This is a genomic window from Parahoeflea alexandrii, from assembly GCF_027214025.1.
Taxonomy (GTDB): Bacteria; Pseudomonadota; Alphaproteobacteria; order Rhizobiales; family Rhizobiaceae; genus Hoeflea; species Hoeflea alexandrii_A.
Map to the genome: position 1 here is coordinate 1,130,353 of NZ_JAPWHB010000001.1, position 56,335 is coordinate 1,186,687.

Here is a 56,335-nt window from a genome sequence, read left to right on the forward strand (position 1 = left end):
GCCTAGTTCCGATCCGGGTGGTTGCCAAGGCAAACTGCACGGCTCAGCGACAAGAGGGAGGCGCGTTACTCGGCCGCCTCGCGGAAATTCGCACCGCCGGCGTCGGTGAGCAGGAAGGCCTCGCCGCACTGGCGCGACAGGTTGCGCACCCTGAGGATGTAGCCCTGGCGCTCGGTCACCGAGATCACGCCGCGGGCATCGAGCAGGTTGAAGACGTGGGACGCCTTGATGCACTGGTCGTAGGCGGGCAGCACGCAGCGGTGCAGCGAACCGGGTTCGGCCGGGGCGCCGGCCTTGAGGATCGCTTCGCATTCCTTTTCGGCATCCTCGAAATGCTTGAGCAGCATCGCGGTGTCGGCGATCTCGAAATTGTAGCGCGAATATTCCTGCTCGGACTGCAGGAAGACATCGCCATAGGTCACCTTCTCGGCGCCTTCGCGGCCGTTGAAGTTGAGATCATAAATGCTGTCGACGCCCTGGACATACATCGCCAGACGTTCGACGCCGTAGGTCAGTTCGCCAGCCACCGGCGCGCATTCGATGCCGCAGACCTGCTGGAAATAGGTGAACTGGCTGACTTCCATGCCGTCGCACCAGCATTCCCAGCCAAGCCCCCAGGCGCCCAGCGTCGGGCTTTCCCAATCGTCCTCGACAAAGCGGATGTCATGCAGAAGCGGATCGACGCCGATGGCGGCGAGCGAGCCGAGATAGAGCTCCTGCAGGTTGGACGGGTTGGGCTTCAGGATCACCTGGTACTGGTAGTAATGCTGCAGCCGATTGGGGTTTTCGCCGTAGCGGCCATCCTTGGGGCGGCGCGACGGCTGCACATAGGCGGCGTTCCAGGGCTTGGGGCCGAGCGCGCGAAGCGTGGTGGCCGGGTGGAAGGTGCCGGCGCCGACTTCCATGTCGTAGGGCTGCAGCACGACGCAACCGTAATCGGCCCAGTAGCGATGCAGGGCGAGAATGAGCCCCTGGAACGATCGGGTGGGCTGCATGTGGTCTGGAAGTGCTTCGGTCATGGCTTGGGATCCGGATGGCGCATCATGGGTTCGCGGGCCGTTTCCACAACGGCCCTGAATGTGCGGCGACAGGTGCCATGAAGGGATTGACCGGTCAAGTGTTCAGCCCAGGGGTTGACTGCCTAGGTCATTCGTCCTAATAAATTAGGACGAATGACCTAGGCGGGAAGCTGAACGTGAAAGCCGATGAAACGCGCCGCAAGATCGTGATCGCCGCCGACCACCTGTTTTACGAACAGGGATTCGAAAATGCGTCGTTTGCCGATATCGCCCAGGCGGTCGAGATTTCACGGGGCAATTTCTATTATCACTTCAAGACCAAGGACGCCGTGCTTGCCGCGGTGATCGAGTACCGGCTTGACGAGCGCAAAACGATGCTGCGCCTGTGGGAGCTAGAGGAAGACAATCCCGCGAACAGGATCAAGAACTTCATCAACATCCTCATTGCCAACCAGACCAAGATCATGGCGTTCGGATGTCCGGTCGGGACGCTCTGTTCGGAACTTGCCAAGCTCGATCATGCTCTTAAACCGGAAGCCTCCGGGTTATTCACCTTGTTCGCAGAGTGGCTGGAACAACAGTTCGCGGAACTCGGATGTGGCGATCAGGCCTCCGATCTTGCCATGCACCTGCTCATGCGCAGCCAGGGCGTCGCCTCCCTTGCCAACACCTTTCAGGATGCGGAGTTCGTCCGCCGCGAGGTTGAAGCGATGTATAAATGGCTGGACCAACAGTGCCCACCAAAACGCCCGATGTGAACCGGGACCAAGAACAGGAGAATCCAGTGTTTCTGATCGTGCTTCGCTTTTCCGACAACAAGGCAGCGGCCGCCGAACATATGCAGGCGCACAACGCCTGGATTGCCAAAGGCTTTGCGGACGGTGTGTTCGTGCTCACAGGCAGTGTCGAGCCAAAGCAGGGCGGCGCGGTGCTGGCTTGCAATACAGAGCGCGCCGAGATTGAAAAGCGCGTGGCCGAAGATCCCTTCGTCGCCGGCAATGTGGTGACGGCGGAGATTATCGAGATTTCACCAGGGCGGACGGACCCCCGGCTCGACTTCCTCGCGGCCTAGCTCATTCGTCAGGCTTGCGCAGACGGTATTCACCGGTTTCGGGATCTTCGATCAGCGTTCCCTGCGCGCCGGTGCGCGATTCCTTTTCGGCGTCCCGGACCTTGGCGCTGACGCGTTCGGCCTCCGCCACAAAGCGCTTGTAGCCGAGCCAGGCAACGGCGCCGACTGCGACGAGCAGAAGAAGTTGCGGCATTCCAGCTATCCTTTCCTCACCCCTGAACCGGGCGTCCCATCTCAAGGCGGGAGCATTTGACGCCCCTCACCTGCTCTCGTTCATTTCCGGGCCGCCCGGTAATCGCGCATCCCTTCCGGAACCTTCCGATCGGGATCAGAGGCCGTAGCGCGCCCAGAGCGCCCGTTCATCAATCGCATTCAAGCCTGCTTCGCCGATCCCGGCAAGCGCGTCCATCGCCAGCGATGTGCTCACACCCGGCACGCGGCGACCGAACAGGCCACGCTGCGCGGTGATCAGGCGCATCTTCACCTTGTCGCCATAGCGGGCGCGCAGGGCCGAACGGAGGTCGCCGAGTTCATCGACAAGACCCAGTTCCTTGCCGCGAATGCCGGTCCAGAAGCGGCCTGTGAACAGGTCCGGATCGTCTTTCAGCCGCGCGCCGCGACTGTCCTTGACCAGATCGATGAAGACCTTGTGAATGTCGAGTTGCAGATCCTTGAGCCGGGCAATGTCTTCGGGGTTCTCGGGCTGGAACGGATCGAGCACCGACTTGTTTTCGCCCGCCGTGTAGACGCGGCGCTCGACTCCGATCTTGCCGATCAGGCCGGTGAAGCCGAAGCCCGCGGAAATGACGCCGATGGAGCCCACCACTGAAGACGGATCGGCAATGATCTCGTCGCCGGCGCAGGCAATCATGTAGCCGCCGGACGCCGCCACATCCTCGACGAAGATCAGCACCTTCTTGTTCTTCTCGGCGGCGAGATCCCGGATGCGCTTGTAGATCAGCCGTGACTGCACCGGCGATCCGCCGGGCGAATTGACCATGATCGCCACCGCCGGCGCCTTCTTGTCGGCGAATGCCCGGGCAAGAAGCGGCGCAACGGTTGCGATGTTGAGGTTCTGACGAAACTGGTTGCCGCCAGCCTGGATCGTGCCATGCAGCCTGACCACGGGAATGACGGTCATATCCTTGCGGAACCGGGCGGGGTAGAAAGAACTCAGAGAAACCATGGCGGATCATTCCTGTTGCAGGCGGTCTGTTGCAAGCGGCATGTGAACGCGGCATTCACACGCATCACGCCATGTATGTCTTTTCCATCCCAGTGCAATGGCGCTGCAATCGGGAGCGTTATTTTGGCCTGCGGTTTCTGGTTCGCCGCGGCCAGGCGGCGCGTCCATTGCCGAGGTCATGCATCTGGCCGGAAAAGGCGTTCCCGCTGCCCTCGTGAATCAGAATCCGGTCGCGCAGGCTCATGCGGGCCCGGCTGCCCTTGATCGCGGTGACCAGGATGCGGATCGCATCGTCTGCCGGGCGCGGAACGACCGGGATGACCTCTATGCCGCCGAACCGGTTGCCAAGTGCTGCGAGGATCCCGGCCATCGATTCCGGGCGGGCAATGATCGACACCTGGCCACCCGGCTTGAGAATGGCCGCGGCGGTGCGGAGCCAGCGCTCGAACAGATCCTGGCTGTCCATGGCATGGGCCTCCGCCTTGAGCGGATCGGGCGTTTTCCGGTCCGCACCGGCATTGAAGGGCGGATTGAGGATGGCGTAGTCAAAGGCCTGGTCGGCAAGGCCGGCGGCAAGGCGCTGCCGGCCCTGCAAGGTGACATCGGCTTCGATGACCCGGGCGCGGGGCGCAAGATGCGCATTCCCGGCCAGGGCCAGCGAGCGGCGCGCGCATTCGGCCATGACCGGCGCCCGCTCGATCAGGACCGCGCTCAATCCGGGCAGACGGCTGATGGCGGCGAGGCCAGCGGCGCCGGCGCCGGCGCCAAGATCTGCAAGCACGCCCGACGCGCCATCAGGGACGGTCGCGGCCAGCAGCATCGCGTCCATGCCGGCCCGGTGGCCTGTATCCGCAGGTTGGACCAGAAAGAACTTGCCATTGTGGAAGGCATCGACGGTGTAACCGGACACGGCAGCGGCCCCGGCGTGCGCGTCTGCCGGGCAGCCGTTCGCCGGTTGCCCCGGTGCGGGCTCCGGCGGGGTCTTGTCAGGCGCCTGGGTCACGGTCGTTCCAGGGCCTGAGTTCCTCTTCCAGCCCGGCATCAATGACGATGCGGCGGGCCTGGGCGGCCATCCCTGGGTCAACCAGGATCCGGCGCGGGATGATACCCACCGACCCCTCGAGAATGCTCATGCCGCTGTCGGCCACCAGGCAGCCGATGCCAGCGTCGCGCATCAGGCTTTCGACGAAGGATATGAGGACCGGATCGTTGGTGCGGATGAGATCGTGCATGCGGACTCCCTGTCTCTCCTTTGTTTCATCCTAATGTATCGGTTATCAAGCCTTACCCGCGTCAAATCGTGGCTTGCCGTGGCTGGACGCGCTGAATAATGTGCCTCGCAAAGATCAAACAGGAGTCCGTACCCGTGGGCGTAGTGATATCACTGGACGATGGAAAACACAGAGACGCTTCGGTCAAGCCGCTGGTGGAGAACACCAGGGCCGACATGGAGCGCGTCAACCAGTTGATCCTGTCCAAGGCGGGTTCGGATGTCGCCATGATTCCGGAAGTGGCGAACCATCTCATTTCCTCCGGCGGCAAGCGGCTGAGGCCGATGCTGACGCTGGCTTCAGCGACGATGTTTGGCTACAGCGGCGAGTTCCATGTCAAGCTCGCCACGGCAGTGGAGTTCATGCACACGGCGACGCTGTTGCACGACGACGTGGTCGACGAGAGCGACCTGAGGCGCGGACGCTCGACGGCACGGATGATCTGGGGCAACCAGGCCAGCGTGCTGGTCGGCGATTTCCTGCTCGGGCAGGCCTTCAAGATGATGGTCGAGGTCGGCTCGCTGGAAGCGCTGGACGTGCTGTCGACAGCTGCTTCGGTGATTGCCGAAGGCGAAGTGCTGCAGCTCTCCGTCGCCAAGAACATGGAAACGACGGAAGATGACTACCTGGCCGTGATCCGCTCGAAGACGGCGGCGCTGTTTTCGGCTGCCTGCGAGGTCGGTCCGATCGTCGCCGGCGCCAGCAAGGCCGAACGCAATGCGCTGAGGTCCTACGGCATGAATCTCGGCCTGGCGTTCCAGCTGATCGACGACGTGCTCGACTACGGCGGATCGGCGCGCGACCTGGGCAAGAATGTCGGGGACGATTTCCGTGAAGGCAAGATCACCCTGCCGGTGGTGCTGGCCTACCGCCGCGGTTCCGAATCGGAGCGGGCTTTCTGGCGCGAGGCCATCGAGGGCGGCAAGAGCGACGACCAGGCGCTGGAGAAAGCCATGGGGCTGATCACCAAGTATGGCAGCCTGAAGGACACCACCGCGCGGGCCGAGCATTACGCCTCGATCGCGCGCGACGCGCTCGCTCCCCTGCCCGATTCGGCGGAGAAATCGGCGCTTCTGGAAGTCATCGCCTTCTGCGTGAACCGGGCCAGCTAGGCTCCAGCCGCGATCAGCCTTCATCTGCGGCATGCTGAAGCCTTGCCGCCCTGCGCCAAAAAAGCCATTGTGTTGGTTAGATATGCTTCGGCAGCTGGCCGGCGCATGGCCAGAACGAACATGAGGCAGGACTTGATGCGGCGAAATTTAACAGCCCGGTTTGCGGCCAGCCTAGCGCTGGGCGCCCTTCTTTCCATCGGCGGGGCGATGGGTCCGGCGACAATCCAGGCCGTGGCGGCAGCAGCCCAGGAACAGGATCAGCAACCCAATTTTCTCGGCTTCGCCGGAGCCTATCTCGCCGCGCGCACCGCCGATGTCGACAACGATACGAGCCGCGCGATCGAATTCTACAGCAAGGCACTGGAGTTTGATCCGGAAAACACCGAGGTGAAGCAACGGCTGATGGTGGCGCTGTTCAGTGGCGGGCGTTTTTCAGAAGGCGTCGTGTTGGCGCGGGAATTGAAGGAAGATCCTGCGGTGGCGCAGGTCTCGCGGCTGGCGCTGATGGTCGAGGCAACCAGCAAGCGCGAGTACCGCAAGGCCGCTTCGCTGCTCAAACCGGAAGACAGCAACCCGATCGACCGGCTGCTCAACACGCTGATGATTGCCTGGGCGGAATTTGGCGACGGCAAGGGCGAGGCAGCGCTCAAGTCGATCCTGGCGCTCGACGGACCACCCTGGTACCCGGTCTTCACCCGCTACCATGCCGGCGCCATGGCGCAGGCCATGGGCAACAAGGCAGAGGCCCGGAAGCATTTCACCGATCTGATCGCCGACCCCCAGTCAGGTGCGGCCGCACCGGATACCTATATCAGAGCAGTCATGGCTCTGGCCGGGCTGGAAGCACGCGAGGGCAACAATCGCGCGGCGCTGGATGCGCTGGCAACGGGTGAGGATTTCTCTCCCGGCTATGCCCCCCTGGCAGCACTCCGTCAGCTCATCGAACAGGACGGCAAACCCGAACCGGGCGTGATGACCGCGCAGCAGGGATCGGCGGCGGTGCTGTTTACGCTGGGCAGCGCGCTCAACCGCGAGGGCGCGGAAGAAACCGTGGCGGTCTATCTTCAGTTAGCCCGGACGCTTGATCCCAACGATGCTGCGACACTGGTGATTCTGGGCGGCTTGACCGAACGGCTCGGCAAGGCGGAAGAAGCGATCAAGATCTACCAGGCCGTGCCGCAGACCTCGCCGATGCGCCGGGTTTCGGAACTGCAACTGGGGCTGGCGCTGGCGGATCTGGGCCGCAACGGTGAAGCCAAGGATCATCTCAAGGCGCTGATCGCCTCCGACCCGAAGGATATCCGCAGCTATCTGGCCTATGGCAGCGTGCTGTCGCAGGACAAGGATTATGTCGAAATGGCGCTCACCTACGAGACCGCGATTTCGGTGGTCGGACCGACGCCGACCCGCAACGACTGGAACCTGTTCTTCCAGGCCGGCATTGCCCATGAAAGGCTGAAACAGTGGCCGAAGGCGGAGGCGAATTTCAAACGCGCGCTCGAGCTGTTTCCGGACCAGCCGCAGGTGATGAACTATCTCGGCTATTCCTGGATCGACATGAACATCAATCTCGAGGAAGGCATGGACCTGATCCGGGCGGCGGTCGATCTGAGACCCAATGACGGCTACATCGTCGATTCGCTGGGATGGGCGCATTACCGGCTCGGCGAGTATGATGACGCCGTGCGCGAACTTGAGCGCGCCGTCGAACTCAAGCCCGCGGATCCCACGATCAACGACCACCTCGGCGATGCCTATTGGCGCGTCGGCCGGGAACTCGAGGCGACCTTCCAGTGGAAACGGGCGCTGAGCAATGATCCGCCCGATGATCTGAAGCCGGAAATCGAGCGCAAGCTGAGCGAAGGCCTGCCGGCTTCCGAAAAGCCGGTTCCGGCAACAGCCAACGGAGCGGACAAGGGCAGCGAACCGGCAGCACCCGAGGACGGTGCGAGCGCTGGTACGGACAAGAAGAGTGATCTTGCTCCTTCCGTGAGCCATAGACTGCAGGCACGGCTTGGCGCAGGGGCAGATGATCCCAAAAACGCAAGTTCCCTGCCGCAGAGGGTCAATGCCCGGGATTGATGCGCCGGCCAAGATCAACCTGGCGCTTCATGTCACGGGACGGCGGGCCGACGGCTATCACCTGATCGAAAGCTTCGTCGTCTTCGCCGAACTGGGTGATCATGTGACGGTGCACCCGGCGGATCGCGATGCGTTCAAACTCGAGGGCCCGGAAGCAGCCGCGCTGTCAGCCGAAGCGGCGAGCAGCAACCTGGTGGTCCGGGCGCGCGATGCGCTGCGTGACGCGGCGCGGCAATCCGGCCTCGAATTGCCGCCGGTCGATATCCGGCTCGACAAGCGGCTTCCGGTGGCATCAGGCATTGGCGGCGGCTCCGCCGATGCGGCCGCCACGCTGAAGGCCCTGTGCGCGCTGTGGGGCTACGATCCCGGCCAACAAACCCTGTCGCGGATCGCGCTCGCTCTCGGCGCGGACGTGCCGATGTGCCTTCAAGGCCGGCCGCTGATTGCCCGCGGCATCGGGGAGGCGCTTGCGCCCGTCGACCTCGGTTTCACGCTCGACCTGGTGATCGTCAATCCGCGCATCGGCGTCTCGACGCCGAAGGTGTTCGCCGCACTCGAGAGCCGCGACAACCCACCCCTGCCCGATCCTGAAGGCGTTGGCGACAGGAACCGGTTCCTCGAATGGCTGGCAGGAACGCGAAACGATCTTCAGCCGCCGGCGCGGAGCATGGTTGCCGAAATTGACCAGTGCCTCTCGGCGCTGCAGCTCGCTGGCGCGCAATTCGCCCGGATGTCGGGATCCGGCGCAAGCTGCTTCGGGGTGTTTGCGAATGCGGAAGCGGCGCAGATGGCCGCCGAAAACTTGCGGATCGACAGGCCGGGATGGTTCATCGCCGCCACGCGAACGCTTTCAGCCGGCTAGACCGGTCCGGGGAAGGCCGGGCTACTGGAACGCCAGCACCGCAGCCGGGACGATCTCGCAGTTGAGCCGGGTCATCGCCAGGCCACGGCCGAGGCTTTCAAGCGACTGGCCGGACTTCGCATTCGCAATCGCCTGGCGTTTGGGAATCAGCACGCCGTGTTCCAGCGCCGATGCCCGGCGTCCCAGCCGCTTGAAGAACGGCAGCCTGTACTCCCGCGACGGCCGCATCCGGGCCGACATGCGGCCGGCGGCCATGTGCTGGCCGATATGGTCGACCCATCCCAGAAGCGGCCTCGCGCCCGGCTCTATCAGCAGCAGCCAATCGCCGCGCGCCGAGCGTACGACCTCACGCAGATCGGGGTTTTCCAGAAACCGGCAACCGGCTGCGTCGGCCAGCAAAGCCGTGCCATCGCGCGACCCCCGATCGAGGATGATCACTTCGGCCACGAGGCCCTCGACAGCGCCGTGAACAAGCGCCGCGAGAGTCACTGCGAGGGCTTTTTCATCGTCTTTGCATTCAATCAATACACTGATCATGGCTCCTTTTAATGCATGCTCAGCGGATATGCCAGACGCCCGGATCTGGCCGGCACTCACCCCGGATGGTGGAAAATCTGATTTTGTTCTTGCTTCGTTCCTTTTGTTGAGCTAGGAATATAATCACGAACACCGGCCGAACCCAACTCTTTACCGGTGCTGATGGAGGTTTCATGCCGAGCCTTGCAACATTGAAACAGACCGCGCTGGCACCGGGCCTGAAGCCCGCCGAAGCCGATGCGCTGATGGCGGCGAGCGGCATGCGGGTCGCTGACGACCGCGTGCGCGGCCGCGGCGCCGGGCTGAACATGTCGGGCCGCTTCGAGATCAATACGCGTGAGGTCTTCGACGACGGCTGGAGCAGCCTCGAGGATCTGGCGCCGTTCAAGACCGAGGTGCAGATCGAAAAGCCGCGGACGATCATCACCCGCAACCAGTCTCCCGACCTGTCCTTCGATCGCTCGATCAATCCCTATCGTGGCTGCGAACACGGCTGCGTCTACTGCTTCGCGAGGCCGACGCACGCCTATATGGGGCTGTCGGCAGGCGTGGACTTCGAGGCCCGGCTGTTTGCCAAGCCCGATGCACCTCGGCTCCTGGAACGCGAACTGTCGCGCCCCGGCTACAAGGTTCAGCCGATCGCCATCGGCACCAACACCGACCCCTATCAACCGGTCGAGAAACAATGGCGCATCATGCGGCAACTGCTCGAGGTGCTGGAGGCGGCGGGCCATCCGGTCGGCATCGTCACCAAGTCGGCTCTGGTGATGCGGGACATCGACATCCTGTCGCGCATGGCTTCGAAGGGGCTGGCGCGGGTGGCGCTGTCGGTGACCACGCTCGACCGCAAGCTGGCGCGCACCATGGAGCCGCGCGCTGCCACGCCGGAACGCCGGCTTGAAGCGATCAGGGCGCTTTCGAACGCCGGCATTCCTGTTTCGGTGATGGTGGCGCCGGTCATTCCCGGTCTCAACGACCACGAGATCGAGCGCATTCTCGATTCGGTCAAGGCCGCGGGTGCGGATGCCGCTGGCTACGTCATGCTGCGTCTGCCGATCGAGGTGAGCCCGCTGTTTAGGGACTGGCTGCTCAGGCATTACCCGGACCGCTACCGGCATGTGATGTCGCTGATCCGCTCGATGCGCGGCGGCAAGGATTATGACGCCGAGTTCGGCAAGCGGATGCGCGGCACCGGTCCCTATGCCTGGCAGATCGCCCGCCGCTTCGACCTGACGGCGAAACGGCTTGGACTGAATGCAAGGAAGGCGCCGTTGCGGACCGACCACTTCGTGCCGCCGCATGGCGAGGGTGTTCAGCTGAGCCTGCTGTAGGGCATGGCGCCGCTCGGCGGGTGGTGTTCAGACACTGTCGTTGATGCGTCATCTTCAAGAATCGCCGCGCCACACGCCTCGCCTGGCCTGTGATGCGGCGGGTAAACCGGACCGTCGCCCGCCCCATAAGGCGGTCCGGCGCCCGCGCGGCAACCCGTCCCCAGCCGCCGGGCCTTGCAGAGGATCGGGCGGGTGTGCGAGCTTCGCCGCAACATGGCTCGCACCCCGCCCGATTCGCTGTTTCCCGATTATCCCGCGATGCCGGACTATCGCTTCGAGCAGCATGCCGTCCAAAGCGGCTTTCGCCTCGTCGCCGGCCTCGATGAAGCCGGGCGCGGGCCGCTGGCGGGTCCGGTAGTGGCGGCAGCGGTCATTCTCGACCCGAGCTGCATCCCCGAGGGCCTCGACGATTCCAAAGCCTTGAAGGCAGCCAGACGGGAGATGCTGTTCGAAGCGATCCTGTCGACGTCGGTGGTCGCATTCGCTTGCGCATCGGCCCGTGAGATCGAGGCCACGGACATCCGGGCGGCCAGTCTTGCGGCGATGCGGCGGGCATTGAGCGCCTTGCCGGTGAAAGCCGACTTCGCGCTGGTTGACGGACGCGACGTTCCCGCAGGACTCGATTGCATGGCGCGGGCGCTGGTCAAGGGCGATGCCCGCTCGCTGTCGATCGCTGCGGCCTCAATCGTCGCCAAGGTCACTCGCGACCGGATGATGACGCGGGCCGCGTCTGTCTATCCCCACTACGGTTTTGAAAGCCACATGGGCTACGGCGCGCGGCGGCATCTCGAGGCGATATCCGAGCATGGCCCCTGCCCGCTGCACCGGATGACCTTCCGGCCGCTGCGCAAGGACTGATGCAGAGGCACATCGCCTGGAAAGGGCCCAATAAAAAAGGCCGGGATGCGATCCCGGCCTCATTATCAGTCCCAGAAAGCTAGGCTTAGTTGAGACGTGTCTTCAGTTCTCCGAGCGAAGCCTTGAACAGCTCACCCGAAGCCTTGCTGTCCACCTTCGAGCCGATCAGCTTCTCGGCTGCGACAATCGCCAGATCGACCGCCGAGGCGCGAACCTCGTTGATCGCATCGGCTTCGGCCTGACGGATCTTCTGTTCGGCCATCGCGGTGCGGCGGCTGACATAATCCTCGGTCTTGGCCTTGGCGTCCTCGCGCAGCACGGCGGCTTCCCGCTCCGCGGCACTGAGAATGCTCTCGGCCTCGGATTCGGCTTCCTTGCGCTTGCGCTGATACTCGGCGAGCAGCTGCTGCGCTTCTTCACGCAGCCGCTTGGCTTCCTCGAGCTCATTGCGGATCTGGTCGGCGCGCTTGTCGAGCGCGCCGGCAATCATCCCCGGCACCTTTGCATAGACAACGATACCCAGAAAAATGATGAGACCGACAAATGCCCAGAATGTAGCGTCCATGATCGTCTTTCCCTGCTTACTTGCCGGACGCGGCCCGGATCGCGGCAGCGACCTCGGCCTTGGTCACGGCGCCGCCGAGAAGATGCTTGACCACGTCGGTTGCGGCATCCTCGGCAATGGTATCAACGTCCGCCAGAGCCTTGACCTTGATCGCGGCAATGCTTTTCTCGGCATCCGCCATCCTGGCAGCCAATTCGGCTTCTGTCGAAGTCCGCTCGGCTTCCGCCGCTGCCTTGGCTTTCTCACGCGCAGTCTCGGCGATTGCCGAAGCCTTCTTGCGGGCATCCGCCAGTTCCTGCTCGTAGGCAGCAATGGCGTTGTCCGCTTCTTCCTTCAGGCGATTGGCTTCATCGAGATCCTGGGCAATCCGGTCGCGCCGGTGTTCCAGAATGCCACCGATGCGGGGCACGATGACCTTTGACATGAGCAGATAGAATAGGCCGAAGGTGATCGCCAGCCACAACAGCTGCGATGCGAAGGTCGATGAATCGAAGGGCGGAAAGACACCGCCAGCGGCTTCGCCACCGTGTGCGCCGGTTTCCGAATGGGTCCCTTCGGTGGGGTTGGACTCGGCATAGGCCGGGGTCACAACAAACATGGTCACCTCCAGATGAAATGCCACGCCGGGGTATCCGGCGTGGCAAGCCTAACTCTCGTTCGTCGATTAGACGGCGAAGAGGAGAAGGAGGGCAACGAGCAGCGAGAAGATGCCCAGAGCTTCGGTCACGGCAAAGCCGAAGATCAGACGGCCGAACTGGCCGTCAGCTGCCGACGGATTGCGCAGGGCGCCCGACAGGTAGCTACCGAAGATGTTGCCCAGGCCAATGCCTGCGCCGCCCATGCCGAGGCAAGCGATGCCGGCGCCGATGTACTTTGCTGCTTCTGCTTCCATGATAAAACTCCTTTGGAATGGGATGGATGCGATTTCGTTGGCGGCGGACCGCCGGTGAGTGGATCCTAGTGGCCGGGATGCAGGGCGTCGTTGAGGTACATGCAAGTCAGCACCGCAAAGACATAGGCCTGCAGGAAGGCAACGAGGAATTCGAGACCGGTGAGTGCCACGGTCATGATCAGCGGCAGGATCGCCGTGCCGATGCCGAGCGCGCCGAGGCTGCCGAGCGAGGCGACAAAGCCCGCGAACACCTTCAGCGTGATGTGACCGGCCAGCATGTTGGCGAACAGACGCACGGACAGGCTGATCGGACGCGACAGGAACGAGATGACCTCGATCATCACCACCAGCGGCATCAGCACACCGGGAACGCCTGATGGAACGAAGAGGTGGAGGAAATGCAGTCCATGCTTCCAGAAACCGTAGACCACCACGGTGCCGATGACGAGCATGGCGAGCGCGAAGGTGACGATGAGGTGACTGGTCACGGTGAAGAAGTAAGGGAACATGCCCAGAAGGTTTGCCACCAGAACAAACATGAACAGCGAGAAGACCATCGGGAAGAAGCGCATGCCCTGCGAGCCGGCGCCGTCGCGCAGCATCGAGGCCACGAATTCATAGGACATTTCCGAGATCGACTGCAGTCGCGAGGGCACCAGGCCGCGATTGGCGGTGGTCAGGAACAGGAAGCCTGCGGCGGCGGCAACGGTGCCGACCATGAACAGAGACGAATTGGTGAACGACAGGTCCAGCCCGCCGATCTCGATGGGGACGAGCTTGCTGATCTGGAACTGGTGAATCGGATCGTTTGACACCTAAAACCTCTTTCTCGCCATCCGGTCGAACCGGACATTAATTCCCGTCGTCTTTACCGCTCGCGCCGGCCCCGCCCGAACCCGGCTGGGCGACCGCGCCGGTCGAGCGCAAAACATTCAGCACCCCGGCACAAAACCCGAGCAGCAGAAACACGATCAATCCCCAGGGCGATGTACCCAGGTACAGATCGAACAGATAGCCCAGTATCACCCCCACGACCACGCCGGCGATGAACTCGCTCGACAGCTTGACCGCAAGCGCATAGCCCTTCGAAGCTTCCCTGTTGGAGCCCCCTTCAGGCTCCACCTTGCGGCGGGCGAGAAGTTCGGCATCCAGGCGCTTGCGACGGGCGTCCAGGCTTTCCGACCGTCCGATATCCATCTCGTCGCCATTGCCCGGACTATCCGGACCGCCAGAACCGCGCTTTTCATCCATGGATGCGCTCCCCTGACTCGCCAGCGACGACCGGAAAAAGTCCGTATCGAAGTCGGGCGCAACATAGTTTTAGGGCAGATCATAGTCAAGGCGCGGAAAGGCCATCGAGTGACACGCATTTCCTTATATATTTCAACGTCTTGCGCGAACTCGTCCGGCACCCGCTACAGAAGTATCAGAAAAACTTGGCAGGCTGCGTCAGACTCACGCAGACAAGGGCGCATCGGGCCGCCCTGACCACGCGTCTTTGCGGGTCGACGAATCCGGGTGCCAATCGGCGATGCGATGCCACTGAAACATCAGAGCAACGCCGGAGCCGGAGACGGCCGCAGCCTCGACCGTATCGTCAGATCCGTCAGGACCAGCCGCCGCCATAGGTGACATAGAAGATATGAAGACCGATCTGGCCGACTTTCCGCATCCTTTTGGCCCAGGGCGGGCGGACATAGGTGGCGTGGTAATGAGTCGATGAGCCGACTTCCTTGAGCCAGATCTTGCCGGCGGTGGTCGCCAGGGCGATTTCCTCGGCCATGTTCCAGTGCTCGGGCGAGCGGACCCGGTCCTTGATGCCGTCGCACGCGAAGGAAAACTGGCACCGGTTGCGCCAGTTGTCATTCTGGTACACCACGCCGCAGACCGTGTTCGGATAGGTCGGATTGCGCACCCGGTTGAGAATCACCTGGGCGACCGCGGCCTGTCCCTTGACGCTCTCCCCGCGGGCCTCGAAATAGATGCCGGCGGCGAGGCAACGCTGCTCGGCTTCGGAGAAGGTCTTGGCCGGCAAGGCGGTCGCTGCCCAGTCATGGTCGTCCTTGCCGACCGGCGGGATGAAGCGGCCGCGGCGGGTTTCCTCGCGAAGCACCGAGCTGAAGGGGGACTGCTTGGCATAGTCGGGCGCCGGCTGGGCATAGGCGGTGGCGAGAATGTCGGGATTGTCGTTGGTCACCAGGCTCGCCAGAATGGCAGGCACCTGCGGTTCGGCCTTGCGCTTGCCGGCGGCATAGAACGCGGTGGCGATCTCGATTTCCTTGCCCTTAATGCTGGGCTTGAGGAATGCCATGCTGTTCTTCAGCTCAAGCGAGGGCCTCAGCAGGCTCGACTGCCGTTCCAGCACCGAGCCGGCGGAAAAATCCTTGGGCGGCTGAACCGGGGCCACGGCAATGACACGGCCCTGCTTGAGGTGACGGGTGACGCGGTCGGCATCGGGACGCGGATCGGCGACACCGATCTTGCCCTGGAAGGCGATCTTGTCTCCGTTGGGAAGCGTCACCCCTGCCCCCGAAGCAATGGACGAGGTCAGGATGGGATCGGCGAACTCCAGTTCCGCCGCCTGGATCGAACCTGCGGGGGATGCGGTGAGAAAGGTTTTCCAGCGCGCATCCGAGCCTTCGCTGCCGGCCAGCATGGTGGCCATATCGGCATGCGAGGTGACAGTCGGGCTGGACAGGAATGCCGCAAGGCCAAAAACCATGGGCGCAGACAGGCGGGCAAGCCATGAATGGCCGCTGCCGGACGAACGACGCTTCTGACGCAAAACAAGAACTCCGGTACTCAAGACACATACACGATACTGTGCCTGAGAATGGAGCATTAACCTTGATGGAGCGTTAATGAGCCTCCCCTGAAATGCCATGTCAGTCGAGACCAGCCATAAATCGGCGAACGATCGCCGGTTTCAGTCGCCGGAACGACGCCGCGGCGCTAACCGCTGCGCTTCTTCGGGGCCAATTTTCCCGACACTGTGCGCCGGGTGGATTTCTTCGGCATCACCGAAGCCCGTTTGGTCTTGCCGTCCTTGGGCGCGTAGGGATTGTCGCCACTGCGATAGACCACCCGCAAGGGAATTCCCGGCATGTCGAAATCGGCGCGCAGCGAGTTGACCAGATAGCGGGTGTAGGATTCCGGCACGGCCTCGGGCCTCGTGCAGGAAATCATGAAGCCCGGCGGGCGGGACTTGATCTGGGTCATGTATTTGAGCTTGAGCCGCCGCCCCGACACGGCAGGCGGCGGATGATGACCCTGGGTGTGATCGAGCCAGCGGTTGAGCTTGGCCGTCGAGATGCGCTTGTTCCAGACCTTGTGGACGAAGGCGATGTTTTCCATCAGCCGGTCGAGACCGTCGCCGGTCTGTCCGGCCACAGTGACGGCGCGGATGCCACGGATCTGCGGCAGCAGGCGGTCGGTCATCTCGCGCAGCTCGGCGAGCTTTTCCTGACGGTTGTCGATCAGGTCCCATTTGTTGAAGGCAATGACGGGCGCCCTGCCCTCGCGGACCACGAGATCGGCGATCTGCAGATCCTGCTTCTCGAAGGGAATGGTGGAATCGAACACGATCACCACCACTTCGGCAAAGCGGATGGCGCGCAGCGCGTCGGCGACCGAGAGTTTCTCGAGCTTTTCCTGAACACGGGCCTTGCGGCGCAGACCGGCGGTGTCGAACAGCTTGATCTTGCGGCCATGCCACTCAAAATCGACGGCGATGGAATCGCGGGTGATGCCGGCCTCGGGTCCGGTCAGCAGCCGCTCCTCGCCCAGGAACCGGTTGATCAATGTCGACTTGCCGGCATTCGGGCGGCCGACGATGGCAACCCTGAGCGGCTTGGTTTCATCGTATTCCGGACCTTCATCCTCGTCATCGGCGCCTTCGGGAATGGCGATATCGACATCGGTGACGGCTTCGGCGAGTGGATCGTTCTTGGGCGGGAAGCAACGCTCCTCGCCGAAGGCTTCGACGATCGCATCGCGCAGATCGAGCATGCCGCCGCCGTGCTCGGCCGAGATCGGACAGGGTTCGCCCAGACCGAGCCTGAAGGCATCGTACATGCCCGATTCCGAGCCCTTGGATTCGGCCTTGTTGGCGACCAGCACCACCGGCTTGCCGCGCTTTCTCAAGATATCGGCCAGCAATTCGTCGGCAGGGGTCAGCCCGGCCTTGGCGTCGATCAGGAACAGGGCGCCATCGGCCTCGTCCATCGCCGCCTCGCTCTGGGCGCGCATGCGGCCTTCCAGTGTGTCGGGGCCGGCAACTTCCAGGCCGGCGGTATCGATCATGCGGAACCTGAGGTCGACCAGGCGCGCATCACCGGGACGGCGGTCACGGGTCACGCCGGGCGTGTCGTCGACGAGCGCCAGCTTGCGGCCGGCGAGCCGGTTGAACAGCGTCGACTTGCCGACATTGGGGCGCCCGACAATGGCAAGGGTGATGGTCATGTTTGATCCTTGCCCGAGGGCGTCGTCATTGTCCGGTTTGGCCGCGCGGTCAGGATGCGCCGCCCTTGGCCGCAATCATGTCCAGCATCAGCCCGGCGCGGGTCTTGATGCCATTGGGTGCTTCGTTGTCGGCGGCGATGTCGCCGAACCATTGCGAGGCCTGCTTGAGGTCGCCAGCGTTGTAGGCGGCAATTCCGAGCGCTTCGCGCGCCGAATGACGGGCCGGATTGCCAGGCACGGCCAGCACCTCGACCTCCGCGGAAACGTCAGAGTAGCTGCCGTTGTCGATCAGCAGGTAGGCCGCGCGCAAACGCGCCGCATCGCGGATCGCCACGGGCTGGGACACATCCTTGCCGATCGCGGAAAAAGCCGAGATGGCAGCGGCGGCATCGCCCTTGTCGGCCAGAACCGTCGCCGCGCGCATTTTCGCCAGCACCGGATAGGAGCCATAGCCGCTCTTCTCGAGCTCCTGGAATTCCGCCAGCGCTGCATCGGTGTTGCCGCTGCGGGCCTTTTCCAAGGCAGCGAGGAACACGTCGCCGGACCTGGCCGCAGTGGTTTCCTTCCAGTACTGCCAGCCGCGCAGACCGGCGGTGATCGCCACGATGCCGATCGCAACGGCGAGTATGACAAAGCGGAACCGCTTCCACAGCGCCTTCATGTAATCCGAACGCAGGTCCTCGTTGACCTCGCGGATGAATGTCGAGTTGTCGTCGGTCATCGCGTCACCGGCCAAGGCCGGTCCTCTCAATTTCGTGCCGCAAGCGGCGTTGTGTGGGGCCTTCTAGCCGATTTTATGGCTTCTGTAAGGGGGTGCTGCGTCGAAAGCGTCCCAGGGCCCGGGCAAACCGGTCACATTCCGATGATCGGCGGCACCCCGATCAACATTTTGTGGAGCACCACCACGAAGAGCACATAGAGGACGAGGCCGCCGACGACGGCAATGATATCCCACTTCAACGGGCCGGTCACCGGGTTGCGGGTGAGGCCGGCCAACAGTCGCTTCTTTTCCGAAATCCGGTCGAAAACCGCCCAGACCAGGAAACTGCCGAACAGCAGCAGCGACGCCAGATCGCCGTTGACCAGAAGATGGGCCAGCGCCCAGATCTTGACGCCAAGCAGCATCGGGTGCTTGACGGCGGCCTTGATGCGTCCGGCAGGCACTTGCGAGGCGACCAGCAGGATCATGACCGGCAGCATCAACAGCGCCACGACATGGCTCATCCAGGCGGGAGCCACGAAGAACACCACCGGATCCTGCCGCGCGATGCCATAGCCCCAGACAAGGATGACGAAACCAACGATGGAGATCAGCGCATAGATGCCCTTCCAGGCATTGAGGCCACGCTTGTCAATCTGCGCCTGACGCCAGGCGGGCGCCACGATCCGGACCGAATGTATCCCCAAAAAAAGCGCCAGTCCGACAATGAGCCAGATCATTCTTGTTCTCCAAATCCTGCTGCAGGCCTTTGCTGCCCGCTCTCGCGGCCGACCATAGACCGGACGCGGTTGCATGAGAAGCTTGCGAGCCCGGTATTTGTGTCGCGGCCCGGTCTGGTTCAAGATGGGCCAATGGAACCCGATCTGGTTGCCGCTCGCAGGCGGCTTGATGCAAGGAAGCTCGATCTCGAGCGCATGTCGGCCCTGAGCCAGGAGGCCCGCGCGCCGGTCACGCTTGACCAGCAGTCGGTCGGCCGTTTGTCGCGGATGGACGCAATGCAGCAGCAGGCTATGGCCGCGGCCCAGGAACGTGCGCGCATGCGCGATCTGGTGCGCATCGAGATGGCGGAGCGGCGGCTGGCGGAAGGAGACTATGGCTGGTGCGCGGATTGCGGCGAAGCCATTCCGGACAAGCGGCTGGAGATCGATCCGATGGCGGAGAAGTGCGTTCGCTGCGCTTCCGGCTGATGCATGTCGCGCCAATTGAATTCAATTGGACGCGGCGCTGTAGGGTCTTCACACCAACGCCTTATTTGGACGGCACAAAACCGCGACGTTTTCAGTTACGCGTAACACCGGGCCGCTCGTACCATGATTTCAGCCAAATTCCTTCCTGCCTTTTCAAGACCAGCAAGGCGCGCCGCTCTGGCGGTCTCAATGGCGGCGGGGCTCGGCATGCTGGCCGGCAGTGCTTCGCTGGCCGGCGAGGTCCGGGAGCAACTGGTGCTGATCTCCTTCGATGGCGCCCACGACAACCGGCTTTGGGACCGCAGTCTCGACATGGCAAACCGCAGCGGCGCCCGGTTCACCTATTTCCTGTCCTGTACCTTCCTGATGAGCAAGGCGGACCGCAGTTCCTACTCCGCGCCGGGCCATTCCGCGGGTCGGTCGAATGTCGGCTTTGCCCCAAACAAGGCCGACGTTCTGACCCGGCTCGGCCATATCTGGTCGGCCTACCAGTCCGGCCACGAGATCGGCAGCCATGGCTGCGGGCACTTCGATGGAAAGAACTGGGGCAAATCCGACTGGCTGAGCGAGTTCGATCAGTTCGACGCCGCCCTGGCCAATGCCTGGACGAACAACAGTGCAGAGGCGCCCTCCGGCTGGGCCCGTTTTTCCAGATCGGGCATCAGGGGATTTCGCGCGCCGTATCTTTCGACGGGCGACGGGCTTTACACGGCGCTTGCGGCGCGCGGTTTCGAATATGACGCCAGCACCGTGTCGAAAGGGCCCGCATCGCCTGATTTCAGCAAGCCGACCGCCCGCTTTGCGCTGCCGCTGATCCCGGAGGGGCCACGGCAGCGTCCGATCATCGGGATGGACTACAACCTTTTCGTCCGCCACTCCGCCGGCCTTGAGACTCCATCGAAATCGAAAGAATTCGAAGAGCGGGCGCTCAGCGCGTTCCGCGCTGCTTTCGAGGCCGAGTATTCCGGCGCACGGCGGCCGCTGCAGCTGGGCTTTCACTTCGTCGAAATGAACGGCGGCGCCTACTGGAATGCGCTGGAGCGCTTCGTCGACGAGACCTGCAGAAAGCCGGATGTCGCCTGCGTGACCTATGAGGAGGCGGTGCGGAGGCTGAGGCCGGAAGACGGATCGGCGAGCTGATCTTCAAAACAGCCCGCCGAAATTCTCACCGCTTGGGTTCTTCCAGCGTCTGAACCTCGTCCGGGCCGCCCTGGCCCGGGGTCGGATCCGGGATCGGCTGAACGAAGCCACCGCCCTGTCTGGCGAGATAATCGCGCTCGATGTCATCGAGTTCCTGCCCGCGGAAGACGGCTTCGAAAGCATGCAGGCGCTTGTAGATGGAGATCAGTTCGACGATCGTGGTCCAGGAGTTGATCAGGAACTGAAACGAGTTCGAGACCTGGCCGAACGCGGTCAGGATTTGCTGCCAGATGCCGAGCGTGATCTTGCCCGCGACGATGGTCGGCACGAGAAGCACGTGGACGTAGATGTTGTCGGCCTGAAGGTAGAAGCCGCGGGCGATGTTGAAATACATGTAGTGGAAATAGAGCCGGAAATAATTCTGCCGGACATCATCGAAGAGCTGACGCGCGGTCGGCGGCTGGGCGCGGCTCGCATCATCCTCGCCATAGACCAGTTCCTTGCGGTAGGCGGCCTCGACGCGCTGGTTGCGAAATTCCAATCCGGGCAGCTTGATGCCCACCAGGGCAAGCAGGCCGGTGCCGAAGGCCGCCCAGAACAGCAGCGCTATGAACAGGGCGTGGGGAATGGTGCCGACAATCGGCAGTTCGGTTACGTACTGGGACAGCGACCAGAGGATCGGCAGAAACGCCACCAGCGTCATGACCGCGTCGACAAAGGCCACGCCAAGACCTTCCATGATCGAGGCGAAGCGCATGGTGTCTTCCTGCACACGCTGCGAAGCGCCTTCGATGTTGCGGACGCGGGGCCAGCGCTCCATGTAGAAATTGTTCATCGCCGTGCGCCAGCGGAACACATAGTGGCTGACGAAAAAGCGGGTGACGACGTAAACGGCGGTCGAGATGAAGGCGATCTGCACGAAGATCAGGATCAGGCCATAGAGATCCGCCTGGGAGACCGACCCATCGCCGGTCAGCGCCTGCTGGAACTGGTCGAAGAACGGCCGGCGCCAGTTGTTGAGCGCAACCGAGACCTGCACGCCGAAATAGGTGGTGAACAGGATGAAGACCGAACCGAGGATCGACCAGAGCTGCCATTTGTGCGGAGAATAGAAGAACCAGAAGGCGGCGAAAGCCAGCGACCAGGTGGTGTAGAACACATAAAACCAGAGGAAGGACTGGGTGTAGAAATAACTCAGTCCGACAATCGGCTCGCCTTCAGGTTCGGGCAAGGCGAAGCCCAGGGCCGCACCGACCGTATCTCCCGCTCCGTACCAGATTAGGATCCCCAGCCCTGCCCAAAGCAGAACAGACGGGAAGAAGATTTTGGGTTTCGGGAAGAATGATTCAAACACGGGCGGGATCCTGAACTGTGCCCTGCCTGGCAGGACGTGATTCGTCGTGAGTTGGTCAGATACCTAGGACACCGGGAGAAATACGGCAATCCGGGTCCATCAGGCATCACTGCATTGTGCTAAAACAATGGCCCGCCCATTCATTTCATTGCCGATCACATCAATGTGACGGATGGCGGAGGCCCCAGGGACAGGGCGGGTTCAGGCTGGACGCGGCCTGGAGAACGCAAGCACGATGGCACCCGAAGCGAGCAATCCGGCAGCGGCTGCAAGGCTTGCCCAAGTGTAGGTTCCGGACCAGTCGGCGAGGTAGCCGGCGACCACAGGCCCGAGGATCTGGCCGGTTCCGAACGCCGCCGTCATCAAGGCAAGCGCCCGCCGCGGGCTTTCCGCCGCCAGTTGGCGGCCGACCTGAAGGCCAAAGGCGGTGACCATGATGAAGGTGCCGCCCAGCAGCACGCCGCCGACAATCGGTCCGGCGGGCAGTGGCACGAGAACGCTTGCCGCCACCCCGAGCGCCTCGACCAGGCAGCCAAGTGCGAAGACATTGACCAGCCCGACGCGCCTGACCGCCGGCATCCAGTAGGCGACCGAGGGTGCTGCGGCGATGCCGGTTGCGAGCCAGACGCCCGCCTCGAACAGCGAGGAGCCGCCGCCATCGCGGACAATGGCCACGAGGAACGTCGCCGTGACGATGTAGCCGAAGCCGAAGATCCCGTAGGCAATGGTCAGGGCCAGCAGCGCCGGTGTCCAAGCCAGCGGAGGCTCCTTTTTCGCCGGGCCGGGACGCACGACGTCCCGCGGCAGGTAGCGCATCGCAACCGCCAGACCGATGAAGGCCAGCAGCGCCGCCATGATCCAGGCCATGCGCCAGCCGCTGTCAGCCAGGATGATCAGGCCGAACATGATGGCGGATATTGCAATGCCGAAACCGACACCGCCGAAATGCGACGACTGAACCCAGGGTTTGCCCGCGGCAAGACCGTGCGAGAGCACAATCGCCGAGGTGAAGATCATGACGAAGGCGCTGGCGAGGCCGGCGAGAAAACGGATGGCGGCGAGAACGATGAAATTGCTCGACAGGCCCATCGCCAGCAGAAGCAGCGCGGTGGCAACCAATCCCGTCAGCGCGACCTTGCGCTCGATGCCTTCGGCCCAGCCATAGGCCGCCAGAACGGCACCGAGAAGGTAGCCGGCGTAATTGGCCGAGGCGATCCAGCCGGCCTCGGCAGGGCCGAGACCGAGGCCCGCCATCATCGCCGGCAGCACCGGGGTGTAGAAAAACCGCCCCAGGCCCATCGCCACTGCCATCGCAACTGCCCCGGCCAGAGCGGTGCGAAGCACGGTCGTGTCCGCTGGAAGGGCGATTGAAGCAGGCTTTGGAGAGCTGGTCATGGCACGTGAAGGTGGGGATTGGGAAACGGGCGGATTCTTGAAAAACCTTCAATGAACCCGAAACCGCGGCGAGGCAAGCGCGACGGACCCGGACCCGCCGATTTCTCGACTGCTCTCCAAGAGTTGATTGGAACCTTACTTATCGATACCTATTTGTGCATTGCAGCATTCAAGAAAGGATATTGCCATGAAAACCGTAATCATCACCGGATCGACCAGCGGAATAGGCTTGGGGATTGCCGAGAATTTCGCGCTCTCCGGATACAATGTCGTACTCAACGGGCTCGGGCAGCAGGACGAAATCGAGGCAACCCGGGCGCGGTTGGCGTCGCTTGGCGCGGGCGAAGTGATCTTTCATGGCGCCAACATGCTCAAGCCGGACGAAATCACTGATCTGGTGAAAACCGCGGAGATGAAATTCGGCCGCGTCGACGTCATCGTTCCCAATGCCGGCATCCAGCATGTCGAGAAGATCGAGGATTTTCCGCCGGAGAAATGGGACGCGATCATCGGCATCAACCTGAGTTCGGCGTTCCACCTGATCCGTGCCGCCATGCCGGGAATGAAGAAAAACGGCTTCGGCCGGATCATCGCGATTGCGTCGGCGCACGGGCTGGTCGCCTCCCCCTACAAGAGCGCCTATGTGGCGGCCAAGCACGGCATTCTGGGGCTGATCAAGACCGTGGCGCTGGAAGGCGCGGAATTCGGCGTCACCGCCAACGCCATCTGCCCCGGCTATGTCGAGACACCGCTGGTTACCGGCCAGATCGCCGATACCGCCAAGGCGCGCAACATGACCGAAGACGAGGTGATCAACGAGGTCATTCTGAAGGCACAGCCGACGAAGAAGTTCGTGCAGGTCGGCCAGATTGCGGCGCTGGCCAGTTACCTGGCGTCAGACCAGGCGGCACAGATCACCGGCGCCGCCTTGCCGATGGATGGCGGCTGGACCGCGCAATGACTACGATAAAAGTTGCCAAGGCTAGGCCAGGGCGCACAGCCAAGGCTGGCAAGTCAGATATCCGCAAGATCAATCTTGCCCTGCAGGGTGGAGGCGCGCACGGTGCCTTCACCTGGGGCGTGATCGACCGGTTGCTGGATGAACCCGGTATCGAGTTCGAAGGACTGTCAGGAACAAGCGCCGGAGCGGTGAACGCGGTGGTGCTGGCGCATGGGCTGATGGAGGCCGGACGCATCGGCGGACAGGCGGCGCTCGAGGATTTCTGGCGCCGCTCCAGCCGAGGCGGCTCTGTCTGGTCACCGGTCAGTTCGCTGCCGCAAGGGGTTATCCCGGGTATGGAGTTCCTGTCAGCCGCCACCTATGCGGCCTTCGACACCATGACGCGGACCTTCTCGCCCTACGAGTTCAACCCGTTCGACGTCAATCCGCTGCGTGACCTTCTGTCGGAAAGCGTCGATTTCGATGCATTGCGCCACCACGGCGATACCAAGCTGTTCCTCAGCGCCACCAATGTGCGCAGCGGCCGGGTGCGGGTGTTCGAGACCCGCGAAGTCAGCGCCGACGTGGTGATGGCCTCGGCCTGCCTGCCGTTCCTGTTCAAGGCGGTCGAGATCGACGGCGAGCATTTCTGGGATGGCGGCTATGTCGGCAATCCGGCGCTGTTTCCGTTCTTCTACAATTGCCGAAGCCGGGACGTGATGATCGTGCACATCAATCCGATGGTGCGCGAAGAGGTGCCGAAGACCGCGCCGGATATCCTCAACCGGATCAACGAGATATCCTTCAACTCGTCGCTGCTCGACGAGATGCGCGCCATCAACTTCGTCACCCGCCTGATCGAGCAGGACTGGCTCAAGGACGAGTACAAGAACCGGCTGCGGCATATCCTGGTGCATTCGGTCAGCGCCGACCAGGCCCTGCTCGATCTACCCGTCTCCTCCAAGTTCGATGTGCGATGGTCGTTCCTCACCGATCTGCGCGACCGCGGCCGGCTCGAGGCGGATCGCTGGCTCGAGGCCAATCGCGACAAGCTGGGCAAGCAGTCGACGGTCGATCTGGAAAGCCAGTATCTGGGGCTTCCCGGTCCGCGCGGAAAGGACGGCAGCCAAATGAGACATGCATCGGCCTTGGTTGAAAGTGGAAGCGATTGACCGGCTTTGCCTGAAACTGTTGCATGCGCTTATCGCTCTTTCGCGCAGCCGCGGAGTGGGTTAGCTTTTGTCCAATTGGTTTAAAATCACAGAGGTGACATGGCTCACACCCACCGCACATCGATCCGTTTCCGGCTCAATGACCAGACGGTCGAACTTGCCGGGTTTGCACCCGACCTGACACTGCTCGACTGGCTACGGCTCGACCGGCGGCTGACCGGCACCAAGGAAGGCTGCGCCGAGGGCGATTGCGGCGCCTGCACCGTGCTCGTCGGGCGCATCGACAACGGTCTGTTGAGCTACGAGACGGTGAATGCCTGCATCCGGCTGGTCGGTTCGCTCGACGCCACGCATGTGGTCACGGTCGAGCATCTCAACCGCCCCGATGGCGGGTTGAGCGCCGTGCAGCAGGCGATGGTGGACAATCACGGTTCGCAATGCGGCTTCTGCACGCCGGGCATCGTCGCCTCGCTGCATGCCCTGTGGCTTGCAGAGCCCAACCCGTCGGAAGCCGATATCGAGCGGCAATTGCAGGGAAACCTGTGCCGCTGCACCGGCTACGAGCCGATCGTCAAGGCAGCGATCGCCGCTGCCGCGACCATTCCCGATGCCGACAATGACCGGCTGGTGGCGGCCTACGACGCAACCACCGAGGCCCTGACGGAAATGGCCGACGGCGCACGAGTGACGATCGAACACGAACGCGGCACCACCTTCGTGCCCGGCGACCTTGACGACCTGGCGGCGCTTTGCGAAGCGCACCCGAAGGCAACAATCGTTGCCGGTTCGACCGATGTCGGACTTTGGGTGACCAAGCACATGCGCGACATCGCTCCGGTGATCCATATCGGCCACCTGGAAGAACTGAAGCAGATCTCGATCGACGACGCCGGCATCACGCTCGGCGCCGGCGTGTCCTACACCTCGGCGCGCGGCGCGCTGGTCGCGGTTTTCCCGCAGATGGCGGAATTGTGGGACCGGATCGGAGGCGAACAGGTGCGCAACATGGGTACGGTCGGCGGCAACATCGCCAACGGTTCACCCATTGGCGACACGCCTCCGCCGTTGATTGCGCTCGGCGCCTCAGTGACGCTACGCAAGGGCGGCAGCCACCGCACGCTTCCGCTTGCCGATTTCTTCATCGAGTATGGCAAGCAGGACCGCCAGCCCGGCGAATTCGTCGAGAGCATCTTCGTGCCGGCGCTCGCGGAAGACGCCTTCTTCGCGGTCTACAAGATTTCCAAGCGCCGCGACGAGGACATCTCGGCCCTGTGCGGCGCCTTCCACGTCATCACCGATGCCGAGGGCATGGTGACCTCGGCGCGGATCGCCTTTGGCGGCATGGCGGGCACGCCCAAGCGCGCGGCCTCGGCAGAGGCGGCGCTGACTGGCCAACCATGGAGCTGGGACACGATCCAGGCGGCGCGGCTGGCGCTTGCCGATGACTACCAGCCGCTATCGGACTGGCGGGCAAGTGCCCAGTACCGGATGCTGACGGCGCAGAACCTGATGATCCGGTTCTTCCTTGAGACCTGCGGCGCGCCGGTGCGCATCGAACGCCATCCGGCACTGGCGGAGGCATGAAAATGGACACTTCCACTCCCCGCAGCCGGACCGAAATTTCAGGCGGCGCGCATGTTTCGCGCAAACATGATTCCGCCCACAAGCACGTCACCGGCAGCGCCGACTACATCGACGACATGCCGGAGCCCGCGGGCACTCTGCACGGCTATCTCGGCCTGACCGACCGCGCGCATGCCAGAATCACCGCGCTCGATCTCGATGCGGTGCGTGCCTGCGAGGGCGTGGTGGCGGTGCTGACCGGCGCGGACGTGCCCGGCAGCAACGACATTTCACCAAGCGGCCGCAACGACGAGCCGGTGCTTGCGACCGGAAAAGTGCTGTTTCACGGCCAGCCGGTGTTCGCCGTCATCGCCGAAACCCGCGAACTGGCGCGCCGCGCCGCCAAGCGGGCGGTGATCACATATGAAGACTTGCCGCATGTCACCGACGTGCGCGCGGCGATGGATGCGAACTACCCGCTGGTCACCGACCCGCTGAAGCTCGAGCGCGGCGATATCGAGGCCGGTCTTGCCGCAGCACCGCTCAGGCTCAAGGGCGAGATGCGGATCGGCGGGCAGGACCATTTCTATCTCGAAGGCCATATCGCCTTCGCCATTCCCGGCGAGGACGACGAGGTCACCGTCTGGTCGTCGACGCAGCATCCGAGCGAGGTGCAGCACATGGTAGCGCATGCGCTCGGCACGGTGTCGAACGCGGTGACGGTGCAGGTGCGGCGCATGGGAGGCGGTTTCGGCGGCAAGGAGACGCAGTCGAACCAGTTTGCCGCCATCGCGGCGATCGCGGCGAAGAAGCTGAACCGTCCGGTCAAGATCCGGCCGGACCGCGACGACGACATGATCATCACCGGCAAGCGGCACGATTTCGTCGTCGACTACGATGTCGGCTATGACGAGAGCGGCGTCATCCATGCCGTCGACGCGAGTTTCGCGGCGCGCTGCGGATTTTCCTCCGACCTTTCGGGCCCTGTCACCGACCGGGCGCTGTTTCACGCCGACAACTGCTATTTCTACCAGGATGTGCGGCTGGTCTCCAAACCGATGATGACCAACACGGTCTCCAACACCGCCTTCCGCGGCTTCGGCGGACCGCAGGGCATGCTTGGCGGCGAGCGGATGATCGAAGAGGTCGCCTATGCGCTGGGACGCGATCCGCTCGAAATCCGCAAGGCCAATTTCTACGGCGGCGAAACCCGCAACATGACGCCCTACCACCAGACGGTGGAAGACAACATCATCGGCCGGATCGTCGAGGAGCTGGAAACCTCCTCTGACTACCAGGCACGGCGGGCGGAGATCATCGATTTCAACGAAAACAGCCCGGTGATCCGGCGCGGCATCGCGCTGACGCCGGTGAAGTTCGGCATCTCGTTCACCGCCACCTGGTACAACCAGGCCGGCGCGCTGGTGCATGTCTACCAGGACGGATCGATCCATTTGAACCATGGCGGCACCGAGATGGGCCAGGGGCTCAACACCAAGGTGGCGCAGGTGCTGGCGGAGGAATTCCAGGTCGATCTCGACACGATCCGGATCACCGCCACCACCACCGGCAAGGTGCCGAACACCTCGGCGACCGCCGCCTCGTCCGGCACCGACCTCAACGGTATGGCGGCTGCCAACGCGGCGCAACAGATCAAGACCCGGCTGGTGGCGTTTGCGTCCGAGAAGTTCAGCGTTCCGGCCGAGCAGGTTGAGTTCATCCCCAACCATGTGCGCATCGGCAACGAGCTGATGGCCTTCGGGGATTTCATCAAGCTCGCCTACCAGGCGCGGATCCAGCTTTCGGCCGCGGGTTTCTACAAGACGCCGGACATTCACTGGGACCGGGCCAGCGGCAAGGGCCGGCCGTTCTACTATTTCGCCTATGGCGCGGCCGTGTCTGAAGTCTCGGTCGACACGCTGACCGGCGAATACCAGGTCGACCGGGTCGACGTGCTGCACGATACCGGGCGCTCGCTCAATCCGGCGCTGGATATCGGCCAGATCGAAGGCGCCTTTGTGCAGGGCATGGGGTGGCTGACAACGGAAGAACTTTGGTGGGACGACAAGGGGCGGCTGAGGACCCATGCGCCCTCGACCTACAAGATCCCGCTCGCTTCCGACCGGCCCAAGATCTTCAATGTGAAGCTTGCCGATTGGGCCGAGAACCGCGAGCCGACGATCAGGCGGTCGAAGGCCGTGGGCGAACCGCCGTTCATGCTGCCGATCTCGGTGCTGGAAGCGCTCGGCATGGCCGTGGCCTCGATCGCCGACTACCAGGTCTCGCCGCGGCTCGACGCCCCGGCGACGCCCGAGCGGGTGCTGATGGCGGTGGAGCGGCTGAAGGCGCTTGTGGCGGATGCCGAGATGTCCGGAGAGGACGGGGCGGACGCCTGATGGCGCGGCTTGAGGCCTATCGCGCCTTTGCAGCCACCTCGACCAAGCAAGGTTTTGTGCTGGTCAGGGTTATCGAAGCGAAGGGGTCGACGCCGCGCAACACCGATGCCTGGATGCTGGTTTCTAGCGACGGCTGTTTCGGCACCATCGGCGGAGGACGGCTGGAGCTCGAGGCCATCGACCGGGCGCGCGAAGTGCTGGCGGGTGCGGCTGCGGCGCCGATGGCGCTGCCACTGGGACCGGCGATCGGGCAATGCTGCGGCGGGCATGTGACGCTGTCGTTCGAAGTGATCCCCCTCGCCCGGTTCGACGAGGTCGAGGCGCTGGTCAGGGCCGAGGACGAGGCCGATCCCGAGGTCTGGCTGTTCGGCGGCGGTCATGTCGGCCGGGCGCTGGCCAATGCGCTGCTGCTGCTGCCGGTCAAGGTGCATGTGGCCGAGACGCGGGCGGACGAGCTGGATCTCACGCCGGCGGGCGCAGCCCGGCATCTGACAGCCCTGCCCGAGAGCCTGGTGGCCGGTATCGCGCCGGGAAGTGCCGTGATCGTGCTGACCCATGACCACGCGCTGGATTTCCTGATTGTCTCGGCGGCGCTGAAGCGTGACGACCTGGCCCAGATCGGCATGATCGGCTCGGACACCAAACGCGCGACCTTCGAGCATCAGTTCATCCGCGAAGGCGGCGACAAGGCGCAACTTTCGAAGCTCATCTGCCCGATTGGCCGCAAGATTGCCGACAAGCGACCGGAGGTAATCGCCGCCACGGTGACGGCCGACATCATCGCAGCCCTCGCAGACTGGCGCGACGGCAAGGCTCACCCGGCGTCCTGAAGCACCAGCTGTGATGCCCGCCAGCCGGTGGCAATCGCCGCCGCATTGGTGTTGCCGGTGACGATGTTGGGGAAGATCGAGCAGTCGACCACCCGCAAGCCCTCAAGCCCGTGAACGCGCAGTCTCGCGTCGACAACCGATGTCGCCGGGTCAGGGCCCATGCGGCAGGTGGCGACCGGGTGATAGACCGTGCCGGAGCGGCGGCGGAAATCGTCGATGATCGCCTCGTCGCTGGTGATCTCCGGTCCCGGCAGCAATTCCGCCTCGATGCAATCGGCCAGCGGCTTGGCGGCGGCCATGGCGCGCACCAGCTTGCCGGTCGCCAGCATCTCGGCGATGTCGTCTTCATGCGACAGCGCGTTGGGGGTGATGCGCGGCGCCTGCGATGGATCGGACGAGCGGATCATGATCTCGCCGCGGCTCTTCGGACGGCAGTTGGACCAGCCGATGGAAAAGCCCGGCCAGGGATCGGGGCTGAGGATCGGGCGTTCGCCAGGCCGCGGGATGACCGTCGAAAATGCCTGGAAATAGAGCTGCATGTTGGGCCGCGCATGATCGGGCGTGGTGCGGATGAAGCCGCCGGCCTGGTTGAGGCTGACAGACAGCGGACCGTCGCGGAACAGCAGGTATTGCAGACCGGCATTGAGCTTGCCCCACCAGGGACCGAGCTGCTGGTTGATGGTCGGGCAATTGGCCCGGTAGGTGTAGTTGATGCCGATGTGGTCCTCGAGATTGCGTCCGACATTCGAATTGTCGATGCGGACGTCGATACCAAGACCCTTGAGGTGTTCGGCCGGTCCAATGCCTGCAAGCTGCAGGAGCTGCGGCGAGTTGACCGAGCCGCCGCTGAGGATCACCTCGCGCCCGGCGCTGACCGTCTGCTTCTTGCCGTTGCGGCTGTAGCTGACGCCAGTGACGCGGGCACCGTCGAACGTCAGGCCTGTCACCTGCGCGCCGGTGATCACACGAAGATTGGGCCGCTTCATCGCCGGGCGCAGGAAGGCGCGCGCCGCCGACAACCTCCGGCCGCTATGGATGGTGAACTCGAACAGGCCGACGCCATCCTGGCTTTCGCCGTTGAAATCCGGATTGAGCGGCAGGCCAAGGGCCTGGGCGGATTCGAACCATTTCTTGGTCAGGTGATGGGTTGTCTTGCCTGGGACAAACAGGTTGAGCGGCCCGTTGCGCCCTCGGATGGCGTCGTCGCCGATAACGGCGCACTCGACATCGCGGAAGGCTGCAAACATCTCGTCGGCACCCCAGCCGGGATTGCCGGCATCGCGCCAGTCATCGAAATCGGTGCGGTGGCCGCGCACCCAGACCATGGCGTTGATCGATGAGGATCCGCCGAGCACCCGGCCGCGCGGCCAGTGATCGACATTTCCGGCCAGTCCTGGATCGGGTTCGGCGCGGTACATCCAGTTGACCTTCGGATCGAAGAAGGTCTTGCCGTAGCCGAGCGGCATCTGCACGAAAAAGCGCCGGTCGTCGCCGCCGGCCTCCAGCACCAGGACCTTGTGGCGGCCCGACGCGGAAAGGCGTTCGGCCATGACGCAACCGGACGAACCGGCGCCGATGATGATGAAGTCGGGATTGTCCATGGAGTTCTCTTGGGATGCTCGAGGCGCAGACCGGTTGATGCTCAAGCGTTGTCACATTTGCCGGTGGCGAGCAATGGATTTGCAACGCCAACGGCTGGCTGAGGCGCGACATCCGCCTGGGTCATGGACACAGTGTTCATTTGGTGTGATCGAAAGCCCCCTTGTTTAATAAGCATGCTTATAATATATGCGGCTCATGAAAAAGACGGCAATCGATCAACTGGGCTTCCTGATCCACGACACGGGGCGGCTGCTGCGCAGACATTTTGAAAAGCGTGGCCAGGAGTACGGCCTGTCATCGGCGCAATGGCGGCTCCTGGTGCGGGTGGTCCGCGAACAGAACCCGACCCAGGCGCGATTGGCGGAGTTGATGGAAATCGAACCGATCAGCGTCTCCCGCCTGATCGACCGTATGGAACAGGGTGGATGGGTCAGGCGCTGCGCGCACGAAACCGATCGCCGGGTCAACCGCGTTGTTCCCACCGACAAGAGCCTTTCGGCCTACTCCGCCATCAAGGCGGTGGCGGCAGACGTCTATGAAGAAGCAATGGCCGGCGTCGATGAAGACATGCGCGCGGCGCTGATATCGGCGCTCACCCTCATGGTCGGCAATCTTTCGTCGGACGAAACCGCAACGACACCTCCCAACGTTGAGCAGCAGGCAGCATCATGAGCACCCAGGCGAATCCGACCGTAACACCGTCACAACCTGCCCCGGCAAAGAAACCATCCAAGCTTCGCCGCAATGTGCTGATGCTGCTGGTGCCGTGCCTGCTGATCGGTGGCGGGCTCTATGTCTGGATCAATGGCGGCCGCTATGAGGAGACAGAGAACGCCAACATGCGGCTGGCGCGGATCACGATCGCCAGCGAGATCGCCGGGCGCGTGGTCAACGTCAACGTGGCGGAGAACGTCGCCGTCCGCAAGGGCGACGTGTTGTTCGAGGTGGATCCCGAGCCGCTTCAGATCGCGCTGAACCAGGCCAATGCGGCAGTCGAAAGCGCCCGTCTGAACGTCATCGAACTCAAGGCGGCCTACAGCCAGGCCTTGACCCAGGAACAGATCGCGGCCGACGACGCGGCGTTCTACCAGGACACGCTGGACCGGCAAAAGGCGCTGACGGCCAAGGGCGTGGCGACGAACTCTTCGCTGGACGACGCCCGCCACACGGCGCAGAAGGCCGCGCAAGGGCTTGTCGCTGCCAAGCAGTCGGTGGCGACGGCGCAGGCGGCCTTGGCCGACAGCCTGAACGGCGAAATCGACGATCACCCGATGGTGGTGGCCGCCAAGGCCGCACGCGACAAGGCCGCTTACAATCTTTCGGTTGCCACGGTGCGGGCGCCGGCCGATGGCCTGGTCTACCAGGCCTCGTCCTTCCGTCCGGGCGAGTATGTCACCCCCGGCGCCTCGCTGTTCACCATTGTCGAGACGACAAACCCGTGGATCGACGCCAACTTCAAGGAACCGCAACTGGCGCACATGAAACCCGACCAGCCGGCAGAGGTCGTGTTCGACCTCTATCCTGACCGGATCTTCAAGGCGAAAGTGGACTCGATCGGCGCGGGCACCGGCGCGGAATTCTCGCTGCTGCCGGCACAGAACGCCACCGGAAACTGGGTCAAGGTCACGCAGCGGATTCCTGTCCGGATCAAGCTCGACAATCCTGAGGCCAGGATCCTTGCCCGCTCCGGACTGAGCGCCACCGTGACCGTGGACACCGGTGAAAGCCGCAGCTTCGGCGACCTGTTCAGCACCGCCAAGGCTGCAGAGTAAGCGGGCGCAGGGAAAGCACGACAATGAGCACGACCGAAGAACCCGGGCACACTGTGCCACACCGGGGCCTGATCACGGTTTCGATCATGCTCGCGACGATCATGCAGGTGCTGGACACGACGATTGCCAACGTGGCGCTGCCGTCGATGACCGGCGACCTTGATGCCTCGCAGGACACCATCACCTGGGTGCTGACATCCTATATCGTGGCCGCGGCGATCATGACGCCGGTGACCGGCTGGCTGGCCGACCGGGTTGGCCGGCGTCAGCTGTTCCTGACCACGATCGTCGGCTTTACCGCCACCTCGATGGCCTGCGGCCTGGCGCCGAGTCTCGAAACCATGGTGCTGTTCCGCATTCTCCAGGGGCTGTTCGGCGCGGCGATCGTGCCGCTGTCACAGACCTTCCTGCTCGACATCAATCCGAAGGAACGCCACGGACAGGCCATGGCGATCTGGGGTGCGGGGATCATGGTCGGACCGATCATCGGCCCAACGCTTGGCGGCTGGCTGACCGAGGTGCTGAACTGGCGCTGGGTGTTTTTCATCAACCTGCCGGTCGGCATCATCGCCTTCATGGGCAGCGCCGCCTATCTCCCGGAAGTCGCCCGGCGGCTGCGCCGGTTCGATTTCTTCGGTTTCGCGATGCTGTCGCTCGGGGTCGGCGCGTTGCAGCTGATGCTCGACCGCGGCGGCGAAGTCGACTGGTTCTCGGCCTGGGAAATCTGGATCGAACTCGGTCTGGCGATCACCGGGATCTGGATCTTCACGGTGCACCTGGCGACTGCGGACGATCCGTTTGTCGATCCGAAAATCTTTGCCGACCGCAACTTCGTCACCGGGCTGGTGCTGATCTTCATCGTCGGTATCGTGCTGCTGGCGAGCCTGGCGCTGCTGCCGCCGATGCTGTCGCATGTCTTCGGCTATTCAACGATCACCACCGGGCTGGTGATGGCGCCGCGCGGGGTAGGCACGATGATTTCGATGATCCTGGTCGGACGGCTGGTGAGGATGGTCGACCCGCGCTACCTGGTGATCACCGGGCTGCTGCTGACATCGGCATCGCTTTATCTGATGACCGGTTTCTCGCCGCAGATGGACAGCTGGCCGGTGATCACCACCGGCGTCATCCAGGGCCTTGGGCTCGGGCTCGTGTTCGTGCCCTTGTCGGCGATCGCGTTTGCGACGCTTGCTCCCGGTTACCGCACCGATGCCGCCAGCCTGTTCAGCCTGGTGCGCAACCTCGGCTCATCAATCGGCATCTCGGTGGTCACGCTGTACCTGACGCGCAACGTGCAGATCAATCACGAGGAACTTGGCGCCTTCATCAATCCGTTCAACCCGGTTCTGCGGGAACTGCTCCCGGGGAGGCTCACCGATCCGGCGATGCTGCAGACGCTCGATAGCCTGGTCAACCAGCAGGCGCTGATGATTTCCTACAACAACGACTTCAAGCTGATGATGCTGGTGACGCTGTTTGCCATTCCCCTCGCCTTGCTGTTGCGCAAACCGAGAGCTGTCGCGGCGGCTCCGGCAGCAGCCGCGCATATGGATTGAGGATTGCCGCCGCGGCGCCAGTCCTTTACACCAGAGCGGATCAGTCTGAACGGTGTTCAGGTCTCGCTGCGGCGTCCGGCCGCGTCGAAGGCCAGAATGCGTGCCGGATCGATTGCCAGGCCGACGCGCGTGCCATCGGCAGGCAGGCTGGTTTCGCCGTCAATACGCACGACCAGCTTGTCGCCAGCGGCGGTGACGCCATGCACGAGCGTTTCCGCGCCCAGCGGCTCGCAGAAGGCTACATCCAAGTCGATCAGACCGGCGCCCGGCGCGACGAGATCGATATGCTCGGGCCTGATGCCGATCACCGCGCCGGGATCAAGAGGTCCCCTACCCTGGCGGATTTCGTGGCTGAGCACATTCATCGGCGGCGAGCCGATAAAGCCCGCAACGAACAGCGTCGCCGGGTTGGCGTAGACGTCAAGCGGCGCGCCGACCTGTTCGGCGACGCCTGCGTTCATGACGATCATCCGGTCGGCGAGCGTCATCGCCTCGACCTGATCGTGGGTGACATAAAGAGCCGTGACACCGAGCTTGCGCTGCAGCGCCTTGATCTCAAGCCGCATCTGCACCCTGAGCTTGGCGTCGAGATTGGACAGCGGCTCGTCGAACAGGAAGACGGCGGGCTTGCGGACGATGGCGCGGCCCATGGCGACACGCTGGCGCTGGCCGCCGGAGAGCTGCCGCGGCTTGCGGTCGAGATAAGGCTCGAGCTCGAGCATGCGGGCGGCCTCGGCGACCCGCGAGGCGATCTCGGGCTTCGGGACATTGGCGATCTTCAGCCCATAGGCCATGTTGTCGAAGACGCTCATGTGCGGATAGAGCGCGTAGTTCTGGAACACCATGGCGATGTCGCGTTCGCGCGGCTCGAGCTTGTTGACCACCCGGTCGCCGATACGGATGTCGCCCGACGTGATGGTTTCAAGGCCAGCGACCATGCGCAACAGCGTTGACTTGCCGCAGCCCGACGGACCGACGATGACAATGAATTCGCCGTCGCTGATCTCCGCGTCGATGCCGTGAATGACTTCGGTCCGGCCGTAGCTCTTTCTGATCGCTTCAAGTTTGATTTCAGCCATGGGAATTCATTTCTCGCTTTCGACCAAGCCTTTGACGAAGAGTTTCTGCATGCCGATGACGACGAGAACCGGCGGCAGCATTGCCAGCATGGCGGTAGCCATGATCACCGGCCATTCGACGGTCTGGTCTCCGGTCGGCAGCATCTGCTTGATGCCCATGACCACTGTGTTCATGGAAGGATCGGTGGTGACCAGCAATGGCCAGAGATACTGGTTCCAGCCGTAGATGAAGAGGATGACGAAGAGCGCGGCAATATTGGTGCGCGACATCGGCAGCAGGATATCGATGAAGAAGCGCACCGGACCGGCGCCATCGACGCGGGCGGCTTCGGTCAGTTCGTCCGGAATTGTCATGAACAGTTGTCGGAACAGGAAGGTGGCCGTGGCTGACGCGATCAGCGGCAGGATCAGGCCGGTGTAGCTGTTGAGCAGCCCGAGGCTCGCCACCACCTCATAGGTCGGCACGATGCGGACCTCGACCGGCAGCATCAGCGTCATGAAGATCAGCCAGAAGAACAGCATCCGGAAGCGGAACTTGAAATAGACGATGGCATAGGCCGACAGCAGCGAGATGATGATCTTGCCGATGGTGATGCCGAGCGCCATGACCAGCGAATTGAGCAGCATCTGCCAGACGGGGGCGACGCCGCCGGTCAGCAGCGCTTCAAGGTAGTTTTCAAGGAGATGCGGGCCGGGCAGCAACGGCATCGGCGGACGGATCAGATCGTCCTGGGTCACCGTGGAGGCGACGAAGGCGATCCAGATCGGGAAGCAGATCACCGCGATGCCGAAGATCAGGCCGGCGTGGGTGAGCCAGGTGCCAACCCCTCGTTTTTCGACCATGCCGCTCATCAGTAATGCACCCGTCGTTCAATGAAACGGAACTGGACCACGGTCAGGATGCCCACCAGCAGCAGAAGCACCACGGACTGGGCCGCTGACGAGCCCAAGTCCTGGCCGACGAAGCCGTCGGAAAAGACCTTGTAGACGAGGATCGTGGTCGATTGCTCAGGTCCGCCCTTGGTGATGGTGTGGATGACGCCGAACGTGTCGAAGAAGGCATAGATGATGTTGACCACCAGCAGGAAGAATGTTGTTGGCGAAAGCAACGGAAAGACGATGGTCCAGAACCGCCGCCAGAAGCTGGCGCCGTCGATTGCGGCCGCCTCGATGACGCTCTTCGGGATCGCCTGCAGACCGGCAAGAAAGAACAGGAAATTGTAGCTGATCTGTTTCCAGGCCGAGGCCGCCACCACGAGCGCCATGGCCTGGCCGCCGTCGAGATTGTGATTCCAGACATAGCCCATCTGCGAGAGCATCCAGGCGATGATGCCGGTGAAGGGATTGAACATGAACAGCCAGAGCACCCCGGCGATCGCGGGGGCGACCGCATAGGGCCAGATCAGCAGCGTCCGGTAGGCGCTCGATCCCTTGATGACCCGGTCGGCCAGGACGGCAAGCCAGAGGGCGAAGGACATCGCCGAAACCGTGACCAGAACCGAGAAGACTGCCGTGGTCAGAAAGGATTCACGATAGTAGCGGTTGCCGAAGAGATACTCGAAATTGCCAAAACCGACGAACTGGGTCTTGAGCCCGAAGGGATCCGGGATGAAGGCAGACTGGTAGATCGCCTGCCCCGCCGGCCAGAAGAAAAAAACAAATGTGACGAGCAACTGCGGGGCGACCAGAAGATAGGGCAGCCAGCGGTTGTCAAATACGACACGCTTTTCCATGATTCACCAACCGGCAAGAGAAAGCCGGCGGAGCCTGTGGCGGCTCCGCCGGACAGATGCTGTTAGCGGTTGGCCTGCTCGAAGCGGCGGAGCAGTTCGTCACCGCGGGAGACGGCCGAATCGAGCGCGTCCTTTGCGGATTTCGAACCATTCCAGACACCTTCGAGTTCTTCGTCGATGATGCCGCGGATCTGGTCAAAGCTGCCCAGGCGCAATCCCTTGGAATTGGCGGTCGGCGCCTTGCCGGTCATCTGGATGATCGAGATGTCGGTACCGGGATTTGCTTCATAGAAGCCTGACGCCTTGGTTGCCTCGTAGGCAGCCATGGTGATCGGCAGGTAGCCGGTGTCCTGGTGCCACTTGGCCTGGATGTCGGCGCTCGACAGGAAATTGAAAAACGCCGCAACGCCCTTGTATTCCTCCGGCGTCTGGCCCTGCATAACCCACAGCGACGCACCACCGATGATGGTGTTCTGCGGCGCGCCTTCAACATCGCTCCAGTAAGGCAGCGGGCGGATGGCGAAATCGAAGGTGGCTTCCTTCTTCACGCCGGCATATCCGGCCGACGATTCGGTGAACAGCGCGCATTCACCGGCGCGGAACGGAGCGCCGCCTTCGTTGCGGCGGCCCGAATAGATGAACTTGCCGTCCTTGGCCCACTGGCCGAGCGTGTCGATGTGCTTGACCTGGACTTCGCCGTTGAAGGTCAGCTCGGTGTCGACGCCTGCAAAACCGTTCTCCTTCGTGGCGAAGGGCACGTTGTGGTAGGCGGAGAGGTTTTCGAGGTGAACCCAGCTCTGCCATGCGGTGGTCAGCGGGCACTTGTTGCCAGCGGCCTTCAGCGCATCAAGTGCGGTTCCGACCTGCTCCCAGGTCGACAGGTCCATTTCCGGATCGAGACCGGCGGCCTTCAACGCGTCCTTGTTGACGTAAAGAACCGGCGTCGAGGAATTGTAGGGCAGCGACAGCATCTGGCCGTCGGTGGTGGTGTAGTAGCCCGCGACCGCAGCGAGATAGGCAGACTGGTCGAACGGCAGGCCCGATTCGGCCATGACTTCGTAAACCGGCTTGATGGCGCCCTTGGCACCCATCATCGTGGCAGTGCCGACTTCGAACACCTGAAGAATGTCCGGCTGTTCGCCGGCGCGGAACGCGGCGATGCCGGCATTGAGCGTTTCGGAGTAGTTGCCCTTGTTGGTGGCAACCACGGTGTAATCTGTCTGGGATGCGTTGAACTTGGCGACCTGCTCGTCAAGCAGCTCTCCAAGACGGCCCGTAAAAGCGTGCCAGAAATCGATTTGCGTGGCGGCACTTGCAGGCGCAACGCCGGACATGAGTGCGGCGACAACGCCGGCGGCGATGATTTTTTTCATGTGAACTTCCTCCCTTGATGGGAAACGCGTGGAAACGAACGTGACCCGAAAGGGAAACGTAGCCTCGGCGTGTCTATCGCGCAATTGAAAACAGTTTTGTGACAGTGATTGTGGAAAACGAACCCGGGAATGAACCCTTCCGGTTTCACCAGACAATCAGGTCGACTTTCAGAAAAAAACTGCAACTGATTAACTCACGGACAAGCGAAAGCGGGCTTTCCATTCGGCTCCGCATTGCGCATCATGTGCACTGCAAAACAAACGCGAAGTGCGAGGGGCACCGATGTACGATTATCCTGTTTTATGGGAATGGCTCAGCTTTGCCGTGCGCTGGCTGCATGTGATCACGGCGATCGCCTGGATCGGGTCATCGTTCTATTTCATCGCGCTGGATCTCGGGCTGGTGCAGCGTCCCGGGCTGCCCGTGGGCGCCTATGGCGAGGAATGGCAGGTTCACGGCGGCGGCTTCTACCATATCCAGAAATATCTCGTGGCGCCCGAGCGGCTGCCCGAGCACCTGACCTGGTTCAAATGGGAAAGCTACGTGACCTGGCTGTCGGGCTTCGCCATGCTGTGCGTGGTCTACTATGCCGGGGCTGAGCTCTACCTGATCGACACCTCCGTGCTCGATGTCTCGGCGCCGATCGCGATTTCCATTTCGGTGGCGTCGATCGTGCTCGGCTGGATCATCTATGACCTGTTGTGCAAGTCGCCGATCGGGCAAAGCACCACCGGGCTGATGCTGGTTCTGTTCGCGGTGCTGGTGGCGATGGCCTGGGGCTACACGCAGGTGTTTACCGGCCGGGCGGCGCTTCTGCATCTCGGCGCGTTCACCGCGACGATCATGAGCGCCAATGTGGCGATGATCATCATCCCCAACCAGAAGATCGTCGTTGCCGATCTCAAGGCCGGGCGGACGCCGGACCCGAAATACGGACGCATCGCCAAGCAGCGCTCGCTGCACAACAACTATCTCACCCTGCCGGTGATCTTCCTGATGCTGTCGAACCACTATCCGCTGGCGTTTGCCACGCAATGGAACTGGCTGATCGCGGCGCTGGTGTTCCTGATGGGTGTCACCATCCGGCACTGGTTCAACACGGTTCACGCCCGCAAGGGCAAGCCGCACTGGACCTGGGCAGCGACGGTCGCGCTGTTCATGGCCATCATCTGGCTGTCGAGCCTGCCGCGCACCGATGAAGTGATCGAGGAAGCCTCGCTGGCGCCGGTGCATGAACGGTTCGTCACCAATGCCCATTTCGAAGCGGTCAGCGAGACGATCATGGGCCGCTGCTCGATGTGTCATGCCGCCGAACCCGTGTGGGACGGAATGGCTCACGCGCCCAAGAACGTGAAACTCGAGACCAACGAGGAGATCGCCCGCCACGCCCGCGAGATCTACCTCCAGGCCGGCCGCAGCCACGCGATGCCGCCGGGCAACATCACCTATGTCGAGCCGGAAGAGCGGGCGCTGATCGTTGCCTGGTACGAATCCGCCATCGCCGGCGAGCCCAAAGCGGGCGAGACAGGGCAATGACAGCCAGACTGCTGCGCGGCCGTACGCTGAGCTTCAAGGCGCGCCCGCAGGCGCGCGACGATCATGCGAGCTATGTCTACGAGGCCGACGGAGCGCTGCTCGTCGAAAACGGGATGATCACCGCGTCTGGATCCTATGCGGAGGTGGCATCGAAGGCGCCAGCGGATATCGAGGTCATCGATCATCGGCCATATATCCTGATGGCCGGCTTCATCGATCCGCATATTCACTTCCCGCAGATGCAGGTGACGGCCAGCTACGCCGCCAACCTGCTTGAATGGCTCAACACCTACACCTTCGTCGAGGAACAGCGCTTCGCCGATGCGGCGCATTCCGCCCGCTTCGCCACGCTGTTCTTCGACGAACTGCTGCGCCACGGCACGACGACGGCCGCGGCCTATTGCTCCGTGCACAAGGGCTCGGCCGACGCCTATTTCGCTGAAGCCCAACGCCGCAACCTGCTGATGGTGGGCGGCAAGGTGATGATGGACCGCAACGCGCCGGAGGCGCTGACCGACACGGCGCAATCGAGCTATGACGACAGCAAGGCGGCGATCGCCGACTGGCACGGCAAGGGGCGCAATCACGTAGCGATCACGCCACGCTTTGCCATCACCTCCACCCCGGCCCAGCTGGAAGCCGCGGGCGCGCTCGCGCGCGAGCATCCCGATCTCCTGATCCAGACACATCTGTCCGAGAACGACGCCGAAATCGCCTACACGCTTGAGCTCTACCCCGAGGCGAAGGACTACACCGACGTCTATGCACACTACGGGCTGCTGACCGACAAGATGCTGCTCGGCCATGCCATTCACCTGTCCGACCGCGAAATGGGTGCCATTGCAGAAGCCGGGTCCGTCGCGGTGCATTGCCCGACCTCGAACCTGTTTCTGGGCTCCGGTCTCTTCGATCTCAAGCGGCTGAAGCAGCATGGCGTTCGGACCGCGATTGCGACCGACATCGGCGGCGGCTCGAGCTACTCGCTCTTGAGAACGCTCGACGAGGCCTACAAGATCCAGCAATTGCGCGGTCACCGGCTGCCGCCGATCGAGAATTACTGGCAGGCGACCCGTGGCAATGCGGAAGCGCTCGGGCTGGTGGAACGTATCGGCACGCTGGAACCTGGGACAGACGCCGATATCATCGCGCTTGACGCCCGGGCGACACCGGCCATGGATATCCGCATGGAAACGGTACAGACGCTGGAAGAAGAACTCTTCCTGATGCAAACAATGGGTGACGACCGGTCGGTCCGGGCGGTCTACGTTGCCGGCGAAACCGTCAAGAGATAGTTGAAAGCCAGGTGACGGATCTTATTTGCGCTCCTGTCACAATTCCGTCTTAACTCTTCGTTAACAATCTTTCTGCAAGCTGTGTATCAGCAGCGGTCTTATCAAAGATTGCTTATAAGGTCGCGTGAGCACGGATGTACTGCCACGCGGCTTTTGCTTTTTCTACGGGTCTTCCCTGCTCCCCTTTCCCGACTGGCGCACCATATCTCACCGCGCCTCCATCGAAGGCACGGTTCGCCTGCGGGTAGCCATGAACCGGCTGTCGAGGGTTCAGCTGCCCCGGTAGGTCGAGTAGCCGTAGGCCGAAATCAGCAGCGGCACATGATAGTGCGCTCCCGTATCGGCAATGCCGAAGCGGATCGGGATCACGTCGAGAAACGCCGGATCCGGCAGCTTGCTGCCGGTCGAGCGCAAATAATCTCCCGCATGAAATCTGAGTTCATACACTCCGCGTCTGAGATCTGCGCCCGACAGGAGCGGCGCGTCGACGCGGCCATCCGCGTTGGTGCTGACGGTCTTGATCAAATGGTGATCGATCCCTTCGATCCAGACCAGTTCAATCACCATTCCGGCGGCGGGGCTGCCACGCGCGGTATCGAGCACGTGCGTGGTCAGGCGTCCGGTTCCGGTGGGGAGTGGCTGGGCGGACATTGGCGTCTCCTTGGATCAGTTGGCCGGTTGGGCGATCAGATAAGGCACATCATAGCTGGCTTCCTCGAGATTGGCGCCATCGCCTTCTCGGTCCATCACCAGAAAATCGCTGACACGGCCCACGGCGATCAGCGGATGATGCCAGACATTGCGCGCATATTGCACGCCGATGTGGCCGGGAACCAGAAAGGCGCGCGGCTCGCCCGGGTGTCCGCCGGCATCCGGCGCAACGACTGCGATCCAGTCACCGCCGGTGACCGGAAAGAACGCCTGGCTGCCCAGCGGGTGGCGCTCCATCATGTCGACCGCGTAGGGAAACGCTCGCGGCTGGCCGCGAAACAGCGATAGAATCGTATTCCCTCCCCCGGTTGCAGTGTCCGCCATGGCAAGCGCGTGGAAGCGTTCGGTGGTGCCGCCATTGATCATGCGCAGTTCTGCCGCCGCGGTATCCATGACGGTGCCGAACGGGGCGAATGCCTCGGCGGTCAGCGGCTCGAGTGTCAGGTCCCGCATATGCCGCTCACGCTTCCGGCAGAATCGAGGCGATGCGGAACCCGGCGATCTTTTCGACCTGGGCGCAGGCGGTCTCGAATTCGGTCTGCGCGTCGTTGCCGATGCGGGTTTCGAAAGCGGCCAGGATGCTGTCCTTGTCGTGTCCCTTCACCGCGATGATGAAGGGAAACCCGAAGCCGTCCACATAACGGGTGTTGAGCTCGGTGAACCTTGCGTGCTCCTCAGCGCTCAAGCGGTCCAGACCTGCGCCGGCCTGTTCGGACTTCGATTCCTCGGTCAACTCTCCGGCGATCGCCAGCTTGCCAGCAAGATCCGGATGCGCGCGCAGAACGCCCAAGCGCTCGTCATGCCTGGCGGCGCGAAACTCGGCGCACAGGGCGTCATGAACCGGGCCGGCCCGCAACGGGGCAGCGATACGGCCATTGTCGAAGGCCCGTTCGGCGATCCAGGGCGAATGCTCGAACACGCCGCCAAAACGGCCGACAAACTCGTCGCGGTCAATCATGCCGACGTCTCCGGATGGTGATGGGCGTGCCAGTGATTGGCGATGTCGATACGGCGGGTCACCCAGGCCTTGTCATGGGCATTGACGTAATCAAGGAAACGCGCGAGCGCCGCGGCGCGGCCGGGGCGGCCAACCAGGCGGCAGTGCAGGCCGATCGACATCATCTTCGGGCTGCCCGCCGCACCTTCGGCCATCAGCACATCGAACGTGTCCTTGAGATAGGCAAAGAACTGCTCGCCCGAATTGAATCCCTGCGGCGTGGCGAAACGCATGTCGTTGGCGTCAAGCGTGTAAGGTACGATCAGGTGCGGGCCGTTCGGCCCTTCGACCCAGTAAGGCAGTTCGTCAGCGTAGGAATCGGCGGAATAGACGAAACCACCCTCCTCCATCACCAGCCGCAGGGTGTTGACCGACGGCTTGCCCTGGTAGATGCCGAGCGGACGCGAGCCGGTCACCTCGGTGTGGATGCGGACGCATTCGGCGATGTGGCGGCGTTCCTCGTCTTCGGAAAAGTCCTTGTATTCGAGCCAGCGCAGTCCGTGGCTGGCAATCTCCCAGCCGGCTTCCTTCATGGCCGCGACCGCTTCCGGGTTGCGCTGCATGGCAAGGGCGACGCCATACACCGTAACCGGCATGTTGCGCTCGGTGAACATGCGCCACAGCCGCCAGAAACCGGCGCGCGAGCCATACTCATAGAGCGATTCCATGTTCATGTTGCGCTGGCCCGGCCAGGGCTGCGCGCCGACGATCTCGGACAGCAGGCTTTCGGAGGCCGGGTCGCCGTCGAGAATACAACTTTCGCCACCCTCTTCGTAGTTGACCACAAACTGGACGGCGCAGTGCGCGCCAGAGGGCCATTTCGGATCGGGCGTGGCACGGCCATAGCCGACCAGATCGCGGGGATAGGGTGTGGTGTTCATTGCTCAGTCCATCTTGATAGCCGGGAAACGGTAGCAGCCCAGCGGCAAATGTCGATACCCGGACTTTGAAGAAAAACCGCAAACTGTTGCGGTAAATTCAACCGCTTGCCGCCCTTGCCGGGGTGTTTACTGAACATCCTGATCCTTGGCCGCATGGGCTGCATGGGAAGCAACGGAAAAACTCTCCGGTGTCTCGGGGCCCTCTTCACCGGCAAGCTGCGCCACAAGGCAGTCGGCCATGCGATGGGCGATGCCGAAGCTGATCTTGAAACCGCCCGCCATTGCCAGGACACAAGGCGCACCCGGAACCGGCCCCAGCATCGGATCCCGTCCGACAGCCTTCGGACGCACGCCGGCCCAGCGGCGGATCACCGGCGCCTCCTTGATCAACGGGCAAAGCTTGCGGGCGCGCATGACGATCTCGTCGAGCTTGTCATCGGTTGCGCGCGGATCGTCGAACTCGTTCTCGCTGGTCGAGCCCACGGCAACGTGCCCGTTTTCATGGGCAATCACGTAGACGCCACCATCGTAGATCAAGGGCAAATCTGGTTCTGCCCCGGCATCGAGAAGTGCGGCCTGGCCCTTGACGCCGCCGCCCAGCGCATGCGCCGGCAGCCCCATGAGGCGCCCGATCATCGGGAACGCGTCGACGCCGTTTGCCAGCGCGACATGGCCGAAGCCAACGCTGGTTCCGTCCGACAGGCTTGCCCGCCTGTCCCCCGGCGCCACGTCGACGACGGCGGTCCCCAAGCGCAGTTCGATATTGGGCATCACCGCTAGGCGGCACAAGAGCGCTGCGATCAGGCCCGGCGGAGAAATCCGCGCCGAAAGCGTTTCATGGACAATTCCATGCGGCGCCCGCAGGATATTGGGCCAGTCGCTTCTGTCGGGCGTATGACGGACCTCGTAGCCAAACCGCGTTCCCCAATTGGCCCGCGCATCGGCAATCCGCCCGGTCGCGGTGATCCGGCCGCGCTCCGAGGTCAGCGGCAATATGCGGCCAACCCGGCGATAGCCGCAGTATTCTCCGGTTTCCGCTTCCAGCCGTGCGACTTCATCCTCAAGATCGACAAGGGCGCGGAACTGGAAATCCTTCTTGCCGTTCCAGCGCTCGGGGCCGTGGGGCATCAGCGCTCCGAGAAAGCCGCCGCTGGCGCCATCGCCGGGATTGCCGCGCTCGACCAGCATGACCGACAGGCCGGCCCGCGCCGCCTTGACCGCCAGCCACAACCCCGCCACTCCGGCCCCGGCGATCAACAGGTCCGGCGCGGCTTGACCGCGGTGCGATGCGGCTTTATCGCCAACAGCCATGATCGATCCCCCTGAGCCAGACGATGACAGCACCAGCCAGCGCGCATCGCTGTCGTGGCATGCGGGCGATATGCCTTATTCAGAGGAATTTGGCGACTTCTATTATTCGAAGGCGGACGGCCGGGCGGAATGCCGGCACGTGTTTCTGGCCGGCAACGCGCTGCCCGACCGGTTTATGGGCACGCGGCATTTCGTGATCGGCGAACTCGGGTTCGGCACCGGGCTCAACTTCATCGAGACCTGGGCGGCCTGGGAAGCGGCCGCCACGGAGGGCGCGCGGCTGGAGTTCCACTCCTTCGAGCTGCGACTGCTTGATCGGGATGACATGGAGCGCGCGCTGGCGGCCTGGCCCGACCTGACACAGAGGGCCGCGGAACTGACTAGGGTCTGGCCGGAACGGCCGGAAGGCGATGTCGTCATCGGTTTCGAAAGCCGCGGCAGGCCGGTCAGCCTGCATATCCATTCGGGCCCGGCGCTCGAGCAAATGGCCAGAGCTACATTTTCCGCCGACGCCTGGTATCTCGATGGCTTTTCGCCGGCCCGCAATCCGGACATGTGGTCTGCTGAACTGATGCGTGCGGTCGCGAACCAGACAAGCCCGGGCGGGACGTTTGCCACCTACTCAGCAGCAGGCTGGGTACGGCGGAACCTGCAGGCTGCGGGCTTTGCGGTGGAGAAGCGCCCGGGCCATGCCGGCAAGCGCGACATGAGCGCCGGCATCCTGGCAACCGCCATGCCCGTCCCGGGTCAATTGCCGTTTTCCGGCTAGACCTTTGGAGCCGTTTCGTCGGCGCTCGCCTCAGGGAGACCGGAACTACGGCTCAGCCGTGGGTGATGCGTGCGGCAATTTCCTCGGGCAGCCAATCGCGTATCTTGGCTTCGAGCTTTTCCGGGCTGATCGGCTTGGAGAGGTAATCATCCATGCCTGCCTCCAGGCAGCGTTCCTTGTCGCCGGTCAAGGCATGGGCGGTGACGCCGACAAATGGGGGTGCGTCCGAGACTTTCATCTCCGGCCTCGGCCTTGCGAATGGCCTGGGTTGCCTGATGCCCGTTCATGACCGGCATGGAGACATCCATCAGGATCATTGCCGGGCGATGGCTCTTCCAGACTTCAAAGGCGCTGCCGCCATTGTCGACAATCCGGTAGTGCAGGCCCATCTCATCGAGGATCTGGGTAAACACGATCTGGTTGACCTCATTGTCCTCGGCGACAAGCAGGTCAAGGCTGCTGTCTTCGCCTGCCTTTTTTGTCCGCAATCTGCGCCCGGACCTTTCGGATGTCGCGGCAACAACCGCTGGTCTGAGGGGTGGCGTGGCAGAGATTTGCCGATCGGCGGCGATGCTAGCGGCCGCGTCGGCCTCGGCATTCGTCCCGACCTGGTCTTGCGCGGCAGCCTGCAGCACGCCCACGATCGTTTCGAGAAGCAGCGACGAGCGCGCCGGTTTCATCAATGCGGCCTGCACGGCCCCTTGCCGGATGTCGGCGTCCGAAGAGTTAAGATCCATCGACGTCAACATGACGATTGCCGGCTTGTCGGGACCGAAAGCCTTGCGGATGGCGCGCGCGGTCATCACACCGTCCATGTCGGGCATGTGATAATCGAGGATGACCACATCGACCGGGACCCCAAAATTCCTGGCCGCGGCAAGCACGTCGAGGCCTTCCTGACCCGAAACGGCGGCGCAGCAATCAAAACCCCAGGCGGTCAACTGCTCGATCAGGATGGATCTGTTGACGGGGTTGTCGTCGATCGCCAGCACCCGGGCGCCGGAGACATCGACGGGGGCAATCCGGACGCGCGTGACAGTACTGTGATCCACCGGCAGGCTGAGCTCGACCGTGAACACCGATCCCTCGCCAACCTTGCTTTCGGCCCGGATATGGCCGCTCATCAACTCAACCAGACGGGACGTGATCGCCAGACCGAGGCCAGTTCCCTCATGCCGTCGGGTCGAGGAATTATCCACCTGGGAGAATTTCTCGAACACCGCTTCCAGCTTGTCGGGCGGAATGCCCATTCCGGTGTCATGTACATGGATTGTGAAATCAAGCAGGTCAGCATCGTTGAGCTGACCGGTGACTTCGATGAGTACGTGCCCGGATTCGGTGAACTTGATGGCGTTGCCGGCAAGATTGGTGATGATCTGGCGCAACCGTCCGACATCGCCGACAACCCGCGCAGGCAGCGCAGGGTCGATGCGCACTATGAGCTCGATGTCTTTCTCCGCGGCGCGGCTTGAAATCAGCGACGCCACGTCCTCGACCGTTTCGGACAGGTCGAACGGTGCCTCGTCGAGGACAAGCTGTCCGGCGTCAATCTTCGAGAAATCGAGAATGTCATTGATAATGGTAAGCAGCGCATTGCCGGATTTGACGATGATATCGGTAAACGTGCGCTGGCGTGTGTCCAGTTCGGTCCGGGCCAGGAGTTCGGCCATGCCCAGAACGCCGTTCATCGGCGTGCGGATCTCGTGGCTCATGTTGGCCAGGAACTCGGACTTGGCTCGGTCGGCCATCTCGGCCTTGATGACGAGGTGCTGGAGTTCCTCCTCGCGCTGCTTCGCCTCAGTGATATCCGTGTAGGTGATGATCATCGAGCCGTTGGCAGTCGGCTTGCCGTCGATGCGGAGCCAGCGGCCCGACGTGGTCTGCCGCTCAAGCGTGTGAGGTATCAGTTTCCTGTGGTAATCATTGACCCTTGCGCGGGTGGCAGCCGCCGTTTCATCACTTCCGTAATCGCCGCGGCGCTCGCAGAAATCGAAGAAGTCGTTGAGATCCTTGCCAACCGCTGCAACCTCGTGCGGCGCTTCGAGCATCTCGAAGAACGTGTCGTTGGCGAACTGGATAAGGCAGTCCCTGGTCACCATCAGGCCCTGCGCCATGGCCCCGGCCGCGCCGCGCAGCAACTCGCTAGCCCGCTCCATCTCGGCCCTGGCAAGATCAAGCTCCTGTTCGCGCTGCTTGAGTTCGGAGACATCGAAATAGGATATCATCCGCTTGCCTTCGGACAGCGCACGGACAGAATAGATCATGGTGCGCCCGTCGGCGCGAGCGAATTCACGCGGCTCGACGAAACCACCGCGGATTTCCTCGAGCCGCGCCTCAATGTAGTCTTCGAACTCGTCCTCGGCGACCTGGTAGATGCCGTTCTCGCGATTGACATCAATGAGTGCACGGAACGGCGCGCCGATGAAATCGTCGCGGGACGCAATCTTCCAGATGCGGAAAAACGCACCATTTATCAGTTCGACATTGGTGTTCCGGTCGACGACCACCACGCCCATGTGCATGGCCTCGATAACGCTTTCGAGGTCGGCCTTGTGGAGCTCGGCACGTCGCTGCGCTTCATGAACCTCCTGCTCACGGCGCTTCATGTCGCTCACGTTGATGGTCGTTCCCAGCAGGTACCGCCGGCCGCCCGGCCCATCAAACCCGACCTTGCGGTCGATCAACTTGAGCGCTTCCCCTTTCGCGCTATCCAGTTCGATTTCGCGTTCCATCAGGCCGTGACCGTTAATCGCTTCCGCGTCGGCCTCGCGCAACGGACCTCCCTGTTCGCCAAAGATCTCGAAATCATCCCTGCCGAGCATATCCTTTTCGGACAATGCGGTCAGTTCTCCGTGAGCGCGATTGACGTAGATATACCGGTAGTCCTCATCCTTGACGAAGCTCGAAATCGGCATTTCATCAAGGATCGCGCGAAACAGCTGGTTTTCGGCCACCTTGTTTTCCAGGGCGGTCTCGCGCTGCTTCAATTCGGTTACATCGACGCGCAGACCCAAGGTGTAGCCGTCCTTGAGAGCGCGGTTTATGAGGCGGATCCATCGGCCATTCTTGAGTTGCTCGACGGTGGCCCTGCCGTACTCGCGATGAACCGACATCCGGTTTTCGATCCAGGCCTCGCGCGCATCCGGGTCGTCCTCGACACCAAAACTGCACGAGGTTTCCAGGACTGCGCGAAGTGATTTGCCGACCTCGAGCGTGTAGTCCGGTGCTGTCAAGGCGTCCATTGCCGGATTGACGTAGATGAGAACATCGTTTGGATCGTAAAGCACGATTCCGACGTCCATACAGTCGAAGATCTCGTTGAAACGGTCCAGAATCGACTGATCCGCGTCTCCAACGCCAGCAGGCCGCATATGATCCGGCGATTTCGGGCCTTTCGGACTTCCGTCCGGCTCTATACCCGCCCTGATTGGCCGGGACATCGCGTCCCGTGGAACCGTCCCTGTCTGCCCTGTTTCGAAGCGCACGCCGGCGATCGGCTCGAAATGGCCTACGATGAAGGTCTTGCCGGAGGCCTGCCGATGACGCTGGATGCGGATCCGGTAGCGGCCACCCTTGAGCGGGTGCGAAAACAGAGCAACCTGGTCCTTTCCGAAAACCAGGCTGCGGCGCTCCTTCTCGTCACGATCATTCTGCTCGACAGACTCGAAATGCTGATGACTTTGCTGACCGATCAGCGCTGCAGGTTGGCAATCCCACAATTCCGCGTAGGCCAGATTGACCGCGAGATAGCGCAGCTCCGAGTCCTTGACGAAGGCAGGATTCGGATCCCTGGAGACCAGTGCACAGGCATTGGCAAGCGAATCGTCGCCCTCGATACTATCTACGTCATCCACCCGGCAGTCCCCATCGATTCAAGCGCTTGCCCGATCTGCCCCGACACTCTTGCACACCGGCTTTGAACAAAGCGTTAACCATCAATTACCAAATAGGCAGTCCGGCTTTCGCGAAACTGTATCTCGCTTTCAAGTTGCGTGAGACGGCACCGGCACCATGCGTCGCAAACCGGCTTGCCGGATTAATCGGTTCGGCATAGCGTCGCCTTTCAGGGAGCCCGTGGCCAACATATTGCGGCCGGGCAAGGCAACACACCGCAACCGGACAGGGCGCACGCGCATGAGCAAGATCGAGGACATTGTCGCCACTGCAATCGAGAACACTGCAGGTGCTCCGGAAAGGCGCAGGCGGGCCGGCGGCGGGCGCGGCGGCGATCGCGGCAAGGGCAGAAAAGGCCCCGCAACGCTGCGCTACCGATCGATCCTCAACAGCCAGGACCCGTCGCTGCTGCTGTCCGAAGAAGGGCTGGAGGCCATCCATGAAGCCTCGCTCACAGTGCTTGAGCAGATCGGGATGGATTTCATGCTCGCGGAAGCCCGGGACCGGCTTGCGGCCGCGGGCGCCGATGTTGTCGCCGGCACCGAGCGGGTGCGGCTTGACCGCGGGCTGGTCATGGACCTGGTCGGCAAGGCCCCTGGACCGTTCACGCTGCATGCCCGCAATCCCGAGCGCAACATTGAGATTGGCGGACGCAACATGGCCTTCGCCCAAGTGGCATCGGCGCCCTACTGCTCGGACCGCGACAATGGACGCAGAACCGGAACACAGGAAGACTTCCGCAACCTGATCAAGCTTGCGCAATCCTACGACATCATCCACATGACCGGCGGCTATCCGGTGGAACCGACCGATCTGCATGCCTCGGTGCGCCATCTCGACTGCCTGTCGGATCTGGTCAAGCTCACGGACAAGCCATTCCATGCCTATTCGCTGGGCAAAGAGCGCAATCTTGATGCACTCGAGATCGTGCGGATCGGACGCGGCGTGACCGCCGAGCGGCTGGAAGCAGAACCATCCCTGTTCACGATCATCAATGCCTCCTCGCCGCTTCGCTACGACGCGCCGATGCTGCAGGGCATCATCGAGATGTCGGCCCGCAACCAGGTGGTGGTGATCACGCCGTTTACGCTTGCCGGGGCGATGGCGCCGGTAACGGTGGCGGGAGCGCTCGTCCAGCAGAACGCCGAAGCGCTGGCCGGCATCGCCTTCACCCAGCTCGTCCGCCCCGGAGCGCCCGTGGTCTATGGCGGATTCACATCCAATGTCGACATGAAGTCCGGCGCCCCGGCCTTCGGAACGCCCGAATACATGAAAGCCGTGATGGCCGGCGGACAGCTGGCGCGGCGTTACGGCGTCCCCTATCGCACGTCGAACACCTGCGCGGCCAATACGCTTGACGCACAGTCGGCCTATGAATCGATGATGTCGCTGTGGGCCGTGGTGCAGGGCGGCGGCAACTTCATCATGCATGCGGCTGGATGGATGGAGGGCGGGCTGACGGCATCGTTCGAGAAATTCGTGATGGATGTCGACATGCTGCAAATGGTCGCCGAGTTCCTGGCGCCGATCGACACGAGCCCGGAAGCGCTGGCCATGGACGCCATCGCCGAGGTCGGGCCGGGCGGGCATTATTTCGGGACCGCGCACACGCTGTCACGCTACGAGACCGCGTTCTACTCGCCGATCCTGTCGGACTGGCGAAATTTCGAAAGCTGGAGCCTTGCCGGCCAGCCGACCACCTATGACCACGCCAACCGGGTGTGGAAGGAGACGCTGGCGAACTACGAGGCGCCGGCGCTCGACGAGGCCATTTCGGAGGAGCTCGACGCCTTTGTCGCAAGGCGCAAGGAGGAAGGCGGCGTGCCGACCGACTTCTGATCAGGCGACTATCCGGGCCTTCCGGTTGGTCAGCCAGACCCCGATCACGACAATCACGGTTCCGACGATCATCGGAACCGTCAGCGCTTCGCCGAACAGGAACCAGCTCTCGATGGCGACCGCGGGCGGCACCAGGTAAGTCAGCGAGGCGGCGCGCGAGACCTGGCCGCGCCGGATGAGATACAACAGCAGCATGATCGAGACCAGGGACAGGCCGAGCACCGACCAGCCCATGGCCAGCGCGAACTCCAGGTTCCAGTCAATCCGCAAGGGCTCGATCAGCAGCGCCAGCGGCATGACCACCAGAAATCCGCCGACATACTGCAGCGAGGCAATGGCGCGCAGGTCGCCTTCCTGCAGGTAACGCTTCTGGTAGATGGTCCCCGCGGTGACCGACGCCATGGCAAAGACATTGACCAGCAAGGGCGCAAGCGCGATCTGCAGCATCGATGTCTCGAGCGCCAGCAGCCGCGGCAGAATGGCAACGCTGAGCCCGGCGAATCCGAGGAGGACGCCAAGCTTTTGCGGGCCGGTCAGGCGTTCGCCGACAATTATGGGGGCAACAAGCGCTGTCAGCAGCGGCTGCAACGCCGCGATAAGACCCGACACCGACGAGGGCACGCCCTGCGCGATCGCCCACCAGACACCACCGAGATAGATGCCGTGCAGGAACACGCCGGACAGAACCGCATGTGCCCATCCGGCCCGGGTCGACGGCCAGACGGCGCGGCTTGCAAAGGTGATCACCGCGAACAGGGCCGCGGCCAGGGTGAAGCGCAGGCTCAGGAAGGTCAGCGGATCGGCATGGGGGCTCGCGTATTTCGCCACGATCCAGCCGGTGGACCAGAGCAGAACGAACAGGGCCGGAGCGATGCGATCGAGAGTCATGAGGGAGATCCAAGCCTGTTGCGCGCCAGATGAGCCGGTCCCGGCGGTTAAGACAGGGCTGAGCGTTAAACCCGGCTTTTGCGAGAAGCAAGACCGGAGTGCCGCGTCATCCATGGCATGATGCGCGCCTGGCGTCCAATCGAGGCGCAACCGCAACACCCGCCAATAAAAACACGAAAATCCGGGAACCAGAGAAATCCTGCACGGTTCTTGCTTTCTAATTCATGATGCGATCTTATGATCTCAAAAGGGGAGCACCAAACACGTGCCTTTCGACGAAATGCTGACTGCGGACAGCCTTCCGCGACCACCCTACAAGGGGTATTTCAACTGGCATTCGGAACAAAAGACTTCCGATCTCATCAGGAAGTCCCGCGATGCGGAGAACATCTTCCGGAAGACCGGCATCACCTTTGCAGTGTATGGCAAGGAAGATGCCTCGGAGCGGCTCATTCCATTCGATATCGTGCCACGCATCATTTCCGGATCGGAATGGCGAAAGCTGGCGCAGGGCATCGAACAACGGGTGATGGCGCTCAACGCCTTCCTCGATGACATCTACCACAAGCAGGAGATCATCAAGGCGGGCCGGGTGCCGCGGGCACTGATCGAAAAGAACGATGCGTTCCTGCCGGAAATGATCGGCATGCGCCCGCCGGGCGGCGTCTACACGCACATCATCGGCACCGACATCGTTCGCACCGGCGAAGGCGAGTTCTACGTTCTGGAAGACAATGCGCGCACACCTTCGGGCGTGTCCTACATGCTCGAGAACCGCGAAACCATGATGCAGATGTTTCCCGAGCTGTTTCATCTCAACAAGGTGCGTCCGGTCGAAAACTATCCGAAGCTCTTGCGCCAGAGCCTTGCCGCGGTGGCGCCTCCCGGATGCGCCGGCAAGCCGCGGATTGCGGTCTTGACCCCCGGCATCTTCAACTCGGCCTTCTACGAGCACGCCTACCTCGCCGACCAGATGGGCGTGGAGCTGGTCGAAGGCTCCGACCTGCGGGTGATCGACGGCAAGGTGGCGATGCGCACGACGCGGGGCTACCAGGCGATCGACGTGCTCTACCGCCGCGTCGATGATGATTTCCTCGATCCGCTGACATTTCGCCCGGACTCGACGCTCGGCGTCCCCGGTATCATGGATGTCTACCGTGCCGGCAACATCACGATCGCCAATGCGCCGGGCACCGGCATCGCCGACGACAAGGCGATCTATTCCTACATGCCGGAAATCGTCGAGTTCTACACCGGCCGGAAGCCGATCCTGGAGAATGTGCCGACCTACCGCTGTTCCGAGCCGGACACGCTGCAATATGTGCTCGACAATCTGGCCGAGCTGGTGGTCAAGGAAGTCCACGGTTCAGGCGGTTACGGCATGCTGGTTGGACCGGCCGCCAGCAAGCGGGAACGGACCGAGTTTGCCGCCAAGCTCAAGAGCCGTCCGGGAAACTACATCGCACAGCCGACGCTGTCGCTGTCCACCGTTCCGATCCTGGTCAAGAAGGGGCTTGCGCCACGGCATGTCGATCTCCGGCCGTTCGTGCTGGTGTCCGACAAGATCCAGATCATTCCCGGGGGATTGACCCGGGTGGCGCTGAAGGAAGGCTCGCTTGTGGTCAATTCCAGCCAGGGAGGCGGCACCAAGGACACCTGGGTGCTGGAGGACTGAACATGCTGGGAAGAACTGCAAACGGCCTTTTCTGGATGTTCCGCTACATCGAGCGCGCGGAAAACACCGCACGCCTGATCGATGCCGGCCTGCGCATGTCGCTCACCCGCATGCACGGACACGAGGAAGAATGGGAATCGGTGCTGCGCAGCTCCGGCGTCTACAGCGCCTATTCGGCGGCCAATTCCGAAGTCACCAGCGCGGATGCGATCAATTACCTGCTGCGTGACAAGTCCAATCCCTCGAGCATCCTGTCCGCCATCGAGGCAGCCAGAAACAACGGGCGCATGGTGCGAACCGCGCTGACCCGCGAGGCCTGGGAAGCAACCAACGAATGCTATCTCGATATCAAGTCGCAGCTCGCGCGCAGGCCTTCAAGCGCCGACATGCCGGCGATCATCGACAACATCAAGCAGCGCACAGGGCTGATCCGCGGCGCCTTTCACGGCACGATGCTGCGCAACGAGCTCTACAATTTCTCGCGCATCGGCACCTTCATCGAGCGCGCCGACAACACGTCGCGCATTCTCGACGTCAAGTACTACGTGCTGCTGCCGGCGGTTTCCTATGTCGGATCGTCGCTCGACAATGTCCAGTGGGAATCGATCCTGCGATCAGTGTCCGCACACCGGTCCTATGGCTGGGTCTATGATGACGACTACAAGCCGTCAAACATCGCCGACTTCCTGATCCTGAACGGCCGCATGCCGCGTTCGCTGGCCTATTGCTACGACAAGATCAATGCGAACCTGTCGTATCTCGAACGGGAATACGGCGCCCGCGAGAGCTGTCACGAGACGGCGGCTCAGACCCTGGGAATGCTGCGCGAGCGGGAGATCCAGGCGATCATGGACACCGGCCTGCACGAGTTTCTACAGGATTTCATCAGCCAGAACAGCCGGCTTGCTGCCGAGATCTCCGAAGCCTACCGGTTCTACCAGGACTGATTTCATGCAGCTCAAGATTTCCCATGTGACTGAATACGCCTATGCGCACCCGGTCCGCTATGCCCTGCAGCGCCTCAGGCTGACACCGCAGAACAGTGCGCTGCAGAGGGTGCAATCCTGGAAGACAGAGGTTGAAGGCGGCAAGGTCGAGGCGCGCTATATCGATCATTTCGGCAACGTGGTGGAACTGGTCAGCGCCAGCCGCGACACCGAAGCCATCAGGGTGGTCGCCTCCGGTGTCGTCGAGACCTTCGACAAGATCGGCGTGTCCGGGCCGCACAAGGCCTATATGCCGCTGTGGCTCTACCAGCGCGAGTCGGCGCTGACCAAGCCCGGCAAGATGATCCGCGAACTGGCCCGCAGTATCGAAAAGGGCGAGCCGCTCGACCAGCTTCACGGGCTCAAGTCAGCGCTGCACCAGGCCATGGCCTATGTTCCGGGGGCAACGCAGACCAAGACGGCGGCGGAGGACGCGCTGGCATCGGGCAAGGGCGTCTGCCAGGATCACGCCCAGGCTTTCGCCGCGGCGGCAC

Annotated in this window: 54 protein-coding genes (1 of these 54 cut by a window edge); 24 read left to right on the forward strand and 30 right to left on the reverse strand. The window is 62.8% G+C overall.

The window, feature by feature from the left end; all coding sequences use genetic code 11:
• Positions 1–65 precede the first annotated feature (65 nt).
• Positions 66–1,019, reverse strand: a complete 954-nt coding sequence (locus O4H62_RS05590) for a glycine--tRNA ligase subunit alpha (RefSeq protein ID WP_269386144.1) — start codon at positions 1,017–1,019, stop codon at positions 66–68.
• 176 nt (positions 1,020–1,195) lie between these two features.
• On the opposite strand from O4H62_RS05590, the gene O4H62_RS05595 reads away from it, so the two are divergent.
• Both O4H62_RS05595 and O4H62_RS05600 read left to right on the forward strand, forming a co-directional pair.
• Entirely contained in the window at positions 1,196–1,777 is a 582-nt protein-coding gene (locus O4H62_RS05595) for a TetR/AcrR family transcriptional regulator (protein WP_269386145.1), read from the forward strand.
• Positions 1,778–1,803: 26 nt separating this feature from the next.
• Positions 1,804–2,091 (forward strand): YciI family protein, encoded by a 288-nt coding sequence (locus O4H62_RS05600; protein ID WP_269386146.1) that lies wholly within the window; start codon positions 1,804–1,806, stop codon positions 2,089–2,091.
• A 1-nt stretch (position 2,092) separates the two neighbouring features.
• Here the strand turns inward: O4H62_RS05600 and O4H62_RS05605 are convergent, their stop codons facing one another.
• The 4 genes from O4H62_RS05605 to O4H62_RS05620 form a co-directional block, all read right to left on the reverse strand.
• On the reverse strand, positions 2,093–2,284 hold the full coding sequence (locus O4H62_RS05605) for a hypothetical protein (protein WP_269386147.1): 192 nt from the start codon (positions 2,282–2,284) through the stop codon (positions 2,093–2,095).
• Between the two features lie 135 nt (positions 2,285–2,419).
• Entirely contained in the window at positions 2,420–3,277 is an 858-nt protein-coding gene (locus tag O4H62_RS05610) for a S49 family peptidase (protein ID WP_269386148.1), read from the reverse strand.
• A 118-nt stretch (positions 3,278–3,395) separates the two neighbouring features.
• Entirely contained in the window at positions 3,396–4,280 is an 885-nt protein-coding gene (locus O4H62_RS05615) for a tRNA1(Val) (adenine(37)-N6)-methyltransferase (RefSeq protein WP_430538376.1), read from the reverse strand.
• A complete protein-coding gene (locus O4H62_RS05620; protein ID WP_269386149.1) occupies positions 4,264–4,509 on the reverse strand; it encodes a DUF2007 domain-containing protein in 246 nt (81 codons plus the stop codon). Before O4H62_RS05620 ends, O4H62_RS05615 begins: the two co-directional genes overlap by 17 nt.
• Positions 4,510–4,643: 134 nt before the next feature.
• Here O4H62_RS05620 and O4H62_RS05625 point away from each other — a divergent pair, with 134 nt between their 5' ends.
• The 3 genes from O4H62_RS05625 to O4H62_RS05635 all read left to right on the forward strand — a co-directional run bounded on the left by O4H62_RS05625 (position 4,644) and on the right by O4H62_RS05635 (position 8,604).
• Positions 4,644–5,660, forward strand: coding sequence for a polyprenyl synthetase family protein (locus O4H62_RS05625; protein WP_269386150.1), 1,017 nt, complete (start codon positions 4,644–4,646; stop codon positions 5,658–5,660).
• A 135-nt stretch (positions 5,661–5,795) separates the two neighbouring features.
• Positions 5,796–7,742: a tetratricopeptide repeat protein gene (locus tag O4H62_RS05630; protein WP_269386151.1), complete on the forward strand. Its 1,947-nt coding sequence runs from the start codon at positions 5,796–5,798 to the stop codon at positions 7,740–7,742.
• Positions 7,729–8,604 (forward strand): 4-(cytidine 5'-diphospho)-2-C-methyl-D-erythritol kinase, encoded by an 876-nt coding sequence (locus O4H62_RS05635; protein WP_269386152.1) that lies wholly within the window; start codon positions 7,729–7,731, stop codon positions 8,602–8,604. Before O4H62_RS05630 ends, O4H62_RS05635 begins: the two co-directional genes overlap by 14 nt.
• 21 nt (positions 8,605–8,625) lie before the next feature.
• Here O4H62_RS05635 and O4H62_RS05640 read toward each other — a convergent pair whose 3' ends face one another.
• Positions 8,626–9,141 (reverse strand): glycosyl transferase, encoded by a 516-nt coding sequence (locus O4H62_RS05640; protein ID WP_269386153.1) that lies wholly within the window; start codon positions 9,139–9,141, stop codon positions 8,626–8,628.
• A gap of 173 nt (positions 9,142–9,314) precedes the next feature.
• On the opposite strand from O4H62_RS05640, the gene O4H62_RS05645 reads away from it, so the two are divergent.
• Both O4H62_RS05645 and O4H62_RS05650 read left to right on the forward strand, forming a co-directional pair.
• Positions 9,315–10,472 carry a PA0069 family radical SAM protein gene (locus tag O4H62_RS05645; protein ID WP_269386154.1) on the forward strand — a complete coding sequence of 386 codons (1,158 nt, stop codon included), beginning with the start codon at positions 9,315–9,317 and terminating at the stop codon, positions 10,470–10,472.
• 213 nt (positions 10,473–10,685) lie between these two features.
• The gene (locus tag O4H62_RS05650) at positions 10,686–11,330 is read left to right on the forward strand and encodes a ribonuclease HII (RefSeq protein ID WP_269386338.1); all 645 of its coding nucleotides are present in this window, start codon (positions 10,686–10,688) and stop codon (positions 11,328–11,330) included.
• Positions 11,331–11,415: 85 nt separating this feature from the next.
• Here the strand turns inward: O4H62_RS05650 and O4H62_RS05655 are convergent, their stop codons facing one another.
• The 9 genes from O4H62_RS05655 to O4H62_RS05695 all read right to left on the reverse strand — a co-directional run bounded on the left by O4H62_RS05655 (position 11,416) and on the right by O4H62_RS05695 (position 18,688).
• Positions 11,416–11,895 (reverse strand): F0F1 ATP synthase subunit B, encoded by a 480-nt coding sequence (locus O4H62_RS05655; RefSeq protein ID WP_269386155.1) that lies wholly within the window; start codon positions 11,893–11,895, stop codon positions 11,416–11,418.
• Positions 11,896–11,911: 16 nt separating this feature from the next.
• A complete protein-coding gene (locus tag O4H62_RS05660; protein WP_269386156.1) occupies positions 11,912–12,493 on the reverse strand; it encodes a F0F1 ATP synthase subunit B in 582 nt (193 codons plus the stop codon).
• A 66-nt stretch (positions 12,494–12,559) separates the two neighbouring features.
• Positions 12,560–12,787, reverse strand: a complete 228-nt coding sequence (locus O4H62_RS05665) for a F0F1 ATP synthase subunit C (protein ID WP_007196430.1) — start codon at positions 12,785–12,787, stop codon at positions 12,560–12,562.
• 65 nt (positions 12,788–12,852) lie between these two features.
• Complete coding sequence (locus O4H62_RS05670) at positions 12,853–13,602, reverse strand: F0F1 ATP synthase subunit A (protein WP_269386157.1); 750 nt, start codon at positions 13,600–13,602, stop codon at positions 12,853–12,855.
• Between the two features lie 37 nt (positions 13,603–13,639).
• Positions 13,640–13,984 carry an AtpZ/AtpI family protein gene (locus O4H62_RS05675; protein WP_269386339.1) on the reverse strand — a complete coding sequence of 115 codons (345 nt, stop codon included), beginning with the start codon at positions 13,982–13,984 and terminating at the stop codon, positions 13,640–13,642.
• A 409-nt stretch (positions 13,985–14,393) separates the two neighbouring features.
• Complete coding sequence (locus O4H62_RS05680; protein ID WP_430538377.1) at positions 14,394–15,572, reverse strand: cell wall hydrolase; 1,179 nt, start codon at positions 15,570–15,572, stop codon at positions 14,394–14,396.
• Positions 15,573–15,739: 167 nt separating this feature from the next.
• Positions 15,740–17,248 carry a ribosome biogenesis GTPase Der gene (gene der / locus O4H62_RS05685; protein ID WP_269386158.1) on the reverse strand — a complete coding sequence of 503 codons (1,509 nt, stop codon included), beginning with the start codon at positions 17,246–17,248 and terminating at the stop codon, positions 15,740–15,742.
• 49 nt (positions 17,249–17,297) lie between these two features.
• A complete protein-coding gene (locus O4H62_RS05690) occupies positions 17,298–17,969 on the reverse strand; it encodes a tetratricopeptide repeat protein (RefSeq protein ID WP_269386159.1) in 672 nt (223 codons plus the stop codon).
• Between the two features lie 131 nt (positions 17,970–18,100).
• Complete coding sequence (locus O4H62_RS05695) at positions 18,101–18,688, reverse strand: NnrU family protein (protein ID WP_269386160.1); 588 nt, start codon at positions 18,686–18,688, stop codon at positions 18,101–18,103.
• 132 nt (positions 18,689–18,820) lie between these two features.
• Between O4H62_RS05695 and O4H62_RS05700 the strand changes: the two genes are divergently transcribed.
• Together O4H62_RS05700 and O4H62_RS05705 are read left to right on the forward strand one after the other, a co-directional pair.
• Positions 18,821–19,156 carry a TraR/DksA family transcriptional regulator gene (locus O4H62_RS05700; protein WP_269386161.1) on the forward strand — a complete coding sequence of 112 codons (336 nt, stop codon included), beginning with the start codon at positions 18,821–18,823 and terminating at the stop codon, positions 19,154–19,156.
• Between the two features lie 189 nt (positions 19,157–19,345).
• On the forward strand, positions 19,346–20,296 hold the full coding sequence (locus O4H62_RS05705) for a polysaccharide deacetylase (protein ID WP_269386162.1): 951 nt from the start codon (positions 19,346–19,348) through the stop codon (positions 20,294–20,296).
• A gap of 25 nt (positions 20,297–20,321) precedes the next feature.
• On the opposite strand, the gene sbmA is transcribed toward O4H62_RS05705, so the two are convergent.
• Together sbmA and O4H62_RS05715 are read right to left on the reverse strand one after the other, a co-directional pair.
• Complete coding sequence (sbmA, locus tag O4H62_RS05710; protein ID WP_269386163.1) at positions 20,322–21,650, reverse strand: peptide antibiotic transporter SbmA; 1,329 nt, start codon at positions 21,648–21,650, stop codon at positions 20,322–20,324.
• Positions 21,651–21,851: 201 nt separating this feature from the next.
• A complete protein-coding gene (locus O4H62_RS05715; RefSeq protein WP_269386164.1) occupies positions 21,852–22,994 on the reverse strand; it encodes a YbfB/YjiJ family MFS transporter in 1,143 nt (380 codons plus the stop codon).
• A 238-nt stretch (positions 22,995–23,232) separates the two neighbouring features.
• On the opposite strand from O4H62_RS05715, the gene O4H62_RS05720 reads away from it, so the two are divergent.
• The 5 genes from O4H62_RS05720 to xdhC all read left to right on the forward strand — a co-directional run bounded on the left by O4H62_RS05720 (position 23,233) and on the right by xdhC (position 29,946).
• Positions 23,233–24,006 (forward strand): 3-hydroxybutyrate dehydrogenase, encoded by a 774-nt coding sequence (locus O4H62_RS05720; protein ID WP_269386165.1) that lies wholly within the window; start codon positions 23,233–23,235, stop codon positions 24,004–24,006.
• A complete protein-coding gene (locus tag O4H62_RS05725) occupies positions 24,003–25,157 on the forward strand; it encodes a patatin-like phospholipase family protein (protein ID WP_269386166.1) in 1,155 nt (384 codons plus the stop codon). The genes O4H62_RS05720 and O4H62_RS05725 overlap by 4 nt, the downstream gene beginning before the upstream one ends.
• Positions 25,158–25,256: 99 nt before the next feature.
• Entirely contained in the window at positions 25,257–26,741 is a 1,485-nt protein-coding gene (gene xdhA, locus O4H62_RS05730; protein ID WP_269386167.1) for a xanthine dehydrogenase small subunit, read from the forward strand.
• 2 nt (positions 26,742–26,743) lie between these two features.
• Positions 26,744–29,116, forward strand: coding sequence for a xanthine dehydrogenase molybdopterin binding subunit (gene xdhB / locus O4H62_RS05735; protein ID WP_269386168.1), 2,373 nt, complete (start codon positions 26,744–26,746; stop codon positions 29,114–29,116).
• Positions 29,116–29,946: a xanthine dehydrogenase accessory protein XdhC gene (xdhC, locus tag O4H62_RS05740; protein ID WP_269386169.1), complete on the forward strand. Its 831-nt coding sequence runs from the start codon at positions 29,116–29,118 to the stop codon at positions 29,944–29,946. The genes xdhB and xdhC overlap by 1 nt, the downstream gene beginning before the upstream one ends.
• Here xdhC and O4H62_RS05745 read toward each other — a convergent pair.
• The gene (locus tag O4H62_RS05745; protein WP_269386170.1) at positions 29,931–31,547 is read right to left on the reverse strand and encodes a GMC family oxidoreductase; all 1,617 of its coding nucleotides are present in this window, start codon (positions 31,545–31,547) and stop codon (positions 29,931–29,933) included. The genes xdhC and O4H62_RS05745 overlap by 16 nt on opposite strands.
• Positions 31,548–31,743: 196 nt before the next feature.
• Between O4H62_RS05745 and O4H62_RS05750 the strand changes: the two genes are divergently transcribed.
• Genes O4H62_RS05750 through O4H62_RS05760 form a run of 3 tightly spaced genes read left to right on the forward strand, consistent with a single transcriptional unit; the run spans position 31,744 to position 34,876 of the window.
• Entirely contained in the window at positions 31,744–32,220 is a 477-nt protein-coding gene (locus O4H62_RS05750; RefSeq protein ID WP_269386171.1) for a MarR family winged helix-turn-helix transcriptional regulator, read from the forward strand.
• On the forward strand, positions 32,217–33,320 hold the full coding sequence (locus O4H62_RS05755; protein ID WP_269386172.1) for an HlyD family secretion protein: 1,104 nt from the start codon (positions 32,217–32,219) through the stop codon (positions 33,318–33,320). The genes O4H62_RS05750 and O4H62_RS05755 overlap by 4 nt, the downstream gene beginning before the upstream one ends.
• 23 nt (positions 33,321–33,343) lie before the next feature.
• The gene (locus tag O4H62_RS05760; RefSeq protein WP_269386173.1) at positions 33,344–34,876 is read left to right on the forward strand and encodes a DHA2 family efflux MFS transporter permease subunit; all 1,533 of its coding nucleotides are present in this window, start codon (positions 33,344–33,346) and stop codon (positions 34,874–34,876) included.
• 56 nt (positions 34,877–34,932) lie between these two features.
• Here O4H62_RS05760 and O4H62_RS05765 read toward each other — a convergent pair whose 3' ends face one another.
• The 4 genes from O4H62_RS05765 to ugpB all read right to left on the reverse strand — a co-directional run bounded on the left by O4H62_RS05765 (position 34,933) and on the right by ugpB (position 39,061).
• The gene (locus tag O4H62_RS05765; RefSeq protein ID WP_269386174.1) at positions 34,933–35,955 is read right to left on the reverse strand and encodes a sn-glycerol-3-phosphate import ATP-binding protein UgpC; all 1,023 of its coding nucleotides are present in this window, start codon (positions 35,953–35,955) and stop codon (positions 34,933–34,935) included.
• 6 nt (positions 35,956–35,961) lie between these two features.
• Positions 35,962–36,798: a sn-glycerol-3-phosphate ABC transporter permease UgpE gene (ugpE, locus tag O4H62_RS05770; protein WP_269386343.1), complete on the reverse strand. Its 837-nt coding sequence runs from the start codon at positions 36,796–36,798 to the stop codon at positions 35,962–35,964.
• Positions 36,799–36,806: 8 nt separating this feature from the next.
• On the reverse strand, positions 36,807–37,688 hold the full coding sequence (gene ugpA, locus O4H62_RS05775) for a sn-glycerol-3-phosphate ABC transporter permease UgpA (protein ID WP_269386175.1): 882 nt from the start codon (positions 37,686–37,688) through the stop codon (positions 36,807–36,809).
• A gap of 62 nt (positions 37,689–37,750) precedes the next feature.
• Positions 37,751–39,061, reverse strand: coding sequence for a sn-glycerol-3-phosphate ABC transporter substrate-binding protein UgpB (gene ugpB, locus O4H62_RS05780; protein WP_269386176.1), 1,311 nt, complete (start codon positions 39,059–39,061; stop codon positions 37,751–37,753).
• A 283-nt stretch (positions 39,062–39,344) separates the two neighbouring features.
• On the opposite strand from ugpB, the gene O4H62_RS05785 reads away from it, so the two are divergent.
• On the forward strand, positions 39,345–40,598 hold the full coding sequence (locus O4H62_RS05785) for a urate hydroxylase PuuD (protein ID WP_269386177.1): 1,254 nt from the start codon (positions 39,345–39,347) through the stop codon (positions 40,596–40,598).
• Complete coding sequence (gene guaD, locus O4H62_RS05790; protein ID WP_269386178.1) at positions 40,595–41,890, forward strand: guanine deaminase; 1,296 nt, start codon at positions 40,595–40,597, stop codon at positions 41,888–41,890. Before O4H62_RS05785 ends, guaD begins: the two co-directional genes overlap by 4 nt.
• A 270-nt stretch (positions 41,891–42,160) precedes the next feature.
• On the opposite strand, the gene uraH is transcribed toward guaD, so the two are convergent.
• The 5 genes from uraH to O4H62_RS05815 form a co-directional block, all read right to left on the reverse strand.
• Entirely contained in the window at positions 42,161–42,541 is a 381-nt protein-coding gene (gene uraH / locus O4H62_RS05795; protein WP_269386179.1) for a hydroxyisourate hydrolase, read from the reverse strand.
• A gap of 15 nt (positions 42,542–42,556) precedes the next feature.
• Complete coding sequence (locus O4H62_RS05800; protein WP_269386180.1) at positions 42,557–43,054, reverse strand: ureidoglycolate lyase; 498 nt, start codon at positions 43,052–43,054, stop codon at positions 42,557–42,559.
• Between the two features lie 7 nt (positions 43,055–43,061).
• Entirely contained in the window at positions 43,062–43,559 is a 498-nt protein-coding gene (gene uraD, locus O4H62_RS05805) for a 2-oxo-4-hydroxy-4-carboxy-5-ureidoimidazoline decarboxylase (protein WP_269386181.1), read from the reverse strand.
• A complete protein-coding gene (gene puuE / locus O4H62_RS05810) occupies positions 43,556–44,479 on the reverse strand; it encodes an allantoinase PuuE (RefSeq protein WP_269386182.1) in 924 nt (307 codons plus the stop codon). Before puuE ends, uraD begins: the two co-directional genes overlap by 4 nt.
• Positions 44,480–44,605: 126 nt before the next feature.
• Entirely contained in the window at positions 44,606–45,790 is a 1,185-nt protein-coding gene (locus O4H62_RS05815; RefSeq protein ID WP_269386183.1) for an NAD(P)/FAD-dependent oxidoreductase, read from the reverse strand.
• Between O4H62_RS05815 and mnmD the strand changes: the two genes are divergently transcribed.
• The gene (gene mnmD / locus O4H62_RS05820; protein ID WP_269386184.1) at positions 45,789–46,559 is read left to right on the forward strand and encodes a tRNA (5-methylaminomethyl-2-thiouridine)(34)-methyltransferase MnmD; all 771 of its coding nucleotides are present in this window, start codon (positions 45,789–45,791) and stop codon (positions 46,557–46,559) included. The two genes, O4H62_RS05815 and mnmD, sit on opposite strands and share 2 nt — an antisense overlap.
• Before the next feature lie 52 nt (positions 46,560–46,611).
• Here the strand turns inward: mnmD and O4H62_RS05825 are convergent, their stop codons facing one another.
• Both O4H62_RS05825 and O4H62_RS05830 read right to left on the reverse strand, forming a co-directional pair.
• The gene (locus O4H62_RS05825) at positions 46,612–46,749 is read right to left on the reverse strand and encodes a hypothetical protein (RefSeq protein ID WP_269386185.1); all 138 of its coding nucleotides are present in this window, start codon (positions 46,747–46,749) and stop codon (positions 46,612–46,614) included.
• Entirely contained in the window at positions 46,706–50,413 is a 3,708-nt protein-coding gene (locus tag O4H62_RS05830) for a PAS domain-containing hybrid sensor histidine kinase/response regulator (protein WP_269386186.1), read from the reverse strand. Before O4H62_RS05830 ends, O4H62_RS05825 begins: the two co-directional genes overlap by 44 nt.
• A gap of 280 nt (positions 50,414–50,693) precedes the next feature.
• Between O4H62_RS05830 and O4H62_RS05835 the strand changes: the two genes are divergently transcribed.
• Positions 50,694–52,292 carry a trimethylamine methyltransferase family protein gene (locus tag O4H62_RS05835; protein ID WP_269386187.1) on the forward strand — a complete coding sequence of 533 codons (1,599 nt, stop codon included), beginning with the start codon at positions 50,694–50,696 and terminating at the stop codon, positions 52,290–52,292.
• Here O4H62_RS05835 and O4H62_RS05840 read toward each other — a convergent pair whose 3' ends face one another.
• Positions 52,293–53,180 (reverse strand): DMT family transporter, encoded by an 888-nt coding sequence (locus tag O4H62_RS05840; RefSeq protein WP_269386188.1) that lies wholly within the window; start codon positions 53,178–53,180, stop codon positions 52,293–52,295.
• 280 nt (positions 53,181–53,460) lie between these two features.
• Here O4H62_RS05840 and O4H62_RS05845 point away from each other — a divergent pair, with 280 nt between their 5' ends.
• The 3 genes in view from O4H62_RS05845 to O4H62_RS05855 are tightly spaced (at most 4 nt apart) and all read left to right on the forward strand, a layout consistent with a single transcriptional unit that may run on beyond the window.
• Positions 53,461–54,855, forward strand: a complete 1,395-nt coding sequence (locus tag O4H62_RS05845; RefSeq protein ID WP_269386344.1) for a circularly permuted type 2 ATP-grasp protein — start codon at positions 53,461–53,463, stop codon at positions 54,853–54,855.
• 2 nt (positions 54,856–54,857) lie between these two features.
• A complete protein-coding gene (locus tag O4H62_RS05850) occupies positions 54,858–55,802 on the forward strand; it encodes an alpha-E domain-containing protein (protein ID WP_269386189.1) in 945 nt (314 codons plus the stop codon).
• A gap of 4 nt (positions 55,803–55,806) precedes the next feature.
• Positions 55,807–56,335: the 5' portion of a transglutaminase family protein gene (locus O4H62_RS05855; protein WP_269386190.1), read on the forward strand. The gene runs 266 nt beyond the window's last position; only the first 529 of its 795 coding nucleotides appear in the window; its start codon is at positions 55,807–55,809; its stop codon lies off the right edge, out of view.

What these genes read in the sequence shown, in the direction of transcription:
- O4H62_RS05590 (WP_269386144.1), bottom strand. Translation starts at nt 1,019, where the DNA reads ATGACCGAAGCACTTCCAGACCACATGCAGCCCACCCGATCGTTCCAG.
- O4H62_RS05605 (WP_269386147.1), bottom strand. Translation starts at nt 2,284, where the DNA reads ATGCCGCAACTTCTTCTGCTCGTCGCAGTCGGCGCCGTTGCCTGGCTC.
- O4H62_RS05610 (WP_269386148.1), bottom strand. Translation starts at nt 3,277, where the DNA reads ATGGTTTCTCTGAGTTCTTTCTACCCCGCCCGGTTCCGCAAGGATATG.
- O4H62_RS05620 (WP_269386149.1), bottom strand. Translation starts at nt 4,509, where the DNA reads ATGCACGATCTCATCCGCACCAACGATCCGGTCCTCATATCCTTCGTC.
- O4H62_RS05630 (WP_269386151.1), top strand. Translation starts at nt 5,796, where the DNA reads ATGCGGCGAAATTTAACAGCCCGGTTTGCGGCCAGCCTAGCGCTGGGC.
- O4H62_RS05635 (WP_269386152.1), top strand. Translation starts at nt 7,729, where the DNA reads ATGCCCGGGATTGATGCGCCGGCCAAGATCAACCTGGCGCTTCATGTC.
- O4H62_RS05640 (WP_269386153.1), bottom strand. Translation starts at nt 9,141, where the DNA reads ATGATCAGTGTATTGATTGAATGCAAAGACGATGAAAAAGCCCTCGCA.
- O4H62_RS05645 (WP_269386154.1), top strand. Translation starts at nt 9,315, where the DNA reads ATGCCGAGCCTTGCAACATTGAAACAGACCGCGCTGGCACCGGGCCTG.
- O4H62_RS05650 (WP_269386338.1), top strand. Translation starts at nt 10,686, where the DNA reads ATGGCTCGCACCCCGCCCGATTCGCTGTTTCCCGATTATCCCGCGATG.
- O4H62_RS05655 (WP_269386155.1), bottom strand. Translation starts at nt 11,895, where the DNA reads ATGGACGCTACATTCTGGGCATTTGTCGGTCTCATCATTTTTCTGGGT.
- O4H62_RS05660 (WP_269386156.1), bottom strand. Translation starts at nt 12,493, where the DNA reads ATGTTTGTTGTGACCCCGGCCTATGCCGAGTCCAACCCCACCGAAGGG.
- O4H62_RS05665 (WP_007196430.1), bottom strand. Translation starts at nt 12,787, where the DNA reads ATGGAAGCAGAAGCAGCAAAGTACATCGGCGCCGGCATCGCTTGCCTC.
- O4H62_RS05675 (WP_269386339.1), bottom strand. Translation starts at nt 13,984, where the DNA reads ATGGATATCGGACGGTCGGAAAGCCTGGACGCCCGTCGCAAGCGCCTG.
- der (WP_269386158.1), bottom strand. Translation starts at nt 17,248, where the DNA reads ATGACCATCACCCTTGCCATTGTCGGGCGCCCCAATGTCGGCAAGTCG.
- O4H62_RS05690 (WP_269386159.1), bottom strand. Translation starts at nt 17,969, where the DNA reads ATGACCGACGACAACTCGACATTCATCCGCGAGGTCAACGAGGACCTG.
- O4H62_RS05695 (WP_269386160.1), bottom strand. Translation starts at nt 18,688, where the DNA reads ATGATCTGGCTCATTGTCGGACTGGCGCTTTTTTTGGGGATACATTCG.
- O4H62_RS05700 (WP_269386161.1), top strand. Translation starts at nt 18,821, where the DNA reads ATGGAACCCGATCTGGTTGCCGCTCGCAGGCGGCTTGATGCAAGGAAG.
- O4H62_RS05705 (WP_269386162.1), top strand. Translation starts at nt 19,346, where the DNA reads ATGGCGGCGGGGCTCGGCATGCTGGCCGGCAGTGCTTCGCTGGCCGGC.
- O4H62_RS05720 (WP_269386165.1), top strand. Translation starts at nt 23,233, where the DNA reads ATGAAAACCGTAATCATCACCGGATCGACCAGCGGAATAGGCTTGGGG.
- O4H62_RS05725 (WP_269386166.1), top strand. Translation starts at nt 24,003, where the DNA reads ATGACTACGATAAAAGTTGCCAAGGCTAGGCCAGGGCGCACAGCCAAG.
- xdhA (WP_269386167.1), top strand. Translation starts at nt 25,257, where the DNA reads ATGGCTCACACCCACCGCACATCGATCCGTTTCCGGCTCAATGACCAG.
- xdhB (WP_269386168.1), top strand. Translation starts at nt 26,744, where the DNA reads ATGGACACTTCCACTCCCCGCAGCCGGACCGAAATTTCAGGCGGCGCG.
- xdhC (WP_269386169.1), top strand. Translation starts at nt 29,116, where the DNA reads ATGGCGCGGCTTGAGGCCTATCGCGCCTTTGCAGCCACCTCGACCAAG.
- O4H62_RS05745 (WP_269386170.1), bottom strand. Translation starts at nt 31,547, where the DNA reads ATGGACAATCCCGACTTCATCATCATCGGCGCCGGTTCGTCCGGTTGC.
- O4H62_RS05750 (WP_269386171.1), top strand. Translation starts at nt 31,744, where the DNA reads ATGAAAAAGACGGCAATCGATCAACTGGGCTTCCTGATCCACGACACG.
- O4H62_RS05755 (WP_269386172.1), top strand. Translation starts at nt 32,217, where the DNA reads ATGAGCACCCAGGCGAATCCGACCGTAACACCGTCACAACCTGCCCCG.
- O4H62_RS05760 (WP_269386173.1), top strand. Translation starts at nt 33,344, where the DNA reads ATGAGCACGACCGAAGAACCCGGGCACACTGTGCCACACCGGGGCCTG.
- O4H62_RS05765 (WP_269386174.1), bottom strand. Translation starts at nt 35,955, where the DNA reads ATGGCTGAAATCAAACTTGAAGCGATCAGAAAGAGCTACGGCCGGACC.
- ugpE (WP_269386343.1), bottom strand. Translation starts at nt 36,798, where the DNA reads ATGGTCGAAAAACGAGGGGTTGGCACCTGGCTCACCCACGCCGGCCTG.
- ugpA (WP_269386175.1), bottom strand. Translation starts at nt 37,688, where the DNA reads ATGGAAAAGCGTGTCGTATTTGACAACCGCTGGCTGCCCTATCTTCTG.
- ugpB (WP_269386176.1), bottom strand. Translation starts at nt 39,061, where the DNA reads ATGAAAAAAATCATCGCCGCCGGCGTTGTCGCCGCACTCATGTCCGGC.
- O4H62_RS05785 (WP_269386177.1), top strand. Translation starts at nt 39,345, where the DNA reads ATGTACGATTATCCTGTTTTATGGGAATGGCTCAGCTTTGCCGTGCGC.
- guaD (WP_269386178.1), top strand. Translation starts at nt 40,595, where the DNA reads ATGACAGCCAGACTGCTGCGCGGCCGTACGCTGAGCTTCAAGGCGCGC.
- uraH (WP_269386179.1), bottom strand. Translation starts at nt 42,541, where the DNA reads ATGTCCGCCCAGCCACTCCCCACCGGAACCGGACGCCTGACCACGCAC.
- O4H62_RS05800 (WP_269386180.1), bottom strand. Translation starts at nt 43,054, where the DNA reads ATGCGGGACCTGACACTCGAGCCGCTGACCGCCGAGGCATTCGCCCCG.
- uraD (WP_269386181.1), bottom strand. Translation starts at nt 43,559, where the DNA reads ATGATTGACCGCGACGAGTTTGTCGGCCGTTTTGGCGGCGTGTTCGAG.
- puuE (WP_269386182.1), bottom strand. Translation starts at nt 44,479, where the DNA reads ATGAACACCACACCCTATCCCCGCGATCTGGTCGGCTATGGCCGTGCC.
- mnmD (WP_269386184.1), top strand. Translation starts at nt 45,789, where the DNA reads ATGATCGATCCCCCTGAGCCAGACGATGACAGCACCAGCCAGCGCGCA.
- O4H62_RS05815 (WP_269386183.1), bottom strand. Translation starts at nt 45,790, where the DNA reads ATGGCTGTTGGCGATAAAGCCGCATCGCACCGCGGTCAAGCCGCGCCG.
- O4H62_RS05835 (WP_269386187.1), top strand. Translation starts at nt 50,694, where the DNA reads ATGAGCAAGATCGAGGACATTGTCGCCACTGCAATCGAGAACACTGCA.
- O4H62_RS05840 (WP_269386188.1), bottom strand. Translation starts at nt 53,180, where the DNA reads ATGACTCTCGATCGCATCGCTCCGGCCCTGTTCGTTCTGCTCTGGTCC.
- O4H62_RS05845 (WP_269386344.1), top strand. Translation starts at nt 53,461, where the DNA reads ATGCTGACTGCGGACAGCCTTCCGCGACCACCCTACAAGGGGTATTTC.
- O4H62_RS05850 (WP_269386189.1), top strand. Translation starts at nt 54,858, where the DNA reads ATGCTGGGAAGAACTGCAAACGGCCTTTTCTGGATGTTCCGCTACATC.